A 55858-nucleotide genomic window follows, 5' to 3' on the forward strand; every position below is an offset into this window, starting at 1 on the left:
TTCAAACCGTCGAGAATCTCGTCCACCTTGGCGGTGTCGAGCTTCTCCAGGTAATGACCGTTGACGACGACCACCGGCGCGCCGCAGCACGCGGCCAGGCACTCTTCCTCGCGCTTGAGGAAGATGCGGCCATCGGCGGTGGATTGCCCGAGCTTGCAGCCCAGCTTGTTCTCGGCGTGGCGGACCAGGTCCTCGGCGCCGTTGAGCCAGCAGCTGATGTTGGTGCAGAAAGCGACGTTGTGGCGGCCGACCTGCTCGGTTTCGAACATCGAGTAGAAGCTCGCCACCTCGTAGGCCCACACCGGCGGCAGGCCCAGGTACTTGGCCACGGCCGCGATCAGCTCGTCGGTCAGCCAGCCGCCGTTCTGCTCCTGTGCCGCGTGCAGGCCCTGCAGCACGGCCGAGCGCTTGCGGTCCGGCGGGAACTTGGTCAGCCAGTGATCGATGTGCGCACGCGTCTTGTCCGACAGCGCGACCATCGGATCGACGTGCTGGGTGGCTTCGAAATTGCCTGTCGCCTTCATTCGTTCAATTCCTCAGTGATCGCCGCTCGCCTGCGGCGATCAGCGGTCGATCTCGCCGAACACGACGTCGTAGGTGCCGATCATGGCCACCACGTCGGCCAGCATGTGGCCCTTCACGATCTCGTCCATCGACGACAGATGCGCGAAGCCCGGAGCGCGCAGCTTGACCCGGAACGGCTTGTTGGCGCCGTCGGAGACCAGGTAGCAGCCGAACTCGCCCTTGGGCGCCTCGACCGCGCTGTAGGTCTCGCCGGCCGGCACGCAGTAGCCTTCCGAGAACAGCTTGAAGTGGTGGATCAGCGCTTCCATGTCGTCCTTCATTTCTTCGCGCTTGGGCGGCGCGACCTTGAAGTTGTCGACGATCACGGGGCCGGGATTGGCGCGAAGCCACTTAACGCACTGCTTGATGATGCGGTTGGACTCGCGCATCTCGGCCACGCGCACCAGGTAGCGGTCGTAGCAGTCGCCGTTGGTGCCCAGCGGAATGTCGAAATCGACTTCGGCGTAGCTGGCGTAAGGCTGCTTCTTGCGCAGGTCCCAGGCGATGCCGGAGCCGCGCACCATCGGGCCGGTCATGCCCCAGGCCAGCGCCTGCTCGGGCGAGACCACGCCCACGCCCACGGTGCGCTGCTTCCAGATGCGGTTCTCGGTGAGCAGGGTCTCGTACTCGTCGACGCGCTTGGGGAAGTCGTCGGTGAACGCGTCCAGGTAGTCCAGCAGCGAGCCTTCGCGCCACTCGTTGAAGCGCTTCAGGCTAGCGCCCTTCTTCCACGGCGATTCGCGGTACTTGGGCATGCGGTCCGGCAGGTCGCGGTAGACGCCGCCCGGACGGTAGTAGGTGGCGTGCATGCGCGCGCCGCTGACCGCCTCGTAGCAGTCCATCAGCTCTTCGCGCTCACGGAAGGCGTACAGGAACACCGCCATCGCGCCCAGGTCGAGCGCGTTGGAACCGACCCACATCAGATGGTTCAGGATGCGGGTGATCTCGTCGAACATGGTGCGGATGTACTGCGCGCGCACCGGCGCCTCGATCCCCAGCAGGGATTCGATCGCGCGCACGTAGGCGTGCTCGTTGCACATCATCGACACGTAGTCCAAGCGGTCCATGTAACCGATGGACTGGTTGAACGGCTTGGACTCGGCCAGCTTCTCGGTGCCGCGGTGGAGCAGGCCGATGTGCGGATCGGCGCGCTGCACGACCTCGCCGTCCATCTCCAGGATCAGGCGCAGCACGCCGTGCGCGGCCGGATGCTGGGGACCGAAGTTCAGGGTGTAGTTGCGGATCTCGGCGTTGTTCAGGCCGGAGGTATTGGAGGCAGGCACGGCGCTCACTTCTTCACCTCGGCGCGCTGGGCGGCTTCGCCGGTGGCGGTCTGGTAACGCGCGTCGTCGCGGATCACGCGCGGCACGCCTACGCGCGGCTCGATGGACACCGGTTCGTAGACCACGCGCTTCTTGTCGGCGTCGTAGCGCACTTCGACGTTGCCGATCAGCGGGAAGTCCTTGCGGAACGGATGGCCGACGAAACCGTAGTCGGTGAGGATGCGGCGCAGGTCCGGATGGCCGTCGAAGACGATGCCGAACAGGTCGAAGGCCTCGCGCTCGAACCAGTTCACGCCCGGCCAGATCGAGGTCAGCGAAGCCACCACCGGCAGGTCGTCGTTGGGCGCGAAGGCCTTCAGGCGCACGCGGCGGTTGTGCTGGTAGGACAGCAGGTGGGCGACGGCCGCGTAACGGCGTTCCGGTGCGGCGGCGGCGCCGTTGGGCGCCTCGCCCCAGACGAAACGGCCGGCGCTCTTGCCTTCCACGCCGCGCGAGAAGCCTTCCGAGGACACGTCGGTGTCCCACTCGTCGCTGCCGTAGCTCAGGTAGTCCACGCCGCTGACGTCGACGCACTGCTCGAAGCCGAACTCGTCGCGCAGCGCGCGGGCGGCGCCCAGCCATTCCTCGGCGGACACTTCCAGCGTGGTCTCGCCGCGCGGCAGCGCGACGGTCACGGTGGCGTTGGGAAAGCGCGCGCGCAGCGCGTCGGCATAGGCGCTGGCGTTCATTCGCGCACGCCCTGCTTGTTCTCGCCGAAGTTGGTGCCGCGACGGATCTTGCGCTGCAACTGCAGGATGCCGTAGACCAGCGCTTCGGCGGTCGGCGGGCAGCCCGGCACGTACACGTCCACCGGCACCACGCGGTCGCAACCGCGGACCACGGCGTAGGAATAGTGGTAGTAGCCGCCGCCGTTGGCGCAGCTGCCCATCGAGATCACCCACTTGGGGTCGGGCATCTGGTCGTAGACCTTGCGCAGCGCCGGGGCCATCTTGTTGACCAGGGTGCCAGCCACGATCATCACGTCGGACTGGCGCGGCGACGGGCGGAACACCACGCCGTAGCGGTCCAGATCCAGGCGCGAGGCGCCGGCGTGCATCATCTCGACCGCGCAGCAGGCCAGGCCGAAGGTCATCGGCCACATCGAACCGGTACGCGCCCAGTTCCACAGCGTGTCCAGGTTGGTGGTGACGAAGCCCTGCTGCAGCAGCGGGTTCTCGCCCTCAGGACGCAGGATGTCGTCGAGGCGGCCTTCCGGCAGCGGGTTGTGCATCAACCCGGAGACGGTGTCGCCGAGGGTTTGGATCACTCCCATTCGAGCGCTCCCTTCTTCCAGACGTAGACGAAGCCGAGCAGGAGCATGCTGGCGAAAATGCCCATCTCGATCAGGCCGACCACGCCCAGATCGCGGAACACGGTGGCCCAGGGCACGATGAAGATGATTTCCAGATCGAAAATGATGAACTGGATGGCGATGAGGTAGTAGCGCACGTCGAACTGCATGCGCGCGTCTTCGAAGGCTTCGAAGCCGCACTCGTACGGAGACAGTTTCTCCGTCGTCGGGCGCTTGGGCCCGAGCGTGTTGCCTACCACCAACAGGGCGACGCCAATGGCGCTGGCGACGATCAGGAACAGCAGGGTCGGCAGGTATTCGGCCAGCACTCGATGTTCTCTCGGCTACTTGGCTGCGGTAAGGCAGCCTTGGCTCGGCGGTCCGGCCCTGTCGGATGCGATTGCCGCGATTCCGATCCGGGCCAGCGGCGCGGCCCGCCGTGCGTGCCGCACCTGGGGGTTGTGGTGCGTGTTGCTGCCGGTCGCGTTGCCTTGACCGTACTGCTTTGGGTTCTACGAAACTGCGGTGTGGTGCCCAAGGGGGGACTCGAACCCCCACGACTTACGTCGCTACCACCTCAAGGTAGTGCGTCTACCAATTCCGCCACCTGGGCAATCAAACCTCGCCGTCCTGGCCCGGGCCCGGCGCTAACGCGCAAAGCCCCCGGTCATCGCTGACCGCGCCCCGGTGATCCGTACCGGGCCGCTTGGAACACAACATTTAAAGCGCAGGTTATATGGTACCGCGCTTTGTCAGCCGCCCGAAGCCGGCTGCGTCTGCGGCGGGTTGGCCGGCGCCGGCTGGGCCGGAGCCTGCTGCGCCGGAGCCGCCGGAACGGTGCCGTCGGCGGGCGCCTGCGGAGCGTTCTGGGCCGGGGCGGCCGGCACGGTCGAACCCGGAGCCGCCGGAGCGGTCTGGGCCGGAGCGCTCTGGGCAGGAGCCGCCGGAACCGTGGCGTTACCCGCGGCCGGCTTGGCCGGAGCGCCGCCGATGTCGGCCGCCAGGCCGGCGTCCTGCTCGGTCGGGGCGACATTGCCGCCGGCGCCGCGCGAGGCCTGCCAGGCCATGAACAGGCTGATCGCGAAGAACGCGATCGCCAGCCACTTGGTGGCCTTGGACAGGAAGTTGGACGAGCCGCGCGCACCGAACACGGTGGCCGAGGCACCGCCGCCGAAGCCCGAGCCCGCCTGCGCACCCGCGCCGCGTTGCATCAGGATCAGCGCGATCATGGCGATCGCGATCAGCACGTAGATGACGTTGAGGAACAACAGCATCGTGGGATTCTTCGTAGGGTGGTTCGTGTGCGACAGCGCCGGGCCGGGCCCGGTTCCGTCAGGGCGCCGCCGCGGCAGCGATGGCGTTGAAATCGGCGGCGACCAGGGAGGCCCCACCGACCAGACCGCCGTCGACGTCGGGCTGCGAGAACAGCGCGGCGGCGTTGTCGGCCTTCACGCTACCGCCATACAGGATCGGCAGCGAGCCAGCGATTGTAGCATCCAGTCCGGCGATTTCGCTACGAATGAATGCGTGCACCGCCTGCGCCTGCTCGGGCGTGGCGGTGCGGCCGGTGCCGATGGCCCAGACCGGTTCGTAGGCGACGATGGCGCCGGCCAGCTGCTGCGCGCCCAATTCGAAAATCGGCGCCAGCTGCTCCTGCAGGCGGTATTCGGTCTGGCCGTCTTCGCGCTCGGCCAGGGTCTCGCCCACGCACAGGATCGGCACCAGGCCGGCGGCCTTGGCGGCGGCGAACTTGCGCGCGACCAGGGCGCTGCTCTCGGCGTGGTACTGGCGGCGCTCGGAATGGCCGACCAGGCCGTAGCGCGCGCCCACGTCGCGCAGCATCGAGGCCGAGACCTCGCCGGTGTAGGCGCCCTTCTCGTTGCTGCTCACGTCCTGCGAACCGAAATCCAGGCCGCGCGTGCCGTAGTGTTCGATCAACTCGCCCAGGTAGGGCAGCGGCGGCAGCACGATGCGCTCCACCCCGGCCGGGGCGGCGGCGGCGACCACCTGGTCCAACAGCCCGAAGGCGAACTCGCGGCTGCCGTGCAGCTTCCAGTTTCCGGCGACGATCCTGCGGCGCATGGCCATCCCAAGCTACGAAAGGACGCGATTCTACCGCAGCCCGTCGCCGCGCATGGCCCGGCCAGGGCAAGCTAGCGGACACACCCGGCAACCCGACGGCCTCATGACCCAGCCCCCTGCCCCGCTCCATGCCCTGATCACCGGCGCCTCGGCCGGCATCGGCGCCGCCCTGGCCCGCGAATACGCCCGCCGCGGCGTGCCGCTGGTGCTGACCGCGCGGCGCGAGGACCGCCTGCAGGCGCTGGCCGCGCAGCTGCGCGCGCAGGTGCCGGTGGAGGTGATCGCCGCCGACCTGGCCGATCCGGCCGCGCCGGCCCATCTGCACGCGGAAACCCGGCGCCGCGGGCTGGCGATCGGCCACCTGGTCAACAACGCCGGCTACGGCGTGCCGGGGCGCTACCTGGCCGACGACTGGAAGGTCCACGCCGACTTCCTGCAGGTGCTGGTGACCGCGGTGGCCGAGCTCAGCCACCGCTACCTGCCCGAGATGGAGGCGCGCCGTTACGGGCGCATCCTCAACGTGGCCTCGCTGGCCGGGCTGGTGCCGCCCTCGGCCGGGCATACCCTGTACGGCGCCTCCAAGAGCTTCGTGATCCGCTTCAGCCAGTCGCTGGCGGCCGAGAGCCGGCCGCGCGGGGTGCACGTGACCGCGCTGTGCCCGGGCTTCACCTACACCGAATTCCACGACGTCAACGGCATGCGCGAACGCATCTCGCGCTTGCCCAAGTGGCTGTGGCTGGACGCCGACACGGTGGCGCGGCTGGGCGTGGACGCGGTGGAGCGCGGCGACGCGCGCTACGTGACCGGGAGCATCAACCGCGTCCTTGCCGGCTTGGCCAAATACCTGCCCGAACGCGTGGCCAACGCCTTGGTCGCCAGCCGCGCCAGCGATTTCCGCGACGCCGAATGAGCGCCGCGCGCCTGCAGGGTTTCCCGCCGGTGGCCCGGGCGGACGCGCGCGTGCTGGTGCTGGGCAGCATGCCGGGCGCGGCCTCGCTGACGGCGCAGCGCTATTACGCGCATCCGCAGAACCGCTTCTGGCCGATCATGGGCGCACTGGTCGGCGCCGACCCCGCCCTGCCCTACGAGCAGCGCTTGCGGCGTTTGAACGACGCCGGCATCGCCTTGTGGGACGTGCTGGCCAGCTGTGAGCGCAGCGGCAGCCTGGATACGGCGATCCGCGCGGCGGAAGCCAACGATTTCGCGCGGTTCTTCGCCACGCATGCGCGCGTGGGCGCGGTGCTGTTCAACGGCGCGCAGGCGGAGACGAGTTTCCGGCGGCTGGTGCTGCCGGGGCTGCGCGCGCCGTTGCCGGCGTTGCGGCGTTTGCCGTCGACCAGCCCGGCGAATGCGTCGCAGCCGATGCAGATGAAGCTGGCGGCGTGGCGGGAGGCGTTGGTGGAGGCTGGGGTGGCGGTGCTGCCGGGCTAGCGATGCGGGATTGGTGCTGCGCCGCCCTCACCCCAACCCCTCTCCCGCAAGCGGGAGAGGGGCTAAAGCAGCAAGCGTCGGATCTGTCCCCTCTCCCGCTTGCGGGAGAGGGTTAGGGTGAGGGGGTGAGCGCAAAGCGCGAATGCTCTTGCTCCTCGCTCGGGCACCGAACTCGCCACACCAATAAAAGACCCGGAGAGCCTGCCCCCGCGAAGGCGGGGGGGCGGCGCACAGGATGTGCGCCGTTTTGCGCTGGCACAGGATGTGCCATCGGAAAATCCCCGCGCCCACTCCGCTCTCGCACTGGAGCTCTGGGGCAGCGTTTTTCTTTGGTTACTTTCTTTTGACGCTTATCAAAAGAAAGTAACCCGGCCGCTTGCGGACGGAAGCTGTTGCTGTTGCTTCGACCAACACACCCACACACCTTCGCGAGCTCGGAGCTGGTCGCGGCTCACGCCGCTCCTACCCCAAGGCGCCAGAGCGGACCCCACGCCGACCGAGGGCTTGGTCGTAACGGTGGATTCGCGGTCGCAGCTTGCGCAGCTCCTACAGGGCGGCGGCGCTTGCGCGGTGGCGGCTCGCGCCGCCACCCGTGCCGGTGCTTACTTCAGCTTGATCTCGCGCAAGCGCTCTTCCAGATACCCCTGCGCCGTGATCGGCTCCGGATAGCGCTTGGGGTTGTCCGGCGTGATCGTCGAAGGCAGCACGTCGATCAGGAAATCCGGGTTCGGGTGCAGGAAGAACGGCGTGGAATAGCGCGGCTGGCGCGCCTTCTCGCCCGGCGGGTTGACCACGCGGTGGGTGGTCGAGGGGTACACGTGGTTGGTCAGACGCTGCAGCATGTCGCCGATGTTGACCACGATGGTGTCGGCGTCGGCGGTGAACGGCACCCACTCGCCCTTGCGCGACTTCACCTCCAGGCCCTCGGCGCTGGCGCCGACCAGCAGGGTGATCAGGTTGATGTCCTCGTGCGCGCCGGCGCGCACGTTGGGGATGTCGTCGGTGGTGATCGGCGGGTAATGGATCGGGCGCAGGATCGAATTGCCCGAATCGGTCTTGTCGGCGAAATAGTCCTCCGGCAGGCCGATATGCAGGGCCAGCGCGCTGAGCACACGCGACCCCAGCTGGTCCAGCGCGGTGTACAGGCCGTAGGCCTGCTCGCGGAACTCGGGAATCTCGCTCGGCCACAGGTTGGCCGGCATCACGTCGGCGTACTGCGAATCGCGCGGGATCTCGCGGCCCACGTGCCAGAACTCCTTGAGGTCGAAGTGTTTGGAGTCCTTGGCGGTCTCCACGCCGAACGGGGTGTAGCCGCGCGCGCCGCCGCTGCCGGGCACATGGTACTGGCGCTTGGTCTCTTCCGGCAGGGCGAAGAAACGCTTGAACAGATCGTAGGACTGATCGATCTGCTCGGCCGGAATGCCGTGGCCGCGGATGCCGGCGAAGCCCCACTCGCGGTAGGCGGCGCCCAGCTCGGCGACGAAGGCTTCGCGGTCGGTGTCGAAACGGCGGATATCGAGGGTCGGAATCTGGGAGGTCATGTTCGCTCTCGTGGTGTCATTGCGCCGCGGCGCGCACGGCCTCGGCCAGGCGCTGCAGCGTGTCCTGCATCAGTTGCGCATCGTCGGCCTCTACCGTAACCCGGACCACCGGTTCGGTGCCCGACGGGCGCAGGAAGGCGCGGCCGCGGCCGGCCACGGCGGCCTGGGCTTCAGCCAGGGCGGCCTGCACCGATGCGGCCTCGGCCGGCTTGGACCCGGCCTGGAAGCGTACGTTGACGGTCTTCTGCGGCACCTTGGCGAAGCCGTGCAGGGCCTGCGTCAGCGAGAGGCCGCGGCGGCTGAGCACCTCCAGCACCTGCAGCGCGCTGACGATGCCGTCGCCGGTGCTGGTGCGGTCCAGGCACAGCAGGTGGCCGGAGGCCTCGCCGCCCAGGGTGCCGTCGCGCGCGATCAGCTGCTGGTGCACATAACGGTCGCCGACCTTGGCGCGCACGAACTCGATGCCGCGCTGGGCGAACGCGCGCTCCAGGGCGTAGTTGGTCATCAGCGTGCCGACCACGGGGCCGCGCAGGCGGCCGCTGTCCTGCCAATCGCAGGCCAGCACATAGAGCAGGTCGTCGCCGTCGCGCACCGTGCCTTCGCCGTCGACGAACAGCACCCGGTCGCCGTCGCCGTCGAAGGCGATGCCCAGGTCGGCGCCGCTGGCGCGCACGCGCTCGGCCAGGGTGTCGGGGTGAGTGGAACCCACGCCGTCGTTGATGTTCAGGCCGTTGGGCTCGACCCCGATCGCGTCCACGCGCGCGCCCAGTTCGCGCAGCACCAGCGGACCGAGCTGATAGGTGGCGCCGTTGGCGCAGTCCATGGCGATGCGCATGCCGCCCAGGTCGAAGCCCTTGGGCACCGAGCCCTTGCAGGCCTCGATGTAGCGGCCCAGCGCGTCGCGCGTGCGCACCGCCTTGCCCAGTTCTTCGGACGCCACGGTGCGGAACGGCAGTTCCAGCGCGGCCTCGATCGCCAGTTCGGTGGCGTCGTCGAGCTTCTCGCCTTCGGCCGAGAAGAACTTGATGCCGTTGTCGTGGTGCGGGTTGTGCGAGGCCGAGATCACGATGCCGCCGTCGGCGCGCATCGAATGGGTCAGGTGGGCCACCGCCGGGGTCGGCATGGGGCCCATCAGCTGCACGTCCACGCCGGCGGCGACCAGCCCGGCTTCCAGCGCGGCCTCGAACATGTAGTTGGAGATGCGCGTGTCCTTGCCGATGATCACCACCGGCTTGCGCCAGTCGCGGCGCTTGAGCGCGTGACCGTAGGCGTTGCCCAGGCGCAGCACGAAGTCGGCCGAGATCGCGCCCTCGCCCACCCGGCCGCGGATGCCGTCGGTGCCGAAGTACTTGCGGCTCAAGCGCCGCTCCGGTCGAGCTCCAGCTCGGCGTCGTCCTCGGGCTGCGGCTGCTTCATCATCAGCGCCAGCAGGTGGGCCAGGCGATCGCGCAGTTCGCGACGGTCGCAGATCTGGTCGATGGCACCGTGGGCCACCAGGAACTCGCTGCGCTGGAAGCCTTCGGGCAGCTTCTCGCGCACGGTCTGCTCGATCACGCGCGGTCCGGCGAAGCCGATCAGCGCTTCGGGCTCGGCCATGTTGATGTCGCCCAGCATCGCGAACGAGGCCGAGACGCCGCCGGTGGTCGGGTGGGTCATGACCGAGATGTAGGGCAGGCCGGCCTCGCGCAGGCGCCCGAGCGCGGCCGAGGTCTTGGCCATCTGCATCAGCGAGAACAGGCTTTCCTGCATGCGCGCGCCGCCGCTGGCGGAGAAGCACACGAAGGGACAGCCCAGTTCCAGCGCGGTTTCGGCCGCGCGGGCGAAGCGCTCGCCCACCACCGAGCCCATCGAACCGCCCATGTAGGCGAAGTCGAACGAGGCGGCGACCAGCGGCCGCTGCTTCAGGGTGCCGCGCATGGCGATCAGCGCATCGCGCTCGCCGGTGCTCTTCTGCGCGGCCTTGATCCGGTCGGAGTACTTCTTCTGATCCTTGAACTTGAGCACGTCGGTCGGGCCGAGCTCGGCGCCGATCTCGGTGGTGCTGCCCGGGTCGAACAGCGCGTTGAGGCGCACGCGGCCGCGGATGGGCATGTGGAAGCTGCACTTGGGGCAGACCTCGAGGTTCTCCTCGAGTTCGGGCCGGTAGAGCACGGCGCCGCAGCGGTCGCACTTTTCCCACAGGCCCTCGGGCACGCTGCGGCGCTTGCCGGCGGCGGCGGAGTCGGTGCGGATGCCGGTGCGGCTGCCGGGCATGAGTTTTTTGAGCCAGGACATGCGTGTGCGGTTTTCCCGTTCAGGCTGCGATGAGGGCCGCTCCGGCAGCGAGCGCGGACACGGCCTAGGGAAGCCCCGGACCCGGAGCTCCCGCGCGCCAAGCATGGCGCGCCCGTGGGCCAGGCGCGCAAGTGCCTGATCCTACGGGAACAATCGCGGGCGCTAGCCCGGTTTGCGGCGTCCCGGGCGGCCCGAGGCCGCCCAAAAACTTCCCTAGCGCACCAGTTTAGCGCAGGCCGTATGGTTCACGGCACAGCCCGGTCCAGGGCCTGGCGCAGCGGCGCCAGGAAGGCCGCGGCGCGTTCGGCGGCGGCGTCGGGGCCGGCCTCGGCCAGGGCCGCGACCAGGGCGCTGCCGACCACCACGCCCTCGGCCTCGCGCGCCATGGCCACGGCGCTGGCGGCGTCCTTGATGCCGAAGCCGGCCACCACCGGCACCCGGCAGCGCTGGCGGATCTGCTGCAGGCGGGTGCTGGCGGCGTCGGTATCCAGCCGGTCGGCGCCGGTCACGCCGGCGAAGCTGACGTAATAGAGGTAGCCCTGGGCTTCGTCGGCCAGCACGGCCAGGCGCTGATCGGTGGTGGTCGGCGAGGCCAGCAGGATCAGCTGCAGGCCGGTGGCGGCGAAGGCCGCGCGCAGTTCGGCGGCTTCCTCCGGGGGCAGGTCGACCAGCAGCACGCCGTCGACGCCGGCCGCGGCGGCGGCGTCGGCGAAACGCCGGGCGCCGCGGATTTCGATCGGGTTGAGATAGCCCATCAGCACCACCGGGGTCTGGGCGTCGCGCTCGCGGAACTGCTGCACGCAGCGCAGCGCGTAGCTCAGGCCGGCGCCGCGCGCGATCGCGCGCTCGGAACTGCGCTGGATGGTGGGGCCGTCGGCCATGGGGTCAGAGAACGGCACGCCCAGTTCGATCACGTCGGCGCCGGCTGCGGTCAGCGCGTGCATCACCGGCACGGTGGCTTCCAGCGCGGGATCGCCGGCGGTGACGAAGGGCACCAGGGCCTTGCGGTTTTGGGCTTTGAGCGCGGCGAAGCGGGTGTCGATGCGGTTCATATCAGGTTCTTCGCTTGAGCCCCTCTCGCGCTGGGCGGGAGAGGGGTTGGGGTGAGGTCCGTCGGTTGCGGGGGAGCCGCATCGCGTGCGCCCTCATCCGCCCTCCGGGCACCTTCTCCCGCACGCGGGAGAAGGGAATCTTCAGAACACGATGCCTTCGCGCGCCGCGATCGTATGCACGTCCTTATCCCCGCGCCCCGACAGATTGCACAGCACGATCTGGTCCTTGGGCATGGTTCGGGCGAGCTTGATCGCCTGGGCGATGGCGTGGCTGGATTCCAGCGCGGCCAGGATGCCTTCGGTGCGCGCGAGCTGGTGGAAGGCGGCCAGAGCCTCGTCGTCGCTCACGCCCACGTATTCGGCGCGGCCGGCGTCCTTGAGGAAGGCGTGTTCGGGGCCGACGCCGGGGTAGTCCAGGCCGGCGGAGACCGAGTGGGTTTCGATGATCTGGCCTTCGTCGTCGCACAGCACATAGGTGCGGTTGCCGTGCAGCACGCCCGGACGGCCGGCGGCCAGCGACGAGGCGTGGCGGCCGCTGTCGATGCCGTCGCCGGCGGCCTCGGCGCCGACGATGCGCACCGAAGCATCGTTCAAGAACGCATGGAACAGGCCGATGGCGTTGCTGCCGCCGCCGACGCAGGCGGTGATCGCGTCGGGCAGGCGGCCGTATTCGGCCAGCATCTGCGCCCTCGCCTCGCGGCCGACGATGGCGTTGAAGTCGCGCACCATGCGCGGGTACGGGTCCGGCCCGGCGACGGTGCCGATGATGTAGAAGGTGTCGCGCACGTTGGTGACCCAGTCGCGCATGGCCTCGTTGAGCGCGTCCTTGAGCGTGGCCGAGCCGCTGGTCACCGGTACCACGGTCGCGCCCAGCAGCTTCATGCGGTAGACGTTGATCTTCTGCCGCTCGATGTCGGTGGCGCCCATGTAGACCACGCACTCCAGGCCCAGGCGCGCGGCCACGGTGGCGCTGGCGACGCCGTGCTGGCCGGCGCCGGTCTCGGCGATGATCCGCGGCTTGCCCATGCGGCTGGCCAGCAGGGCCTGGCCGATAGTGTTGTTGATCTTGTGCGCGCCGGTGTGGTTCAGGTCCTCGCGCTTGAGCAGGATGCGCGCGCCGCCCACTTCGTCGCTCAGGCGCTGGGCGTGGTAGATCGGACTGGGCCGGCCCACGTAATGGGCCAGGTCGGCGTCGAAGGCGGCCTGGAACGCGGGGTCCACGCGCGCGGCGTCGTAGGCCGCGGCCAGTTCCTCCAGCGGCCCGATCAGGGTTTCGGCGACGAAGCGGCCGCCGTAGCGGCCGAAATGGCCGGAGGCGTCCGGATAGGCGTGGTAGTCGGCAATGGCGGTCACGGCGGTGGGGCGGGCAGCGGAAGTCCGGCTACTTTATCGCGCGACGGCGCGATCGATAACGCATAAAATCGGCCCAACCCGTCAGGAAAACTCACCGATCGCCATGAGCCGCGACCTGCCTCCGCTGAACGCCCTGCGCGCCTTCGAGGCGGTGGCGCGGCTGGACGGCGTGGGCCGCGCCGCGGCCGAGCTGCACGTGACCCATGGCGCGGTCAGCCGCCAGCTACGCGCGCTGGAGGACGCCCTGGGCGCGGCCTTGTTCGTGCGCGAGGGCCGAGGCCTGGCCCTGACCCCAGTCGGGCAGCGCCTGTACGAGGCCGCCGAAGCCGGTTTCGCCCCGCTGCGCGGCGCCTGGGCCGACCTGCAGCGGCGCCCGGCGCAGGCGCCGCTGGTGCTGGGCTGCCCCGGCAGCGTGCTCGCGCGCTGGATGATCCCGCGCCTGGACCGGCTCGCCCGCGAGCGCCCTGCCCTGCGCCTGCACCTGGCCGCCAACGACAGCGCGCCGGATGCGGCGCTGAGCGGCCTGGATGCCGCGCTGCTGATCGGCTCGCCGCCGTGGCCGGGTGAGTGGCAGGTGCATCAACTGGCGGCCGAACGCATCGGCCCGGTGCTGAGCCCGCACTGGCCGGGCGCGGCCGAACTGCCCGCCCTGCCCGCGCTCGCAGGCATCGCGCTGCTGCACACCGCCTCGCGCCCGCAGGCCTGGGGCGACTGGGCCGCGCGGGCGGGCGTGGACGCGGCCACGCTGCGCATGGGCACCGGCTTCGATCATCTGTACTACCTGCTGGAAGCGGCCAACGCCGGTTTGGGCATCGCCATCGCCCCGCAACCGCTGGTCGCCGCCGACCTGGCCGCCGGCCGCCTGATCGCGCCTTGGGGTTTCGTGGAAACCGATGCGCGTTGGGTGTTGTGCGCGCCGAGGCGACGCGAGGATGCGCGGGTGGAAGAGTTGGCGCGCTGGTTGCGAGGGGAGTTGGCGGAGGCATAGCGGCGTCCGCATTGTTCGTAGGGTCTTGCCCGTGGCGAAGCGCGAATGGCGAGTACGCGGCCCTCACCCCAACCCCTCTCCCGCAAGCGGGAGAGGGGCTAAAGCAGAAGCAGCGTCGAATGCATCCCCTCTCCCGCTTGCGGGAGAGGGCTAGGGTGAGGGGGTGAGCGCAACGCGCGAATGCTGTTGATCCTCGCTCGGGCCCCGAACTCGCCGTCCCAACAGCAGACCCGTAGAGCCTGCCCCCGCGAAGGCGGAGGGCGGCGCACAGGAGGTGCGACGTTTTTCGCTGGCACAGGATGTGCCAGCGAAAAATCCCCGCGCGCGCTCCGCTCTCGCACGGGAGCTTTGGCGAAGCGTTTTTCTTTGGTTACTTTCTTTTGACGCTTATCAAAAGAAAGTGACCCGGCCGCTTGCGGACGGAAGCTGTTGCTATTGCTTCAACCAGCACACCCACACACCTTCGCGAGTTCGGAGCCTATCGCGGCTCACGCCGCTCCTACCCCAAGGCGCCAGAGCAGACCCCACGCCGACCGAGGGCCTGGTCGTAACTGCGGATTCGCGGTCGCAGCTTGCGCAGCTCCTACAGGGGTGGGCGCGGCGTTCGCCGTAGTTGCGCGTTCGCGGTCGCGGCTTACGCCGCTCCTACCCCAAGGCGAGCAGTGCGACGTTAGTCGGTGTGGCAATCGGCGCGGCGGACTTCTTCTACGAAGCGGCGCATCAGATGGCCGTCCTTGAGGCCCGGCTCGGCTTCGATGCCGCTGGATACGTCCACGCCCCAGGGGCGCGTGGCCAGGATCGCGTCGAACACGTTTTCGGTCGTGAGACCGCCGGCGAGCAGGTAGGGCTTGTGCAGGCCGACGGGAATGCGCGACCAGTCGAAGGTGCGGCCGCTGCCGCCGCTGCTGCCCGCGCCATGACTGTCGAGCAGGAAGCCCGACGCCGACGGATAGCGCGCGTGCAACGCGATCGCCCCGCGTTCGGCGCCCGGCGTGCCGGGCGCGGGCGCATCGCCCATCGCCACCGCCTTCAGGTAGGGCACGCCGAATGAACGGCAGAACGCATCGGTCTCGTCGCCGTGGAATTGCAGCAGGCTAGGCCGCACCTGACGGACCACGTCGCGCACCTGCTCGGCCGGGTTGTCCATGAACAAGGCCACCGCATCGACCAACGGCGCCAGCGCCTGGCGCATGGCGCGCGCTTCCTCGGCCTCGACCCGGCGCTTGCTGCTCTCGGCGAACACGAAGCCGATCGCATCGGCGCCGAGTTCGCAGGCCAGGCGCACGTCGCCTGGGCGGGTGAACCCGCAGAACTTGATTCGGGTGCGGAACATGCGTGCTTTCATCGTGCGCGCCTCACAAAGTGACCTCAGCCGGCAATTGCCAGGACGCAGGGTAGCGCGGGCCGATGAACACCAGGCCAGCGGACGGCGCGGTGGGCCCTGCGACGGTGCGGTCGCGGCCTGCGAGCAGTTCGCCGATCCAGGCCTCGGGCCGTTCGCCGCGCCCCACCGGCAACAGGCTGCCGACGATGTTGCGGACCATGTGGTGCAGGAACGCATTGGCCTGCACTTCGATTTCGACCACGTCGCCGTCACGGCGTACCTGGATGTGCTGCAGTTCGCGACGCGCGTGCGGCGCCTGGCAGTGCACGGTGCGGAAGGCCGAAAAGTCGTTTTCGCCCAGCAGCGCCTGCGCGGCGCGATGCATGGCGTCGGCGTCCAACGGCCGGCGCTCCCAACTCAGGTACTGGCGTTGCAACGCCGGCCGCACCTGGCGGTTGAGGATGCGATAGCGGTAACGTCGCGCGCGCGCCGAGAAGCGCGCGTGAAAATCGTCGGCCACCGGCAGGCACCAGCGCACGCAGACCGAAGGCGGCAGCCGCGAGGTGGTGCCCAGCACCCAGCCGCGCGGATCGCGCTCGACCGGGCCGTCGAAGTGCACCACCTGGCAGGACGCATGCACGCCGGCATCGGTGCGGCCGGCGCAGACCACTTCGGTAAGGCGCCCGGCGACGAAGCTCAGCGCGGCTTCCAGCGCGCTCTGCACCGTCGGCTCGCCACGCGTGTCCGGCTCGCCTGGGCGGCTGAGGCGCTGCCAGCCGGAGAACTCGCTGCCGTCGTACTCGACGCCCAACGCGTAGCGCCGGGTCGCGGCGGGACGCTCCGCGCCGGCGACCTGCGGAACCTGGTCCTGCACCGCTTACTCCAATTCGCGCAGCATCCGGGCGGCCTGCTGGCGCGCGGCCAGATCGCCGGTGACCGCGACTTCGCCCAGCAGCTGGCGGGCGCTGTCGTGGTCGCCCAGATCCATGTAGGCGCGCGCCAGTTCCAGGCGCTCCTGACCCGGCTGGGTCGCCAGCAGGGGCTCGCGCGGCTCGTCTCCGCTGCCGCTGCCGACCGAGGCCACGTGCCAGGCCGGCACCCGGCGTTCGGCCGCGGGCTGGGCGCTGCTGGCGGTCCAGAACGGCGCGGCCGAGGTCGCCGCCGGCGGCGTGACCGGAGCCGGCGCCGGCTCCGGCGCGGCCTCGACCAGCGCTTCGGGTTCGGCGAAGGCATCGGCCAGCGACGGCGAGGTCGCCGCGCCGGGCGCGCGGAACACCGGCTTGACCGGGCGTCGGCGCATGAACCAGGCGCCCAGCGCGGCCAGCAACAGCACCACGCCGGTGATGGTCCACGGCAGCACGGTCGAAGCGCCCGCAGCGGCCTGCTTCTGGTTGGATTCGGCCACGCGCTGCTGCGCGGCGGCCAGTTCGCTGTCCTTCAACTGGATCAGCTGCTGCTGTTGCTTCTGCAGCTGTTCGAGCTCGGCGATGCGGCCCTTGAGGTCTTTGACTTCGGCGTCGCGGGCGGCGAGCGATTCGGTGGACTCTTGCAATTCCTGACGCAGCATCTGCCCCTCGCCCCCGGCGCTGATGCCGGACTGTGTGCCCGCGCGCGTGGCGCGGCTGGCGCCCGGCGGAACGATTTCCAAGCGCGCACCGGCGCCGGCGGCACCGGCCGCGGCGGCGGACGCGCCCGCGGACGGCTGCGCGCTGGGCGCGACCGCCAACGGCACCGCTTCGGTCGCCGGTTGCGGCGCCGGGCGGCGCGCCTGGCGCCATTGCTGCACCTGGCTGCGCACCAGCGCGCTGGCCTCGCCGGCGTCGAGCGCGGCGACTTCGCTGCCCGACGGCACGCGCAGCACCGCGCCCTGCTTGAGCCGGTTGATGTCGCCGCCGATGAAGGCGTCGGGATTGGCGCGCAGCAGCGCGACCATGGTCTGGTCCAGGGTGGCGCCGTTCGCGTCCAGGCCGCTGGCGATGCGCGAGAGCGCGTCGCCGCGGCGCACGGTGATGGCGTCGCCGTTCTCGGCGGCCGCGGGCGCCGGCGCATCCAGGGCCGGCACCGGGGACGGCGGCGGCGGCGCGATGGCGATCGCGGTGGGTTGTTCGGGGAAGGCGCTGGCCGGCGCCGGTGCGGGCACCGAGGCGTCGGGCACCACGTCCACCGCGGCCGGGTCCGGCACGGGTGGCGCCGAGGCCACGGCGGCCGGGTCGATGGGGCGTTCGATCAGGTTGGACGGCGCCGACACCGGCGCCTCGATCGGCGGCTGCAACGGCGCCGACACGGTCTTGGGGGTGTCGATCAGCGCCGAGTACTCGCGCACCAGGCGGCCCTGGCCCCAGTCCACTTCGACCAGGAAGGTCACCAGCGGCTGGTTGACCGGCTGCTGGCTGGTGACCCGGATCACCGGGTTGCCGCGCGCGTCCAGCGCGACCTGGAATTGCAGGTCCGAGACGATGCCCTGCGGCGGCATCAGGCCGATGCGGGCGAAGGTTTCCGGCGAGGCCAGCCGCGCCTGCAGCTGTTCCAGTTCGGCCGGGTCGCTGGAGACGATCGGGATTTCCGCCAGCAGCGGCTGGTCGGAACGCGACTTGACTTCGATCTGTCCCAGACCGAGCGCGCAGGCCCCGCCGCTGGCCAGAGCCAGCGCCAATGCCAATGCGGTGCGCGTAAAACGATGCTTCACTCGAAGTCCCACTCCCTGCCCTGGCGGCGACTCTAGCCCTCGCCACCGTTATTACGCAATGCGGCCGCTCTATGCGGCCGCATTGCGCCGTCCCTGTCCTCAGGCCGCGTTCTGCGCCTGACGCTCGTTCCAGACCAGCTCGGCCAGTTGCACGGCGTTGGTGGCCGCACCCTTGCGGATGTTGTCCGACACCACCCACAACGACAGCCCGCGCGGATGCGAGATGTCGTCGCGGATGCGGCCCACGTACACCGGGTCCTGACCCGAGGCATGGGTGACCGGGGTCGGATAACCGCCGGCGGCACGCTCGTCCACCACCACCAGGCCCGGCGCGCCTTCCAGCAGCTCGCGCGCCTGCTCGGCGCTGAGCTTCTCGCGCGTTTCCAGGTGCACGGCCTCGGAATGGCCGTAGAACACCGGCACGCGCACCACCGTGGCGTTTACCCCGATGCTGTCGTCGCCGAGGATCTTGCGCGTCTCCCACACCAGCTTCATTTCTTCGGTGGTGTAGCCGTTGTCGGTGAAGTCGCCGCCGTGCGGGATCACATTGAACGCGATCTGCACCGGATAGACCTCGGCCTTGGCGTCCTGGAAGTTGAGCAGCGCGGCGGTCTGCTTGCCCAATTCCTCCAGCGCGCGCCGGCCGGTGCCGGAGACCGACTGATAGGTGGCCACGTTGATGCGCTCGATGCCGACCTTACGGTGGATCGGCGCCAGCGCCACCATCAGTTGCATGGTCGAGCAGTTGGGGTTGGCGATGATGCCGCGCGGGCGCTGGGCGGCCTGCTCCGGATTGACCTCGCTGACCACCAGCGGGATGTCGGCGTCGTAGCGGAAGGCCGAGGAGTTGTCGATCACCACCGCGCCGGCGGCGGCGAACTTGGGCGCGTATTCCTTGGACACCGAACCGCCGGCCGAGAACAGCGCGATGTCGACCCCGGACGGATCGAACGTGGCCAAGTCCTCGACCACCAGGGTTTTGCCCTCGAACTGAATTTTCTCGCCCGCCGAGCGCTCGCTGGCCAACACGTGCAGACGGCCGATCGGGAATTTGCGCTCCGCGAGGACCTTCAGCATGGTTTCACCGACCGCACCGGTAGCACCGACCACGGCGACATTGCAGGACGTCTTGGCGTTCATCAGTTTCGATTTACCTGGTAGTGGGGCCGCCGGACCCATTTCCGGCGGGTGTTGCGTTGAATGGGAGTGCGCCGATTATCGGGCAAGCGCGGCGCCAATGGCGGACGGCCGATCGCGGTTTTCGCAGATCCGGCCGCAGATTCGAGCGCAAGCCGGCCGACGCGGGTGTCAGATGCCCGGTTTTCGCGCGGCCAGCGCGTCGGCGTTCAGCGGCGATGGCGGGCGGCCGGCATCGGGGCCCAGGCCCAGCGCGGCGAGCAGGTTGTCCACGGCCAGGGCGACCATGGCCCGGCGCGTGGCCAGGCTGCCGCTGGCGATATGCGGGGTCAGCACCACGTTGCGCAGCGCCAGCAGGCGCGGATTCACCGCCGGCTCGCCTTCGAACACGTCCAACCCGGCCGCGGCCAGGCGGCCGCCGGCCAGCGCATCGGCCAGCGCGTCCTCGTCGATCAGGCCGCCGCGGGCGATGTTGGTCAGGGTGGCGTGCGGGCGCAGGCGCGCCAGCGCCGCGGCGTCGATCAGGTGGTGATGCTCGGGCGCGTACGGCAGCACCAGCACCAGGTGGTCGGCGCGCTCGAACAGCGCTTCGAAACTCACGTACTCGGCGTTGTGGGCGCGCTCGACCTCATCGGGCAAGCGGCTGCGATTGTGGTACAGCACGCGCATGCCGAAGCCGGAAGCGCGCCGGGCGATGCCGCGGCCGATCCGGCCCATGCCCAGGATGCCCAGGGTGGCGCCGTGGATGTCGCCACCCAGCAGCGATTCGAAACTCCACTGGCGCCACTGGCCGTCGCGCAACCAGCGCTCGGCCTCGGTGATCCGCCGCGCCGCCGCCATCATCAGGGCGAAACCGAAGTCGGCCGTGGTCTCGGTGAGCACGTCCGGGGTGTTGGTGGCCAGGATGCCGGCCGCGCTCAGCGCCGCCAGGTCCAGGTTGTTGTAGCCCACGCCGACGTTGGCGATCGCGCGCAGGCGCGCGGCGCCGGCGACCTGGGCCGCACCGATGGCGTCGTTGAGCGTGACCAGGGCGCCGTCGCAATCGCGCAGCGCCGCGGCCACGTCGGCCGGCGCGTGCTGGGTCACGATCTGGGTGCGGCGGACCTCGCAATGCGCGTCCAGCCGGCCCAGCAGGTCGGCGAACAGCGGCTGCGAGACCCAGACCCGCGGGCGCTCAGGCATCGGCTTGGCCCGGGATGCGCGGCGTCACTTCGCCCACGTCGCCGCACTGGGCGCGGTGGCGCAGGGCCTGGTCCATCAGCACCAGCGCGACCATGGCCTCGCAGATCGGGGTGGCACGGATGCCCACGCAGGGGTCGTGGCGGCCGGTGGTGACCACGTCGATCTCGTTGCCGTGCACGTCCACGCCGCGCACCGGCAGGCGCAGGCTGGAGGTGGGCTTGAACGCGGCCGAGCAATGCAGGCGCTGGCCGGTGCTGATGCCGCCGAGGATGCCGCCGGCGTGGTTGGAGGCGAAGCCGGCCAGCGACATCCGATCGCGGTGCTCGCTGCCCTTTTGCGCCACCGAGGCGTAGCCGTCGCCGATCTCCACGCCCTTGACCGCGTTGATGCTCATCAGCGCCGCGGCCAGTTCGCCGTCGAGCTTGCCGTAGATCGGCTCGCCCCAGCCCGGCGGCACGTGGTCGGCGATCACGTCCACGCGCGCGCCGACCGAATCGCCGGACTTGCGCAGCGCGTCCATGTAGGCCTCCAGCGCCGGCACCTGCGCGGCATGCGGCCAGAAGAACGGATTGCCCTCGACCGCATCCAGGTCGAAGCCTTCGGGTGTCAGCTCGCCGATCTGCGACATGTAGCCGCGCACGCTCACCCCGAAGCGCAGCGCCAGCCATTTCTTGGCGATCACGCCGGCGGCCACGCGCATGGTGGTCTCGCGCGCCGACGAGCGCCCGCCGCCGCGCGGGTCGCGCAGGCCGTACTTCTGCCAGTAGCTGTAGTCGGCGTGACCGGGGCGGAACTGCTCGGCGATGCTGTTGTAGTCCTTGCTGCGCGCATCGGTGTTGCGGATCAGCAGGGCGATCGGCGTGCCGGTGGTGCGGCCCTCGTAGACGCCGCTGAGAATCTCGATCTCGTCGGCCTCGCGCCGCGCCGAGGTGTGGCGGCTCTTGCCGGTGGCGCGGCGGTCCAGGTCGTGGCGGAACTCCTCCGGCGCGAGCGCCAGCCCCGGCGGGCAGCCGTCGACCACGCAACCGATGGCCGGGCCGTGGCTTTCGCCGAAGGTGGTCACGCGCAGCAAGCGTCCGAAGGTGTTGTTCGACATGGTGTTCTCAGCTGTGGCCGGCGCGCCTCACAGCGCGCAAGCCGCCATTTCGCGTTCGCTGGCCTGCAGCAGGGCCAGACGGTCCTGGCCGGAGCCGCTGCCGCCGCGCGACAGCGCGACGTAGAACTCGTGGCCGACGGTGGGGTGGAAACTCGATTCGCGCAGCGCCGCCAGGCCCAGCCGGTGCAGATGGCCCAGCAGCAGCCGGAACCAGTTGGGAGTGAAGCACCAGGCGTGGATGTCCGGATAGGCGCCCTGCCCGGCCGCCTCGATGCCGCGGCGCGCGTCCTGCGCAGTATGCGCGAATTCGACCTCGCCCAGCCTGCGCCCTTGCGCGTGCTGCCCGTCCCAGGCGATGCGCCCTTCCAGCTTGACCACATTGAGGAAGTAGTCGGCGACCCGGCCCGGGTTGTGATGCGCACGCGGCTCCAGGTGCGCATCGACCAGCTGCGACAAGCCGGTCGAGGGACGGAAACGGTCGAAGCAATAGCGCTTGTCCGGCACCGCCAGCGACAACACGCCACCCTCGCCCAGCAGCGCATCGCAGTCGTTGAGGAAGCCGACCAGGTCCGGTGTGTGCGTGCGAAGCCACGATCCAGTCGTAATGGCCGCGGCGGCCGATCAGGTCGGCGTAGCCGCCGCTGCGCCAGACGTAGTCCACGTCCTCGATCGCGTCCAGGTCGACGTCGTGGTCGCGGTACTTCTCGACCAGCGCCGCGCGATCGGCGTGGTCGACGATGTCCACGTCGAAGCCTTCGCGCCTGGGCGCGACCGGGTTGTGCGAACGGCCGAACTTTAGGCCGCGCCCGCGCCGGTCCAGCGGGGCCAGGATGCGCGCCTTGCGGTCCATGCCCCTGCTTCGTCAGGCGCCGCGCTGGCCGGCCAGCTCGACGATGCGCGCGTGGTGGGCGACCAGGTCCTCGCGCTCGGCGACGAAGATGCCCATCTGCCCGACCTTGAACTCCACCCAGGCCAGCGGCAGCTCCGGCAGCAGCTCGACCAGCGCGCGCTCGGCCTCGCCGACCTCGCAGATCAGCAGGCCGTGCTCGCTCAGGTGCTCGGGCGCGTCGCGCAGGATGCGCAGCGCCAGGTCCAGGCCATCGAAGCCGGCGCGCAGGCCGAGCTCGGGCTCGTAGGAGTATTCCTTGGGCAGCGCGTCGGTTTCGTCGTCGGTCACGTAAGGCGGATTGGTCACGATCAGGTCGTAGACCTCGCCCTGCAGGCCGTCGAACAGGTCCGACTTGCGCAGCTCGACGTTGTCGGCGTGCAGCCGCGCCTTGTTCTCGGCGGCCAGCGCCAGCGCGTCGTCGTTGATGTCGGCGCCGTGCACGGTCCAGTGCGGGTGGTAGTGGCCGGTGGCGATGGCGATGCAGCCCGAGCCGGTGCACAAGTCCAGCACCCGCTCCACCTCGCGGCCACCCAGCCAGGGCTCGAAGCCCGCTTCGATCAGCTCGGCTATGGGCGAGCGCGGCACCAGGGCGCGGCGGTCGCTCTTGAAGCTCAGGCCCGCGAACCAGGCCTCGCCGGTCAGGTAGGCGGCCGGAATGCGCTCGCCGATGCGGCGCTCGAACAGCGCCAGCACCGCGTCCTTTTCCTCGCTGGTGACCTTGGAGGCGCCGTAGACCGGACTCAGGTCGTGCGGCAGGTGCAGCGCGTGCAGCACCAGCTGGGTCGACTCGTCCAGGGCATTGTCGTAGCTATGGCCGAAGGTCAGCCCGGCGGCGCCGAAGCGGCTGGCGCCGTACCGGATCAGGTCGATGACGGTGAGCTGCTCGAAGGTGACGGAAGCGGGCACGGCGGGTCCGGGAACGTTGCGGGGCCGCGCATTATAGCGGTGGCGTAGGGCCGGACGGCCCGATTGCGGGCGGCGGCGTGCCGGGCCCGGACCGTTACAGCCGCAACGAATAGCCCGACGGGTCCGGCGGCTCGGTCGCCGCGGCGGCCAGCGCCCGATAGACCAGGGCGCCGGTGATCACCTGGGTCGCCCCGGCCAGCACCAGCAGCGCGAACACCAGCCCGGTTTCCGGCACATGCAGGGGCAGCTCGATCATCAGCGGCAAGGCCACCATGGCCAGCGCCAGCAGCCAGGCCAGCGTCACCTGCACCCCGGCGGCCCGGACCGGCTTGGGCCCCTTGGCGCTCTCCGCCCCGTCGCCCAGCAGGTGCCGGCGCGCCAGCACCACCAGACAGGTCGCCAGCACCGCCGCCCGCACCTGGAGCATCCCCGCGGTCACCGCCCCCCACTTGGACAGCTCGACCACGTTCAGGTTGCCGCCGCTGATCCCCCACACCGCTACGGTCACCGCCAGCAGCAGCACGGCGAAGCCGACCAGCACCCCGCCCTCGACCGTGCGCGCGGAGGCCCACCAGTCGGTGCTGGGAGCTGACTGTTCAATTAAGGGCTTACGGAGCATGGCGATTCCGTTGCTGTAGACCCAGGTGAGCCAGGTGGAATGTGGCTCACCTGAGCCGCCTAAGACAACCCCAATACTGTCAAAGACGACTCAATTTTCTACCACGACAGGCTCGTTCACGATCACCTTACCAGTCCCTCCTCCGCCACCACCACCACCGCCACCGCCACCAGCGCCAGGGTTGTAACCACCCCCGTTGCTGCCAGTTTCCTGTCCACCACCACCGCCACTACCGGTGCTCCCGCTTCCCGGAATGACTACTGGCTCCACGAACCCACCATCGAACTCGTACATGCTGCCTGTCCTAGTGTAAATGGCACAGTAGCTTTCATTACATATCTTAAAATTATCACCAATCTTTCTCGCGCGATCCAACTGCGTAACGAGAGACCCATCAATAGATCGTATGTATGCCAATGTGCCGTCATCTGGATTAGGAACCCGAATCAAACAAGAGCCGTTTACACACGTATAAGGACCGAAAAACCCTGGCCCGCCATCGCTCTTGTAATACCAGTCCGGATAATCACCCGCAAAAAGCACGCCCACATACACAAGACTACAAAAAAAGATAGCTGTCAAAACCCTTAACATGCCCACCCCCGTTAGTTCGAACAACAAGACGCGTATATTCTTCGCGCCAAATCACGAGCTTCACCCACTCTGCCCGGCGGAACCTTTGCCAATTGCGAATCCATCAAATAGCTCGAAATAACACCGGGCTTAGCCCTATCCACAACCAGATAGTAGGCGTAAGCCTTCACGGGGTCCGGAGCGACAATGATTCCGCCCTCATACGCTCCCGCCAAACGCATCATTGCGTCGGTGCTTCCGCGCGAAGCGAGGTCATTTAGATATCGCAGCGCGGTTGCTTTGTACTGAACTGTCTTTTCCGGATCTTTAAGCATCTGCGCGCTACCGCCCAGCACAGCCTCCGGGACAGATGCATAGAGCAACTGAGCTTGCTCGTCGCCTGCCGCTGCCGCCATTTCCAGCCATTTGCCACGGTCGGCAAGAAAATCGGACGAAGATGTGCACTCAATCCTTCGGCGCTCATGCGAGCCATTGACCGCTTCTCTGGATGCACCTGCACGTACCGACATGTCGGCAAGCGCTGCTTGAGCTCTCGCATCCGGCAAGCGGGCGCATTCGTGCAACTTGAGAAAAATCAAGAACGCAGATCGAGCATCCCCAGCCAGTGCTAGAGGCTTTAGCTTCTCAATGACCTGCGCGGCATCGCCCGACGGCGGAAAAACACTTTCGGTGAGTGTGTAAGCCTTTCGCAGCCCAGTTCGAGATGAGGCAGCCCCTCTACTATGAGAGGCGGGTCCGGGTGAGTTCAGCGTCTCAACTGAAGGATTAAGTGTGCCGCTAGTCATTGAAGTGCCGACTTTGAGACCTGACGACGCCCTACTAGCGCGCCGCTCAAGCCAATAGCCAACTGCGGCTACCGCCCCTAGGATTAGAACAAACGTGACCAAATGACTTCGCTTCATGTCCTTCTCGTCCTTGCGGCGTCCCAATTGAGTGTTGGCCTAGTGGGCCGAAGCGTCGTTGCCCGCTGCAAGAAAACGATCGCAGGCATACATCACCCTACTACCTTCATCACCGCGCTCAACACTTAGTAACTAAGCTCACAAGAAAGCGTAGGAAATAAGCACCGCTGTTGCCACCACTGCCCTCACACCGCCATCGCTACAGCCAGCAGCAAAAGCCGCAAAGCCGACCAGCACCCGCCGTCGACGGTGCATGGAGGCCCACCAGTCAGTGCTGAAGCTGGGGTCTTGGCTGAAAGGATTGCGGAGCATGGCAGTGCCCTCGCTGCCGCTTTCCGGCGGGGCTGTGCCCTGTGCCGGAGAGCCTACTGCACCTGCACTGGAAGACTGCAGGCTTTGTAATAAATCTGGCAGTCCTCCGCACCAGATCGTTCGCACAGCTTCATTCCATCCTCCACTGCGCTTTCCACTGTCGGACCACCTTGCGACCTTGAGTAACCAAAGCCGGCGATCACGACTGCGCATTGATTGTTGTAAACCAAATTGATTCGACAGTTCTGTCCGCCCTTGGCTCGACAATCACCAAGTGCTTCGCTCTTGGCCTGCCTCTTGCTGCCCGCAGCCTGCGAAACGCCGATACCCACATTACTTGCGCCGAAGTCAAAGGCAATCGCGCCCCAGCGACTTTCCCATCGCGATCCCCGGCCCTGCATGTAGGTACTCTGAGAGCTTGGGATCGGCATGCAGTTGATGACGCCGCTTTCCGGACCAGGGGCCTGCACATGACCTGATGGGCACTGGCCCTCTCCGTAGGCTTGTGCAGCAATCAACGTCAACATCAAGACGATGGCGCAGCGCATCGACATGTTCATGAGCCCTCCTTCAGCAAAAAGACCTGCCATACGACTGGTAGCGGTGTATCGGATCGGCAGCCATTGGCAAACCACCGGCTTCAACCCAGTGCTCAACCTCAAATTTGTCATCGCTCTCCCGTGGGAGGCAACGACTTAGGAGGCCGATGTGCAAGTCCTGGAAAGGCTTGCGGTCCCTCCTCCACCCCCTGTTGGCGAGAAACATTTGTGGGCGGCTGCGAGTAGTTGGCCGGCGTCTGCTGCCCGGAAGGAGCGCTAGCACCAGAACCAAAGGCCGAAATGACCGCAAAGCTACCCACCGTCCCCTGAAAAAACATCGCCGCAGCCGCCGGCACCGTCACGATCAACACCGTCAACAACAACCCGATACCGCCCTGCTGCATCGCTTGCGTGGTCAGGCCCTCGGTGTCGGTGCCCAGCAACCCGTTGGCCGCCTTGGCCATCCACAGCGCCACGGCCACGCGCGAGGCGAGTTCCAGGGCGATGGCGGTGACCGCGCTGAGCATGGCCATGGAGAACAGCGTGCCGATGCCGTACATCAGCCACCGACGGAACAGGTCCTTGGTCTGCTCGAAGATCAGGCACAGGATGAACAGCGGTCCCAAGCCGATGAACAAGGCCAGGGTGAACTTGTAGAGCAGCAGCATGGCGCCGGCGGTCATCGGTGGGCTGGCCGTGCCGAAGCCGGCGAACAGCAGCGCCCGCATCTTTTCGTCGTACATCTGCTGATCGCCGTCGACGATCTGCACCGCGTCGATCGCGCTGAGCGCTACCTGCATGTAGGCCAGGTTCTCGTCGATGGCCTCGGCGCTGGTCTCGCTGCCGTCGCCGGTGAACAGCCGGTGCACCTCGCGGTCCAGGTCGTTGGTGAAAGCCTGGTGCAGACTGCCGCCGAACACCGACATGCTGGTGGCCACGCCCACGATCACCGCGATGCGGGTCAGGCTGGTCACCAGCGCCATCATCGGCTCGCGCGACTGCCCGGTGACGATGCGGTAGCCCGCGACCAGGATCCACAAGGTGACCAGGGTCAGGGCGATGGCGGTGGCCCAGGTCATGAAACGCCCCATCAGCTGCAAGCCGAAGGCGTCGACCTTGGCGCCGAGGTAGTCGTTCACCAGCTTGAAGAACGCGAACTCGCCGATGCCGGCCGCGCGCGGTAACCAGCCCAGCCACTGCGCCGTCACATTGCCGCCCCACTCCATCGCTGTCTGCATGCTGCTTCCTGCCGAATGTCCGTTCCAATCCGATCCGTTCCGGTCCGTCGCGCGCGGCGCCGCTCGTCAGTGGCTGAGCGCGGCCTTCAGCGCCGCAGCCTGCACCACCTGCCCGACCACGCCGCTCATGCCCTGCGGCTGCTTGCCGCGCAGCGCGCGCCGCGCCAGCCGCGCCTGGTCCCACTTGAGCGAATCGATGTAGCTGCGATAGGCGGTCATGCGCGCCTGCCAGTAATCCAGGTCCATCGAGGTGCGGACCATGAAGCGCTGGGTCTCGTTGTCGTTCGCGGCCAGCGCACCCTGGTTCTGCCCGACCTGGTCGCGCTGGCGCTGCAGCGCCTGGAACTCGCGGTTGCGCTGCATCAGGGTGCGCAGCATGCGTACCGACTCGTTGTATTTATCGTTCTCGGTCTGGACCAGGCGCTCGCAGATCTTGCGCTGCTCGTCCACGACCCGGTTGTCCAGGGACGGCGTGGCCGCCGAATACAGCCGCCCCAGCACACCGCCGCTCGGAGCGCTGTCGCCGCCATCGCGCGCAGGGCACAGGTCCTCCATGCCGTAGTTGCGCGGACGCTCGGGGAAGGAGTCTTCCATCTGCGGATCGCCGAAACCCAGCCGTTGCAGGCGTATCAGCTGCTGCTGATAGTGCTGGTAGGTGTCCTGGTAGGACTGGTAAGTGTCGGTCCAGCGCTTGGCCTGCAGGCCGAACTCCTTGGCGTCGGCGAAGGTCTGCCTGATCTGCCCCAGGATCAGCGAGGGATCCTGCACCACCACCTGCGCCCCGGCCGGACCGGACAGCGCAACCGAGGCCAACAGCACGGCCGCCAGCGTGCGCCGCAACGGGGTGGGACGAAATGTCCATGTCATCGCCTGCTCCCTCCAATCCTTGTGGTCAGCCGGCGCTCCGGCGGGGCCGTCGGCATCGCACACAAAATGCGTGAACACTCAAATAATCGCGCCGGCGTCCGAAACCCCGGCCGTGACTGCGATTGAGCGTATTACTGACGGCTTAAAAAGCCTTTGACAATAGGATTTTTCCTACGGCACACAACGCTCTACGTACGCCGCACGCATCCACCGCAGATAATCCACAACCCAGGCACACATAAACTCCAGAAGCCCGTCGCAGATAATCGGTTTGAGTGCCGAAGGACGCATTCAAGCCATCGCGACTGCAGGCTTCCGGCGCCACGCCGACTGCGGGCGCTCACGAGCGATGCGGACGGCTGCACACCCCGCCCCAATCGCGCCCACCCGCAGCCGCATGCATCCGCGCCGGTATCATGGCCGCGATCCCCCTGCCGGACCGGCCATGTTCAATCGCACCACGATCGTGATCCTCGTCGCCGCGCTCGCCGCCGCGGCGGGCCTGTGGGCCGCGCAACGCCACTTCGGCGGCGCCGGCGCCTCGCCCTACCCCGAAACCCAGGCGGTACGTCTGTTCTCGCCGGCGCGCGAGCTGCCGGCCTACAGCCTGCGCCAGTCCGACGGCACGCCGCTGATACCCGGCGAGCTCAAGGGCCACTGGACCCTGGTGTTCCTGGGCTTCACCCATTGCCCCGACGTCTGCCCGACCACCCTGGCGCAGATGGCGATGGCGCAGAAGCAGTGGGCCTCGATCCCGGAGGCACGCCGCCCGCGCGTGCTGTTCGTGTCGGTGGACCCGGAGCGCGACACGCCCGACCGCATCGGCGAATACGCACACGCCTTCCACAAGGACACCCTTGCCGCCACCGCCGACGTGCCCGCGCTGGAGCGTTTCGCGCGCTCGCTGAGCATGGTCTTCGCCAAGGTGCCGCCGCCGGAGGGCGTGCCGGAAAACCAGTACACGATGGACCACAGCGCCTCGATGGCGGTGTTGGACCCGCAGGGCCGCATGGCCGGCCTCATCCAGCCGCCGCTGGACCCCAAGGCCATCGCCGCCGACATGGCCGCGCTGACGGAGGCCGCGCCATGAGCCTGCTGACCGCGTTCACCTATGTGCTGCCGCACCGCGCGCTGTCCTCGATCGCGCGTTCACTGGCCTACTCCACCCGCCCGGGCGTGAAGCAATGGCTGATCGACACGGTCACGCGCAAGTTCGGCGTCGACCTGTCCGAGGCCGCCGAACCCGACCCGCGCGCCTACCCCAGCTTCAACGCCTTCTTCACCCGCGCGCTCAAGCCCGGCGCGCGCGTGGCCGATGCCGATCCGCGCAGCCTGCTGATGCCCGCCGACGGCCGCATCAGCCAGTGCGGCCCGATCGTGGACGGCGACATTTTCCAGGCCAAGGGCCGCTCGTTCACCGCCGCCGAACTGCTGGGCGACGACCAGGCCGCCGCGCCCTTCGCCGACGGCAGCTTCGCCACGGTGTACCTGTCGCCGCGCGACTACCACCGCGTGCACATGCCCTGGACCGGCACCCTGCGCGAAACCGTGCACGTGCCCGGCCGCCTTTTCAGCGTGGGCCCCGACGCGGTGCGCAGCGTGCCGCGCCTGTTCGCGCGCAACGAGCGCCTGGTCTGCCACTTCGACACCGAATTCGGCCCGATGGCGCTGGTGATGGTGGGCGCGTTGCTGGTGTCGGGCGTGGAGACGGTATGGAGCGGTGTGGAGATCCCGCGCTACGGCGACGCGATCACGGTCAAGGACTACCGCGGCGCCGGCATCGTGCTGGAGCGCTTCGCCGAGATGGCGCGCTTCAACTACGGCTCGACCGTGATCGTGCTGCTGCCCAAGGGCGTCGCCGAGCTGTCGCCGGCGCTGTCGGCGGAAACGCCGGTGCGCCTGGGCCAGGTGCTGGCCACGCGCAGCGCCTGAGGCCTGCGGCAAAGAACGGCCGGGCCCGCAGGCCCGGTCGAACCGCGCGGTGGGAGCGCGCGGCTGCGAACCGGGGCTTTGAGCAGCGGCATGGCTACGTAAGCCAGCCGCAGGCCGATGTACGGATCGATGGTCTCGTCGCTGATGCGGTCTCAGCCGTCGATGTGGCCGCAGGGAAGGGTTTGTGGCGCGGCGGTTGGGAATTCGTGGTCGCAGCTGGCGCAGCTCCTACAGCGGCTGGCGCGGGTTGCGTTGCCGTAGGGGGGCGGTCGCGGCTCACGCCGCTCCTACCCCAAAGCGGATGCGCAGGGGTGGCGCGGGCTACGTTGCCGTTGGGGCAGCGGTCGCGGCTTACGCCGCTCCTACCCCAAGCGGATGCGCAGGGGCTGGCGCGGGTTGCGTTGCCGTTGGGGCAGCGGTCGGGGGTTGCGCCGCTCCTACCCGAATCGGATGCGTAAGGTGACTACAGGGAGCGCGCTGTGCGCTGGGTTTGCTGCTGCTCCTGGGTTTCGGCCGGGGGCGTTGCCGCGGCGTCCAGGCGCTGCTGCAGATCCTCGCTGCGCCCGCGCAAGGCCTCGCCCAAGGGCATGGCCGCGATGCGCCGCGCAGGGTCGCTCAGTTCGCCCTGCACCACCAGCACGTTGGGCTCCTGCCCTTGCCGCGCGTTGCCTAGCATCACATGGTCGATGCGGTCGAAGCGGTTCTGCGCGGCCAGGCAGGCGACGTTGAGGTCCAGGCATGCGCGCGCATCGACGTCGACCGCGCCCAGGCGCCCGTCCAGGCCGCGGCCCTGATCGCGCGCCTGTTGCAGCAAGGGGTGTTCGGCGCGGTCGGGCAGCACGGGCGTGTCGGCGTCCAGCGCCGCGCGCAAGCCGGGGGCACGCGGGTTCACGTGCAGCAACTGGCTGCTCTGACCGTCCCGGGTGATGTTCAGATCGGTGGTGCCGTCGCGGTTGCGCACGCGGCTGAGGTCGTTGCGCGACACTTCCGACCACTGACCGTCGAGATAGGCGCGGCCGGGCCCGTCGCGGTTCCACAGCACGAACTCGTCGCCCTGCGCGTACAGGCCGGCGGTGGCGCGGTTGTTGCCTTCGCGCTGCGGGCGCCCGTAGGCGTAGCCGGCGCCGCGGTCCAGCGCGTCGATGAAGGCCGGCGCCTGTTCCTTCTGCAGGAACAGTTCCTTGATGGTGTTGTACTCGGACGGCAGGTTCGGCCGCGTTGTGTCCTGGCCCAGCCGCGATGGGTTGACCGTGGGATCGGCCAGCACGCTTTGCCAGGCGGCATGCAGCGGGCTGCGCTGATCGGCGTTGCGCAGCGCGATCACCACCTCGGCACCGGCCAGGGTCGCGTCGCGGCCGGTTTCCATGTAGTCGCCGTTGGCGCGCAGCATCCGGCCGATGGCCTGGTTGACGTCGGCCACGCTGTCGTGGGTGCCGTTGTTCATGTCGCGCAACAGGCCCGGCGCCCAGCGGTCGCCGCTCTGGTTCTCGACCTTGGCGACCATGGCCGCCAGGCGGATCTGGTCGTCGGGCGTGGAATTGCGATACAGCGCGGTCTGGCGCACCTGGGCCAGGGTGCCCGTCATCAACTCGTCGACCTGGGCCGCGTCGCGGTCGTGGATGTAGGTGACGCCGGCGTCGGAGCGCAGGAAGGTGTTGAGATTGCGCTCGATGCGCGCGTCCATCGGCCGGCCGTTCTGGTCGTCGATGGTGTTGCCGTCGCGCGCCAGGTCGGCGGCGGTCTGGCGGCGCTCGGCCGCGGTCAGCGCGGTACCCGCCGGCTGGGTCGCGGCCCAGGCCTGGTAGGCATCCAGCAGCGAAGGAATCACTTCCGGGTGCTGGCCCAAATCGGTCTGCAACGTGCCGATGGAGTAACCGCTATTGCCGACCGGGCTCATGCGGCCGGTCTCGGAGTCGCGGTTGCCGGCGAAGGACAGGCGCGTTGAGACGTCGCGCCCGCCCACGCTGCCCTCGGAGCCGACACCGATGGCGAAATAAGCGACCGCGCGCAATTCGGCGTCGGTCAGCTGGCGCGTTGTGGCCGCCGCGGCGGCGGCCTGGGGCGCGGCTCGATCTGCAGGTACGTTCATCGCGTCGCCTCCTTGGCGTGTCGCGCTCAATCGTCGGCCGCGTCTTCCTCGCAGCCGGTGGTGTCGTCGGGCACGGTCTGGCCCGCGCCCGCCGGGTGCAGCTTCAGGTAGGGCCGATAGGCCTCGCCGGATTTACGGTACCAGGCCAGGATGGCGCCTTCGCGCACCACATAGGCCGATGCCTCGCCAAAGTTCGGGCAGGCCGCGATCTTGCCGCTGGCCTGTCCTTCGCTGCACAGGCGCAGGTACAGACGGCCGTCGCGCAGTTCGCCCTGCAACTGGCCGCTGTCGCCGTTGGCGCGGGTGCCGTCGTCCCAGCTGCCACTGGCGCTATTGCCGGATTCGGCGATGTCGAGGTGGGCCGTGTGCTGCCAGCCGCAGGATTGGCGGTAGGCCCACTGGCCGGAGAACGCTTGCTTGGAGTCCGCGGACGCCGGCGCCGGTGCCGCAGCGGCGGCCGCTTGCGGCGCTGCGGCGCTTGCCGCCACGGGGGCGGACGCCTGAGCGTTGGCCGCCTCGGTATTGGCGACCTCGCTGCCGGCCGGCTTGGCGGCGCAGGCCGGCAAGGCCAACACAGCCGCGATGGCGAAAGCGGTGAAACAACGTCCTGTACGCATAGGGGCTACCGAAGCTCCGGTCGGTAAGTCAGTAGTAGCACGGCGTTCGCGCCAGCGACAAGGCCGCCAAAGTGCGCAAAACCGGCGCCGCTGCGGCCCGGCCTACTGCGGTTGCATCGGCGCGGCACGGCTAACCGACAGGCCGATCAGGCTCTGCGCCAGCCAGTAGCTGAGCAGGATCGCCGCGCTCGCTGCCGCGAACGGCAAAGCGAAGCGGTCGATCGCCAGGGTCGCGTCCGACATCACGAAACTCAGCCCGCCCCAGGCCGCCAGCGCGCTGGCGGCATCGCGCCGGCGCCACCACACCGCCGCGGCTTGCGCGGCCATCGCGGCCAGCACGATCACGTAGACCACCACCGGCAGGCGCAATTCGCCAGGCAGATGCGGCCACAACACCGACAGCACCGCGCCGGCCAGCACGGCGTAGGCCAGGAACGGCCAGGCCGCCGCGAACAGGCGCGCACGCCGGCTCAACGCGAGCAGATACGCGATGTGCGCGAGCAGGAAACTGCCCAGCCCGAATACGAACCAGTCGCTGGGCAGCATCAGGAACACGTCGCCCAGGGTGGAGAGCGCCAAGCCGGCCATCACGCCCCATCGGTAGGCCCGCTCGGACGACGGCGCGCACGCGACCATCGCCCACACCAACAAGGTGGCGGCGGGTTTGGCGACGTAATGCAGCCAAGGCCACGGCATCATGGCCCCGGCGATGGCCGCCAACGCGGCGCCCGCGATGGCGATCAACCATATCGATGAAGACTGTCGCTGCACGCCAGCCCCTTTGCTTCCCTGCATAGGTTGTCGTCCTGAACTTCGACCGCGAATTCGGCCAGCGGCGCTCCGTCCCGGAGCCGCCGCCTCGGCTGGCGCCTTACTTACACCCGTCCAGCTTCAACACCTGCCCCGGACGGATCGCATAGCGCGGCGCCTTCAAACCGTTGCGCTTGGCCAGCTGGCCGGTGTCGCACTGGAACTTCTGCGCGATCGAGGTCAGGGTTTCGCCGCGCTGCACGCGGTAGGTCTTGGGCTTGGCCTTTTCCTTGGGCTTGGGCGCTTCCGGGCGCACGGCCGGCGCCGGTTCCGCACCGGCGCCTTCGCCGGAGGCATCGTCGACCAGGGTCACCGGGCCGGTACGCACGATCGCGGTGGCCGGGTCGCTGAGCATCAGGGTGCGGGCCAGATCGGCGCGCGCGCCCTGCACGCAGTAGCGGTTGTACAGGCCGACGATCTTGGTGGTGGCGTTGAGGCTGGTGCCCGCCGGCAGATAGGCATCGGCCTGATAGCGCGGGTTGAGGTTGCGCAGCGCGCGCATGAAGCCGTCGCGGGTGCCGCCGTTGCCCAGGCAGATGGTGAGCTGGTAGATCGAGCTGGGCTGGCTCAGGCGCAGCATGGCCGGCTTGGGGTCGACCTTGGGGAAGCTCAGGCCGTATTCCTTGGGATGCAGGAACAGCCAGGCCGCGGCGATCACCATCGGCACGTAGTCGCGGGTTTCCGACGGGAACTGGTTGTAGACCGATTCGTTCCAGAAGTTGGCGCCGCCGCTGCTGTTAAACACGCGCTGGGCGCGGCCCTCGCCGCCGTTGTAGGCCGCCAGCGACATCTCGATGCTGTTGTTGAGCACCGCCAGGCGTTCGTTGAGGTATTCGGCGCTGGCCTGGGCCGAGGCGCGCGCGTCGTAGCGGGTGTCGAAGCCGGTGCCGTCGTCGCCCAGGCCGAAGCGCTTGCCGGTGGCGTACATGAACTGCATGGGGCCGGCGGCGCCGGCGCGCGAGGTCGAGTGCACGCGGCCGTTGGATTCCTTGGCCATGATGCCGAACAGCAGCGCCTCGGGCAGGCCCGCGCGCTCGTACTGCGGCCACATCATCTGGCGCAGGTACTGGTAGTTCTCGTGGCTCTGGATCAGCGAGCCGCGCATGTCGGTGAGCCAGCGGCGGATGCCGGCCTGCACCGCCGGGTTGTACTGCACCATCTTGACGAAGCGCTGGCCGTCGGCGTTGAGCAGGGCGGCGGCGCGCGCGGCCTGGGGCACGTCGGCGGCCAGCGAGGCCTCGGCGTCCAGCGGCACTTCGTCTTCGTCCTCGTCGCCGTCGCGAGTGCGCGCTTCGGCATCGGCGTTGGCCTTGAGCAGACGCTTGTACGCGGCCAGCAGGGTGCTCTGCTGGCAGCCTTTCTGCTTGGCGCAGGCGGCCAGCACGTCTTCCATGTCCTCCAGCGCGGCGTCGCTGAGCTTCTGCCCTTCCGGGTTGGCGTTGCGGATCTGCACCAGCGCGGCGCGGTACTTGGCTTCGGCAGCCTGCATGCGCTGGTTCAACGCATCCACCGCGGCCTGGTCGCGCTTGGACAGCGCCGAGGCATCGAAGGACAGCGCGGCCAGGGCCAGCGCGACGGCGGGCGCGAGGGCGCCGGAAAAACGGACAAATGGGGGCATGAGGACAAGAGCAGCGTAGGTCCGGGCAGGTTAGCCGCGGGGTCGGGATGGGGCAAGGAAGGCGAGCGAGGGTGGCCGGCGGCTGTCGCGGTAGCGCGCTGCCGCTAGAATCGTGCGACCCGAACTCGGACCCCGCCATGGACCCCACGCAGAACGCCATCCTTCTGGGCAAGGCCGTCACCACGCCGCAAAGCGGCCCGGTTTACCTGCAGGCCAAGCTGGGCAACCGCCACGGCTTGGTCGCCGGCGCCACCGGCACCGGCAAGACGGTGACCCTGATGACCCTGGCCGAGGGCTTTTCGCGCCTGGGCGTGCCGGTGTTCCTGGCCGATGTGAAGGGCGACGTGGCCGGCCTGGCCGTGGCCGGCGCCCTGAACGACAAGCTGCAGGCGCGCGTGACCGAGATCGGCCTGAGCGACTACGCGCCCGAAGCCAGCCCGACCGTGTTCTGGGACCTGTTCGGCAAGCTCGGCCACCCGGTGCGCACCACCGTCAGCGAAATGGGCCCGACCCTGCTGGCGCGCATCCTGGAACTCAACGACACCCAGTCCGGCGTGCTCGACATCGTGTTCAAGCTGGCCGACGACCGCGGCCTGCTGCTGCTGGACCTCAAGGACCTGCGCGCGCTGCTGGCGCTGGTGGCCGAGGAACGCAAGGACATCTCCACCTCCTACGGCCTGGTCAGCGCGCAGTCGATCGGCGCGATCCAGCGCTCGCTGCTGCGCCTGGAGCAGGACGGCGGCGAGATGTTCTTCGGCGAACCGGCGCTGGAGTTGGCCGATCTGATGCGCACCGCGCCCAACGGCCGCGGCGTGATCAACATCCTGGCCTCGGACCAGCTGATCCTGAAGCCGCGCCTGTATTCGAGCTTCCTGCTGTGGCTGCTGTCGGAGCTGTTCGAGACCCTGCCCGAGGTCGGCGACCTGGACAAGCCCAAGCTGGTGTTCGTGTTCGACGAGGCGCACCTGCTGTTCGACGACGCGCCGCCGGCGCTGCAGCAGCGGGTGGAACAGGTGGTGCGCATCATCCGTTCCAAGGGCGTGGGCGTGTACTTCTGCTCGCAGTTCCCCGACGACGTGCCCGACGACATCCTCGGCCAGCTCGGCAACCGCGTGCAGCACGCCTTGCGCGCGTTCACCCCGCGCGATCAGAAGGCGGTCAAGACCGCGGCCGAGACCTTCGTGCCCAACCCCGGCCTGAACGTGGCCGAGGCGATCTCCAAGCTGGGCACCGGCGAGGCGCTGGTATCGACGCTTCAGGACAAGGGCGTGCCGATGCCGGTCGAGCGCACCCTGATCGCGCCGCCGCGCTGCCGCATGGGCGCGATCACCGAGGCCGAACGCAACCAGGTGCGCGCCGGCAGCCCGGTGGGCCATAAGTACGACAGCGCGGTGGACCGCGAGTCGGCTTCGGAAATGCTGGCCAAGCGCGCCGAGGCCGCGGCCACCCAGGCCGAGGCGCCGCCGGCCAAGACCCGCGAGCAGGACGACGCCGAGGAAGGCGGTTTCGGCCAGGCGGTCAAGGACGCGGTGTTCGGCACCAAGCGCCGCCAGGGCATGGTCGAAACCATGGCCAAGCAGACCGCGCGCACCGTGGGCAACCAGATCGGCCGGCAGATCCTGCGCGGCCTGCTGGGCGGCATCTTCGGCGGCGCCAAGCGCTAACTGTGACCCAGGCCCGCTTGCGCGCCGCTCCGCCGGCGCGGCGGGCCGTTCCGTGCATTCCGTCTTGGCCGATCCGAATCCATACTCGGCCCTCCCTTTCAGCGTAGGAGCCTGACCGCATGAACTCGAAGTCGCTCGTGCTCGCCAGCCTGGTCCTGACCGCCGCGATCGCCGGCTGCAAGCCCAATCCGCCGGCCGAACCGGCCGCCGAAGCGCCCAAGGCCGACGCCGCGATCGCCGCCGCGCCGGAACCCGCGCCGGCACCGGTCGCCCCCGCGCTGGACGCCAAGGCCTTCGCCGGCACCTTCAGCGGCACCCTGCCCTGCGCCGACTGCCCGGGCATCGACACCCGCGTGGAGCTCAAGGCCGACGGCACCTACGCCATCGAAGAGACCTACCAGGAGCGCAAGGACGGCAACAGCAAGAGCGACGGCACCTGGACCGCCGAGGAAGCCGGCCAGCGCGTGCGCCTGGACCCGAACAGCAAGAGCGAGGACGATCGCCTGTACCAGGTGGTGTCGGCCGACGAAATCCGCGCCCTGGACAAGGAAGGCAAGGCCATCGACAGCCAGGCCAACCTCAGTCTGAAGCGCCAGCCCGCGGCGCAGTAACGCCGCATGGGCCGATGGCGACCTCCCGCGGAGCAAAGCACCGCGCTGATCACGCGGGAGGGCCTGGACCGGCTCAAGCAGGAACTGGACGAGCTGTGGCGCGTGCGCCGTCCTGAAGTGGTGAAAGCCCTGGCCGCCGCGGCGGCCGAGGGCGACCGCTCGGAAAACGCCGAGTACACCTATCGCAAAAAGCAGCTGGGCGAGATCGACCGGCGCGTGCGCTATCTGAGCAAACGCGTGCCGGCATTGCGCGTGGTCGATACCGCGCCTTCGGACCCGCAGGCGGTCTACTTCGGCGCCTGGGTCGAAGTGGAGAACGTGGCCAGCGGCGAGTTGCAGCGCTACCGCATCGTCGGCCCGGACGAGACCGACGCCAAGCTGGGCCATATCAGCATCGATTCGCCGCTGGCGCGGGCGATGCTGAAGAAGCGCCTGGACGACGAGTTCGAGGCGCAGCTGCCGGCGGGGCCGATGCGGTACGCGATCGTCGAAGTGACGTACGACGTCTGAGGCGCGCCTGGGCTAGGCTGCACGCATGCCCGCACCCGACTGCCTGGTCCGCCGCGCACGCACCGAGGACGCAGCGCCGATCTCCGCCCTGCTGAGCGCATCGACCCGGCGCTGGATCGCGCCCGATTGCGACGCCGACGGTGCGCGCACCCTGCTCGATTCGATGAGCGTGGAGGCCACCGCGCAGCGGCTGGCCGGCGGTTATCGCTATTTCCTGGCGTTCGCCGCCGACGGCTCGACCTTGCTGGGCGTGGCCGCGATCCGCGAGCCGCAGCATCTCTATCACCTGTTCGTGGCCGACGAGGCGCAAGGCCGCGGCCTGTCGCTTGCGCTGTGGGAGGCTGTGCGCGCGGACGTGTATGCCGCGCTCGGCGCCGTGGAAATCACCGTCAACGCCTCGCGCCGCGCGGTGCCGGTGTACCGGCACCTGGGCTTCGTCGCCGACGGTCCCGAGCGCGCCGAGAACGGCATTCCGTTCACGCCGATGTGCTGGCGGTCTTGAAGCATTCTGGTCGTGGCCGTTTAGACGTGACGCCTTCTTTGCGCGTCATTCCAGCGGACGCGGGCTCGGCTCCACTTCGGCGAAGCCGAACATCCGGGTCTCCATCCAGGCATGACGCTAAAGTCTCTGGATCCCCGCCTTCGCGGGGATGACGAATCGGGGGCAACCTCGAATGCTGCCTTTGCCCGTCATTCCCGCGAACGCGGGAATCCAGGGCTCCATCCAGGCATGGCTCCAAAGTTTCTGGATCCCCGCCTTCGCGGAGATGACGAATCGGGGTCATTCCCGCGAACGCGGGAATCCAGGGCTCCATCCAGGCATGGCTCCAAAGTTCCTGGATCCCCGTCTACGCGGGGATGACGAATCCGGGTCAACCTCGAATGCTGCCTTTGCCCGTCATTCCCGCGAACGCGGGAATCCAGGGCTCCATCCAGGCATGACGCTGACCTCAACCGTTATTCGCATCCGCATCCAGCATCGCATCCGGGCTCGGCGTGTCGTCGATCCATACCGGCGCCGCCTTGCTCGCCAGCTTGCGCTCGGGGCCGTAACGGTAGGCCTCGTCGCCCTGACCGCTGTCGTTGACGTAGCCGCGCTGGACGATGCGCGCGCCGGTCAGCAGGTTCCAGCTGAACTTTAGGCTGTCGTGGCTGTTGGTGCGGCTGTAACGCTCCGCGTCCAGGCCGATCAGGCGAAAGCGTTTGACCGCCGGGTCGTAGCGGTAACGGTAAGTGCTGGCGGTGGCCGTGGTGCCGCCGGTCAGATCGCCGACGATGAGCACGCCCTTCTTGAAGGACAGCGAGGCCGAGCCCAGGGGGGCGACCTCCAGTTCGGCCTCGCCGGCCGGCGAATAGCCCCAATCCAGCTCGTCCTTGTAGCCCAGCATGATCTTCAACAGGCGCTTCTCGTCGGTGCCGCCGACGTAGGCGGTATCGCCGATGCCGTCGCCGTTGAAGTCGCCGTCCAGCCGCACCTCCAACTGCGAGTCGTCGGGCAGGTAATCGCGCAACATGCCGTCGGTCATCGGCTCCAGCTTCGGCTCCTGCGCCCACGCCACGCCCGCGAACGCCAGCGCCACGCCGATACCCGCCCACTTGATCCTGCCCTGCTTCATCGTCCGTCCCCTGTGCCGGTCCCTGGCGCGATCCTACCCCCGCGCCGCTTCCGGAGTTGACGTCAAAGCGCCGCCTGACAGGCCAGGCTCGGGATGACCGGCAAGGCGCGGGCCGCCTAAGATGGCCACGAGGCGACCACCGAGACCGCAATGGAATTCGACCCCCACTGGCGCGGCCTGCTCAGCGCGATCGCGCTGGGCCTGTTGATCGGCGTGGTGCGCGAGCGTGCGCACACGGGCGACCGCACGGCGGTGGCCGGCGTGCGCACGCATGCGGTGGTCGCGATCGCGGCCGCGGTCGCGGCGCTGCTGGGCCCGGCGGTGCTGGTGGCGCTGCTGGTCGTGGTCGGCGCGCTGGCGCTGGCCAGCTATGTCTTCACCCGCCACGACGACCCCGGCCTGACCGGCGAAGTCGCGCTGCCGGCGACCGCGCTGCTGGCCGCCTACGCGCAACGCGAGCCGGCCGTGGCGGCGGGTCTGGGCGTGCTCGTCGCCGGCCTGCTGTTCGCCAAGCAGCCGCTGCAGGCGTTCGCGCGCCGGGTGGTGTCCGAGCGCGAGCTGCAGGACGCGTTGCTGCTGGCCGCGGCGGCGCTGATCGTGCTGCCGCTGCTGCCCGACGCGGCCGTGGATCCCTGGGGCGTGCTGGTGCCGTCGGCGCTGTGGAAGCTGGTGGTGCTGGTCATGGCGGTGGGCATGCTCGGCCACATCGCCCTGCGCAGCGTCGGCGCGCGCTGGGGCCTGCCGGTGGCAGGCTTCTTCTCCGGTTTCGCGTCCTCCACCGCGGCCGTGGCCGGCTTCGGCGAACGCAGCCGCAGCGAACCGGCCCTGGCCGGCGCAGCGGCCGCGGCGGCGCTGTTGGCCAACCTGGCTTCGCTGGCGCTGTTCGCCGGCGTGATCGGCACCGCCGCACCCGCCCTGCTGCAAGCCTGCGCCCTGCCCCTGGCGGCCGCGGCGGCGGTGCTGGTCGCGACTGCGGCGGTGGGCCTGCGCCGCGGCGCAGGCACCGCGGCGCTGCCCAAAGCGCCGGCCGCGCGCGCGTTCCGTCTCAGCCACGCCCTGCTGCTGGCGGCGGTGATCGCCGCGGTGCTGTTGCTGTCGGCGTGGATGCGCCACCTGTTCGGCGATGCCGGCGCCCTGGTCACGGCGATACTGGTGGCCCTGGCCGAACTGCACGCAGCCGCGGCCAGCGTGGCCCAGCTCACCCAAGCCGGCGACCTGAGCCTGGAGCATGCGCGCTGGGGCGTGGTCGGCCTGCTCGCGGCCAGCGCCGCGGCCAAGACCGTGCTGGCCTTCGCCAGCGGCCAGCGACGCTACGCGGTGCACGTGGCCGCGGGTCTGGTCGGCATGGCCGCCGCCTGCGCGGCGGCGACCCTGATGTCGGGCTGAGGCGCGGCCTCAGTCCTCGAACTCGACCTCGCCGTAGAGGTCATGCTCGTCGCTGCCCATGATGCGCACGTCGACGAACTCACCGGGCTTGAGGCCGGCTTCGAAACCGTTCTGGATCTGCACCAGGCCGTCGATCTCCGGCGCGTCGCCCATCGAACGCGCCAGCGCCAGTTCGCCGTCCATCGCATCGACGATGCAGCGCTGCAGGCTGCCGATCTTGGCCTCGAGCTTGGCCGCGGAGATGTCGGCCTGGCGCTCCATGAAGCGCGCCAGGCGTTCCTGCTTGACCGCTTCGGGCAGCGCGTCGGGCAGCGCATTGGCCGCCGCGCCGTCCACCGGCGAATAGGCGAACGCGCCCACGCGGTCCAGTTGGGCCTCGTCCAGGAAGTCCAGCAGCTCCTCGAACTCGGCCTCGGTCTCGCCCGGGAAGCCGACGATGAAGGTGCTGCGGATGGTGATGTCCGGGGCGATGCCACGCCAGCGCTGGATCCGCTCCAGGGTCTTGTCGACCGCGCCGGGGCGCTTCATCAGCTTGAGCACGCGCGGGCTGGCGTGCTGGAACGGAATGTCCAGGTACGGCAGCAGCACCGGCATGCCGTTGGCGCCGGTCTGCGCCATCAGCGGAATGATCTCGTCCACGTGCGGGTACGGGTAGACGTAGTGCAGGCGCGTCCACAGGCCGAGCTCGCCCAGGCCCTCGCACAAGGCCTTCATCCGGGTCTGGTATTCGCGGCCGCGCCATTCGCGCGCGGCGTACTTCACGTCCACGCCGTAGGCGGAGGTGTCCTGCGAGATCACCAGCAGTTCCTTGACCCCGCCCATGGCCAGCTTCTCGGCCTCGCGCAGCACCTGGTCCACCGGGCGCGAGACCAGGTCGCCGCGCATGGAGGGAATGATGCAGAAGCTGCAGCGGTGATTGCAGCCCTCGGAAATCTTCAGGTAGGCGTAATGCTTGGGCGTGAGCTTGACGCCGATGTCGCCGCTCTCCTCGAACGCGCGCCGCGGCACCAGGTCCACGAACGGATCGTGCTTGGGCGGCAGCGCGGCATGCACCGCGGTCATCACGCTGGCGTAGTCCTGCGGGCCGCTGATCGACAGCACGTCGGGGTGGGTTTCGCGGATCAGTTCCGAACGCTTGCCCAGGCAGCCGGTGACGATGACCTTGCCGTTCTCGGCCATGGCCTCGCCGATCGCGTCCAGCGATTCGGTCACCGCCGAATCGATGAAGCCGCAGGTGTTGACCACCACCACGTCGGCGGCGTCGTAGCTCTGGACGATGTCGTAGCCCTCCACGCGCAGCTGGGTGAGGATGCGTTCGGAATCGACCAGGGCCTTGGGGCAGCCGAGGCTGACGAAACCGACTTTGGGATTGGCTAGGGACATGCGGTGGCGGAACCTGGCTGGACGTGCGGCGCGCACGGGCGCGACGCCACGTTGGCGGTCTGGAGGGGCGACGGGGCCGCGAATTATAGCCCCCGCGCTAAACTGACGGACCGCGCAGCTGAACGGAGGCCGCCATGGGCCAGTGGATCGATCTGGACACCCCGCACGGGCCGCTGCAGGCCTGGCGCGCCGAGCCCGCCGGGCCCGCCCGCGGCGGCCTGGTGGTGCTGCAGGAGATCTTCGGCGTCAACGCCCACATCCGCAGCGTGGCCGAACGCTTCGCGGCTGCCGGCTACCTGGCCCTGGCGCCGGATCTGTTCGCGCCGGTGCAGCCGCATATCGAGCTGGGCTACACCCCGGACGACGCCGCCCGCGGCACCGGGTTGCGCACCGCCGTGGGCTTCGACCGCGCGGTGGACATCGCCGGCGCCGCCGCGCACGCGCTGCAGATCGAAGGCCTGCGCACCGGCGCGGTCGGCTACTGCTGGGGCGGCAGCCTGGCCTTCCTGTGCAACACCCGTCACGGCCTGCCCGCGGTGAGCTACTACGGCGCGCGCACCCTGCCCTACCTGGGCGAGCCGCCGCGCGCGCCCATGCTGTTCCACTTCGGCGAACGCGACGCCAGCATCCCGCCGGAGGCCATCGACGCCCACCGCGCCGCGCTGCCGCACGCGCCGATCTACCTGTACAACGCCGGCCACGGCTTCAACTGCGATCTGCGCGCGGACTACCACGCCGACAGCGCCGAACTGGCCTGGCGCCGCACTCTGGACTTCTTCGCGGACGCACTGAAATGAACGCCTGGCACCTGCACCCGCAACTGGCGGACGACACCCACCCCGTCGCCCACTTCGGCCTGTGCGAACTGCGGCTGATGGACGACGCCAACCACCCGTGGCTGATCCTGGTGCCGCGGGTCGAGGACGCGGTGGAGCTGATCGACCTGAGCGAGGCCCAGCAGCAGGAACTCATGCGCGAAATCGGCACGGCCAGCCGCGCCCTGCAGCGCGCGTTCTCGCCGCACAAGCTCAACGTGGCCGCGCTGGGCAATCTGGTGCCGCAGCTGCACGTGCACGTGATCGCGCGCTTCCGCGAAGACATCGCCTGGCCGCGCCCGGTCTGGGGCATGGCCACCGCCCAGCCCTATTCGCCCGAAGCGCTGGTGCACCGTATCCAGGCGCTGCAGGACGCGCTGAAGGCGTGAACGCTGGCGCCGCAGCCGCGGTCGATTGCGAGGCGCTGGCCGACGACGCCTGGCTGCTGCGCCTGGGCCGCGAGATCGATCCGGCGGTCAACGCACGCGTGCATGCGCTGGCCGCAAGGCTGCGCGCGCAGCCGCCGGCCTGGCTGCGCGACCTGGTGCCGGCCTATGCCAGCCTGGCGCTGTTCTTCGACCCGGCCGCGGTCGCCGCCGACGCCGCGCGCGACTGGCTGCTGACGCAGTACGCCAATCTGGGCGCGGGCGAGGTTGGCTCGCAGGACGCACGCGATGTCGAGATCCCGGTGATCTACGGCGGCGCATTCGGCCCCGACCTGGAGTCCAGCGCCGCCGAACTGGGGTTGTCGCCGCAGGCCTTGATCGAACGCCACAGCGGCGCGCTCTACACCGTGGCGATGATCGGCTTCGCGCCGGGCTTTCCCTACCTCTCGGGCCTGGCGCCGGAACTCGCGCTGCCGCGGCTGGCCACGCCACGCACCGAAGTGGCCGCCGGCAGCGTCGCCATCGGCGGCGCGCAGACCGGCATCTACCCGCGCCCCGGCCCCGGCGGCTGGCGCCTGCTCGGGCGCACGCCGCTGCGCCTGTTCGATGCCGGACGCGCGGCGCCCAGCCTGCTGCAGCCCGGCGACCGCGTGCGTTTCCGCCCGATCGATGCCGCCGAATTCGCGCGGTTGGAAGCCGCCTCGTGAACGCATCCGCGAGCCTGCGCAACGACGCCTGGATCGACGTGATCAACGGCGGCGCGCTCAGCCTGGTGCAGGACCAGGGCCGCGACGGCTGGCGCCACCTCGGCGTGGCCCGCGGCGGCGCCCTGGACCCGGACAGCGCGGCATTGGCGAACATGCTGGTCGGCAACCCGGCGGATGCGGCGGTGCTGGAGTTCGCCTTGCAGGGGCCGAGCCTGCGCCTGCCGCAACCGTTGCGCCTGGCGGTGCTGGGCGCGCAGTGCGAAGCGCGCTTCGACGGCGCGGCGCTGCCGCTGGCGCGCCCGGTCGAACTGCCCGCGGGCACGCTGCATCTGGGCGGCATGCGCGAAGGCGCGCGCGCCTGGGTCGCCGTCTCCGGCGGCATCGACCTGCCGCAGGTGCTGGGCAGCCGGGCCACCGACCTGCGCGGCGGCTACGGCGGCGTCGACGGACGTGCGCTGCGCAAGGGCGACCGCCTGCCGATCGGCGCGCACGCCGCCATCGAAGCCGACGCGCCGCGCGCGCCGGGCTGGTGGATCGATCCGCGCGCCGGCCACGATCCGCTGGCGCCGATCCGCTACGTCGCCAGCACCGCGCCAGCACTGCGCGACGTGGTCCTGGCCGTGGGCCAGCGCGAATGGCGCGTGCACCCCGCCAGCAACCGCCAGGGCCTGCGCCTGGACGGCGACGCCCTGGACGCGCTCAGCGCCAGCGGCCTGTCCGAACCGGTCGCGCCAGGCACCCTGCAACTGCCGCCCGACGGCCGGCCCATCGTGCTGCTGGCCGACGCCCAGACCGTCGGCGGCTACGCCCGCCTGGGCCATGTGATCGCCGCCGACCTGCCGCGGCTGGCGCAGCTCCAGCCCAACCAGCGCTTGCGATTGCGCGCTTGCGGCGCGGACGAAGCCGCCGCCGCACAGGCTGCCGCACGGGCCGAACGCGCGAGGCTGGAACTGGCGATCGCTGCGCGCTTGCGTGGCTGAATCCCCGCGAACGATGGGTATGAAAAGCGCATAAGTCTCGCGGCGCACACCTCCACGAAACACCGCGTTCCGCAGCATTGCGTGCCATCGGCGCGAGCACGAGCGCCAATTCTGCACAGGCACCGTGCCGCCACTGCACGCTCGACTCGACGGCGTTGGACAAGCGTCACGCATTGGCGTATCACCAGCGCAGATTGCAACGAACAACCACCCTTCTCCTAATCGCCGAGGGTCATCTCATCCGGACATGACCTGCGACCGCTACCGCTCAACCTACAGCGCCTGCCTGAACACCCTCGCCTCGGTGCTCGTCGGCCACGCGCCGTTCTCTGGCGACTTTGCCGCCCCGACGTCCGCATGAACGCGCTCGCCGCCCGCGCGCTGGCCTTGTTCGACGACTACGCCGACTTGCCGCCGGCGCAACGCGAACGCGCTCTGGCCGGGCTGGCGCAGCGCGACCCCGCGCTGCATGCGGCATTGCGCAAGCTGCTGGACGCCGACGACGAAGGTTGGTTGGATCACTCGCCCCTCGAACTGCTGGACGCCAAGCAGCCTCAGCACCGTCAGGACGACGAGCAAGCCGGCGACGCGCGCCTGGGAACCCGTCTGGGCGCCTGGCGCATCGAGCGGGTGCTGGGCCGCGGCGGCATGGGCACGGTGTATGAGGCGCGTCGCGACGACGGCGAGTACGAAAAGCGCGTCGCCCTCAAATGCATCCGCACCGAATTGGCCACGCCGCGCCTGGTGGCCGCGTTCCGCGACGAGCGCAATCTGCTGGCGCGCCTGGACCATCCCGGCATCGCCCCGCTGATCGACGGCGGCGTGAACGGCGACGGTCAACCCTGGTTCGCGCTGCGCTACGTCGACGGCATCGCCCTGGATGCCTGGTGCGACCAGCGCCGGGCCGGCTTGCGGGAACGCGCGGCGCTGCTGCTGCAGGCCTGCGAAGCCTTGGCTTACGCCCATGCGCAAGGCGTGGTGCATGGCGACATCAAGCCGAGCAACCTGCTGGTGGACGCCGACGGGCGATTGCAGTTGCTGGACTTCGGCATTTCCACCCACTTCGCCGAACCCGCCGACTGCATCGCGATCACGCCGGACTATGCTGCCCCGGAAGTACGGCTGAATCATGCGCATGGCCCGGCCAGCGACCTGTACGCGCTGGGTGTGCTCAGCTACCGCCTGCTGGCCGCGCATTGGCCGGCCCCGCTGCATCGCTTGCAGCAGTTGGTGCCCCATGCGGTGACGGACTGGCCCGCGCCGCAGCCCATGCACCGTCTGGTCGACGACGACGAGGCCGCGCGGCTGCGCGGCACGGCGGACGCGGCCGCGCTGCGGCGCGCACTCGAGGGCGACCTGTCGGCGATCGCGCTCAAGGCGGTCGCCACACGGCCGCAGGACCGCTACGCCAGCGTGCGCGAATTCGCCGACGACCTGCAACGCTGGCTGGATCACCGGCCGGTGCGCGCCGCGCCGGGCACGCGCGGATCGCGCGCGCGCAAGTGGCTGCGCCGCAATCCGACCACCGCCGCCTTGAGCGTCGCCCTGGTGCTGACCTTGTGCGCCGCGCTCGGCCTGTCTTCCTGGCAGCGGCACCGCGCCGCGCGCGAAGCCGCCGCCACCGCCACGGTCAGCCGTCTGTTCGCTTCCACACTGGGCACCGCCACCCTGTCCGGGCTGGGTTCGGCGCCGTTCTCCTCCCGCGCCCTGTTGCAGCGCACCGAGCGCGAGCTGCGCAAACTGCCGTTGCAGGACCAGCCGCAGTTGCGCGCGCGCAGTCTGGCGACCCTGGCGCGCAGCTATGCGGTGATCGGCGACTACCAACGCGCCCAGAGCCTGGCTTCGCAGGCGCAGACCGCGCTGGCCGGCGCGCCCGACGGCGACGACTTCGTATCCGCGACCTGGGTGGCGATGCTCAACACCGGCAACGGCCATGCCGAAGCCGAGCGCCGGGCGCGCGAGCGGCTGCAGGCGCTGGGCGATGCCGACGGTGCCACCCAGCCACTGACCCGGGTGGTGTTCGGCGCCGAAATAGCGCGCGCGCAGTGGAACCAGGGCCGCACCCTGCAGGCGCTGGCCACGGCGGACCAGGTGTTGCGGCAGGCGCGGACGCTGGGGCCCGATCACCGCGAACTGCTGGCCCAGGTGCTGATCCTGCGGTCGGGCTTCCTGATCCGCCTGTACCGGTTCGAGCAGGCAGAGCGCGATGCGAAAGAGGCGATCGATCTGGCGCGCCCGATCAACCCCGTGCTGGCCGACGATGCGCTGGAGCAGTTGGTGCTGCTGAACAGCCGGCGCATCAGCCCGCAGGAGCGCAGCTTGGCCGAGAACCTGCTGCAACGCCGCCGCCAGACCCTGGGCGAGGCCCACCCTACGACCGCACGCGCGCGTATCCGCGTGGCGCTGAGCGAGTATCCGCACGCAGAGGCCACGCCTGAACTGCGGCAGGCGCTGACGACGATCGAACGCGCCTACGGCCGCGAACATCCGGACTACGGCTGGGCGCTGTCCGCCAGCGCTTGGGCGATCGCGTCCGCCCCCCGCGACAACCTGCGCATGCTGCGCCAGGCCATCGGCATACTGGAGCGCACGCAGGGGCCGCGAGCCGAGTTCACCCTGAACGCGAACGGCAATTTGGGCAAGGATTTGCTGTTGCTGACCGATCGCGACCGCCAACCGCAGATGTGGCCGAGGGCAGCGACACCTTGCGCCGGGTCATTGCCGGCAAACACGCCCTGGGCATGCCCGCGCCGCAAGATCGGGTGCAATTGATCCGCGGCCTGCTGCTGTACGGGCAGGCGCCGCAATGGGACGAAGCGGAACTGCAGTTGCGCGAGTCGCGCATCGAAGCGCAACGCTACGCCACCCAGGGCGACGCGCAACCGTCGCAGGCGGCGTACTACGACAGCGTGCTGCTGTTCCGTCGCGGCCGTCATGCCGAAGCCGACGCCGCTTTCGCGCGTACCGTGGAGCGCGAACGCAGCTTACTGCCCGCCAACGCGAACGGCCGGGGCCGCGACCGCAACCAACGCGTGCATGCGGGCCTGCTGGCTCAGGCGCTGACCTATCGTGCGGTGCTGGCGCTACAGCGCTGCAACCGGGTGGATGCCGGGCACTACCTGAACGAGGCCGTGCGCGTCGTCGCGACGGCGCTGGCGCCGCAAGCGCCGATCGCGCGCGCGGTACGCGCCCACCACGACGGCCTGCACCGTCTAGGCCGTTTGCCCGAGTCGGTAGCGGACTCGTTCCTCTCGGCGGCCGACATCGATACGGCCAACCGCCGGTTTCAGTCCTGCGCCGGCACGCGTCGCTGAAGGCGGGCTCGCCGCTTTCGCCCGGACGGGCCGAGATCTGCGCACCGCGCCACTCCGGCTAGGGCGAAAGACACTGGTCAAGCGCCGCCAGCCAGCCGAGGATCGGCGGCGGCACCGGTCGCACCGGCCGGCGGCCCGCGTACGCCCCCGCCGTTCTTCCGGAGAACCGCAATGCCCAGCCTGCGCCTGTTGTCGCTGTCCGTCTGTGTCGCCGCCGCGCTGATCGCCGGCTGCAAGCAAGAAACGCCCGCCCCCGCCGCCGACGCCAACGCCAACGGCGCCGCCGCCACCGTAGCCGCCAACGCGGATTGGCAGCCGGCCATCGACGCCTTCGTCGCCGGATACTTCGAGCGCTACCCCACCGCCGCGGCCAACGCGGGCAAGCACGAATACGACGGCAAGCTGCCGGATTGGTCGCCACAGGGCCTGGCCGCCACCGGCACCTGGCTGAAGGAACAGCGCGCCAAGATCGCCGGCTTCGGCGACGACAAGCTAGACGCGCAGCAGCGCTTCCAGCGCGAATACGCGCTGTCGGTGATCGACGGCCAGCTGTTCTACCTGGAAGACTCCGGTTTCCCCAACAAGAACCCGGCCTTCTACGCCGGCGACCTGTCGCCGAGCATGTACCTGACCCGCCCCTACGCGCCGCTGCCGCAGCGCATGAACGCCTTCGTCGCCTACCAGGAAGCGCTGCCCAAGGCCGCCGAACAGATCCGCGCCAACCTCAAAGGCCCGCTGCCGGCCAGCTACATCGAGTTCGGCAACATCGTCTTCGGCGGCCTGGCCCAGTTCTTCAAGGACGACGCGCCCAAGGCCTTCGCCGAAGTGCCCGACACCGCGCTGCAGGCGCGCTTCAAGGCCTCCAACGCCAAGGCCATCGAGGCCATGCAGGGCCTGTCGGATTGGCTGAGCGCGCAGAAGCCGCAGGCCACCCAGGACTACGCCATCGGCGCCGAGCGCTTCGCCAAGATGCTCAAGGCCACCGAGCGCGTGGAGCTGCCGCTGGACCAGCTCAAGGCCATCGGCGAAGCCGACCTGGCGCGCAACCTGGCCGCGCTCAAGGCCGCCTGCGATCAATACGCGCCGGGCCAGGCACTGGGCGCGTGCATCGAGAAGGTCAACGCCGACAAGCCGCAGGGCGGCGCGGTGCAAGGCGCGCGCGACCAGTTGGTGGGCCTGCGCAAGTTCCTAGTCGACAAGGACCTGGTCAGCATCCCGGGCACCGAGGAAGCGCGCGTGGAAGAAGCGCCGCCGTTCAACCGCACCAACTTCGCCTACATCGAGATCCCCGGCCCGTACGAAAAGAACCTGCCCTCGGTCTACTACATCGCTCCGCCCGATCCGAGCTGGCCCAAGGCCGAGCAGGACGCTTACGTGCCGGGCAAGGCCGACCTGTTGTTCACCTCGGCGCACGAGGTGTGGCCGGGCCACTTCCTGCAGTCCCTGCACGCCAACCGCTCGCAATGGACCTTCGCCCAGCTGTTCGTGGGCTATGCCTACGCCGAGGGCTGGGCGCACTACACCGAGGAGATGATGTTCGACGCCGGCGTCGACGGCGCCACGCCGGAGATCCACATCGGCCAGCTCAGCAACGCGCTGCTGCGCGACGTGCGCTTCCTGTCGGCGATCGGCCTGCACACCGGCGGCATGACCGTGGCCCAGTCCGAGCAGATGTTCAAGGACAAGGCCTTCCAGGACCCGGGCAACGCGCGCCAGCAGGCCGCGCGCGGCACCTACGATCCGGGCTACCTGAACTACACCCTGGGCAAGCTGATGATCATGCAGCTGCGCGAGGACTGGACCGCCAGCCGCGGCGGCCGCAGCGCGTGGAAGGCCTTCCACGACCAGTTCCTGAGCTACGGCGGCCCGCCGGTGCCGCTGGTGCGCGCGCAGATGATGGGCGGGCCGGCGGAGACCAGGCTGTGGCAGGCGCCTGCGGCGCCAGCCTCCGCTGCGGCCGATGCCGCACCCGCGCCCGCGCCCGGCACCGAGTCCGGCGGCGGCTGATCCGCCCCGACGGCGACGGGTCGCACGCGCGGCCCGTCGCCTGACGCACGCCCGCCACGCGCAGCCGCTTTCAGGCATCATCCCGGCGTGGACGCGCGCATCGACTTCAATTGCGACCTGGGCGAAGGCTGCGGCGACGATGCCGCGATCCTGCCCTACGTGAGTTCCGCCAACATCGCCTGCGGCGGCCATGCCGGCGACGAGGCGACCATGCGCGCCACCCTGCGCCTGTGCCGCGAGCACGGCGTCGCCGCCGGCGCCCATCCGGGCTACGACGACCCCGAACATTTCGGCCGCCGCGTGCTGCCGCTGGACCGCGACGAAATCAGCATGCTGGTGCTGCGCCAGCTCGCGCGGCTGGCCGCGCTGGCCGACGACGAAGGCCTGCGCCTGAGCCACATGAAGCCGCATGGCGCGCTGTACAACCTGGCCGCCGACGACCGCATCGTCGCCGAGGCCATCGTCGGCGCTGTGGCCGCCTTCGACCCCAAGCTGGCCGTGTACGGCCTGTCCGGCTCCGAACTCACCGCTGCCGCCGAAGCCGCGGGCCTGCGCGCGGTGCACGAAGTCTTCGCCGAACGCGGCTACGGCGGCAACGGCCGCCTGTTGCCGCGCGGTACGCCCGGCGCGGTGCTGGAAACGCTGGACGAAGCCATCGCCCAGGTCCACGGCCTGGCCAAGCGCGGCGAAGTCGTCGCCGCCGGCGGCCAGCGCCTGCAACTGCGCGCCGACAGCCTGTGCCTGCACGGCGACCGCGCCGACGCGCCCGCGTTCGCGCGCGCCGTGCGCGCGGCGCTGGAAGCCGACGGCATCCGCATCCTCGCGATCGACGCGGCGTGATCGCGGACTTCGGCGCCCGCTGCCTGCCGCCGAATCGCCGCCGTCGCGGCGCCTTTCCCGCCCCTCCAACCAGGATGCACGCATGAACTACTGGCCCTTGCTGGGCGTGGCCGCGGTCGTGCTCGGCTTCGTGCTGCGCCTCAACCCCGCGCTGGTGGTGGTGGCCGCCGGCTTCGTCACCGGACTGGCGGCCAAACTCTCGCCGCTGGACGTGCTGGAGGTGCTGGGCAAGGCCTTCACCGAGAAGCGCTTTCTGTTGCTGTTCCTGCTGACTTTGCCGGTGATCGGCCTGCTCGAGCGCCACGGCCTCAAGGAGCGGGCGCAGGCCTGGATCGCGCGCCTGCGCGGCGCCACGTTCGGCCGCCTGCTGATCGCCTACCTGCTCATGCGCCAGGGCTTTTCCGCGCTGGGCCTCAACAGCCTGGGCGGGCATGCCCAGACCGTGCGACCGCTGCTGGCGCCGATGGCCGAAGGCGCCGCCCAGGCGCGCCATGGCGAACTGCCCGAGGACGAACGCCAGCGCATCCGCGCGATGTCGGCCGGCACCGACAACGTCGGCCTGTTCTTCGGCGAGGACATCTTCATCGCCTTCGGTGCGGTGCTGCTGATCCAGGGCTTCTACGCCGAGCACGGCATTCGCCTGGACCCGCTGCAGATCGCGCTGTGGGGCATCCCCACCGCGATCTGCGCCTTCGTGATCCATGCGTTGCGCATCCTGCGCTACGAGCGCCGCCTGGCGCGCCGCCTGGACGGCGATGGAGCGCCGCGATGATCACCCTGACCTACGTCTACTGGCTGTTGGGCGCCTACCTGGCCGCGCTGGCCTGGCGCGGCTGGCGCGACCGCGCCAACCCGCGCCGCCACACCACCGCGCTGTTCTGGGGCCTGCTGTCGCTGCTGCTGTTCGTGGCCGAGCGGCTGCCGCCGGTGTGGGTGGGCGCGGCGGTGGTGCTGCTGGCGGTGCTGGCCGGTTTCGGCGGTCTTCGCAGCGGCCGCTACGACCAGAGCAGCGCCGAGCAGAAGCAGGCCGAAGCGCAGCGTTTGGGCAATCGATTGTTCTGGCCCGCACTGCTGATTCCGGCGGTCACCCTGATCGGCGTGCTCGGCCTCAAGCACGTGTCCTTCGGCGGCACGCCGCTGCTCGAAACCGCCAACCTGACGCTGATCGCGCTGGCCATCGCCTGCGTGGTGGCGCTGGCCGCCGCCTGCCGGCTCACCCGGCAAACGCCTTGGAGCGGCGTCGAACAATCGCGGCGACTGGTCGATGCGATCGGCTGGGCCGCGCTGCTGCCCTTGCTGCTGGCCTCGCTGGGCAGCGTGTTCGAAGCCGGCGGAGTCGGCCAGGCCGTGGCCGAAGTGGTGCGCTCGGTGATCCCCGTCGACAACCCCTTCCTGGTGGTGGTCGCCTACGCCCTGGGCATGGCGCTGTTCACCATCATCATGGGCAACGCCTTCGCCGCCTTCCCGGTGATCACCGCCGGCATCGGCCTGCCGCTACTGGTGCAGCATCACGGCGCCGACGCCGCCTCGCTGGCCGCGATCGGCATGCTCTCGGGCTACTGCGGCACCTTGATGACGCCGATGGCCGCCAACTACAACCTGGTGCCGGCGGCGCTGCTGGAACTCAAAGATCCTTACGGCGTGATCCGCGCGCAGTGGCCGACCGGCGCCTTGCTGCTGGGATGCAACATCGTGCTGATGTATTGGATTGCGTTCCGCTGATCGCCCCCCTCCATCGCCCCCCCTTTTTGCTTGTCTTCCCCCTTTGGAAAAGGGGGATTGAGGGGGATTTGCTGTTGCTCTTGAAGCCTAAAAGCAAATCCCCCCTAGCCCCCCTCAACAAAGGGGGGAACCGTTACGTTTCCATTCGCGTAGCGTCGGCGAAGATGCCGCATTCGCCCTCCCCCGGAGACCCGCATGCGCACCGCCCTATCCGCCGCCCTGCTCTGCACCCTAGCCCTGTTCGCCGCCCCCGCCGCGCAGGCCGGCCTGTTCGACAAGAACCCCGACCAGGTCGCCCAGGAAGCCGTAACCAAGAACTTGCGCGCCGTCACCCTGTGGGTCGACGCCAGCTGGGGCTTCCGCAACCAGGGCGCCGCCAACACCCTCAGTCGCGCCCACCAGGCTTTCACCACCCGCGGCTACAACGTGGTCAGCGTGGAGCCCTACATCGAAAACGGCGACCTGCAAGGCTTCTTCGTCACCTACCAGCGCCCCTAAGGCCTCGGGGTAGGAGCGGCGCAAGCCGCGACCGCGAACCCACGGCCGCCAGCGAACCATGGCAATAGCGTCGCAGCACCGAACTCGCGCCGCAGTGGACCGCACGCGGTCGCGGCTCGCGCCGCTCCTACAGCGGGACGCGAGGCTATCGATAGTGTCTTGCGGGAGCGACGTACATCGCGATCCCCCGCCCGGAATCAGGCGCTCTCGGACCGCGCGACGACCACCCGCGTCCCCGCGATCAAATCGTGCCCGCAACGGCGGTCCTCGCGGAAAATCAGCAGCGTATCGACCAGCGTACCCAGCATGCCCACCAGCGGAATCGCCGCGACCACGTTTACCGGCAGATAGCGCCGCAGCAGCAGATGCCCCAAGCTGGGCTTGTTGCCGTCCAGGTCGACGATCCTGATCTTGCAGATGCGCTTGCCCCAGGTCTGGCCGCGGGTATGCAACGGGTAGCCCTGCAACAGCACGAACACGGCGAAACCGATGCAGGACCACAGCACGGTCACACCGATCGGCATGAACTGCCGTCCGGATGCCGCGTTGTCCATCACCTGCTGGAAATAGCCACCGAAGTAGGCGATCGGCATGAACACGACCATCAAGATGATCGTGTCCAGGATCGAGGCGGCTAGCCGGACGATGCGATCGGCCAACTGTCCTGCAGGCACCGCCACCGGCTCGGCCAGCGCCGCTTGCGGGCTACGGTACGGGTTCTCGTCCTGACTCTGATCCATGTCGCGCGATTCCTAAAAGTTGCGGGCGCCGCTCAGGTGCGCGGCAAAGTCACGCCGGTCTGGCCCTGGTACTTGCCGCCGCGATCCTTGTACGAGGTCTCGCAGACTTCGTCGGACTGGAAGAACAGCATCTGCGCCACGCCTTCGTTGGCGTAGATGCGCGCCGGCAGCGGCGTGGTGTTGCTGAACTCCAGCGTCACGTGACCTTCCCACTCCGGCTCCAGCGGCGTCACGTTGACGATGATGCCGCAGCGCGCGTAGGTGCTCTTGCCCAGGCACACCACCAGGGTGTCGCGCGGGATGCGGAAGTACTCCACCGTGCGCGCCAGCGCGAACGAATTCGGCGGAATGATGCACACGTCGTTCTCGATGTCGACGAAGCTGCCCGGATCGAAATGCTTGGGATCGACGATGGTCGAGTTGATGTTGGTGAACACCTTGAACTCGCGCGAGCAGCGCACGTCGTAGCCGTAGCTGGAGGTGCCGTAGCTGACGATGCGCTGGCCGTCGGCGGCCTGCTTGACCTGGCCGGGCTCGAACGGCTCGATCATGCCGTGCTGCTCGGACATGCGGCGGATCCAACGGTCGGACTTGATGCTCATTCGGGGTTCCAGAAGCGTGCGGGGGCCGGACGGGGCCGTGGCCGGCGATTGTAAGCGAGCCGGCCCCAGGCTAGGCCCGGACCGGCCGCCAGCGCGGCCTCAGCCCAGCAGCGAGGCCGAAATCGACGGCGCCACCCGCGGCCGCAGCGCCAGCCGCACCGCCAGATTGCGCGCCGCGGCCCGGTAGGCCTGGGCCGCGGCCGAGTCCGGCTGCGCCGCCACCACCGGCGTGCCCGCGTCGCCCTGCTCGCGGATCGCCAGCTCCAGCGGCAGGCTGCCCAGCAGCGGCACCCCGTACTGCTCGGCCATCCGCGCCCCGCCGCCCTGGCCGAACACATGCTCGGCGTGGCCGCAGTTCGAACACACGTGCACCGCCATGTTCTCCACCAGGCCCAGCACCGGCACCTGTACCTTTTCGAACATCTTCAGCGCCTTGCGCGCGTCCAGCGTGGCAACGTCCTGCGGCGTCGTCACGATCACCGCGCCGGCCACCGGAATCTTCTGCGCCAGCGTCAGCTGGATATCGCCCGTGCCCGGCGGCAGGTCCACGATCAGATAATCCAGCTCGCCCCAGCGCGTCTCGTTGAGCAACTGGGTCAGCGCCGACGTCGCCATCGGCCCGCGCCAGATCATCGGCGTGTCCTGCTCCACCAGCAGCCCGATCGACATGGCCGCGATCCCGTGCGCCCGCATCGGCTCGATGGTCTTCCCATCCGGACTGTCCGGCTTGCCGCTCAGCCCCAGCATGGTCGGCACGCTGGGCCCGTAGATGTCGGCGTCCAACACGCCCACCCGCGCCCCATCGGCCGCCAGCGCCAGCGC

57 protein-coding genes and 1 tRNA gene (2 of these 58 running past the window's edge) are annotated in these 55858 nt (G+C 69.4%); 22 read left to right on the forward strand and 36 right to left on the reverse strand.

Annotation, left to right across the window (positions count from 1 at the left end; all coding sequences use genetic code 11):
• The 8 genes from nuoE to tpiA all read right to left on the reverse strand — a co-directional run.
• Window positions 1-524 carry the 5' portion of an NADH-quinone oxidoreductase subunit NuoE gene (nuoE, locus tag DX914_RS06700; protein ID WP_115858236.1) on the reverse strand. 4 nt of this gene lie to the left of the window's left edge, so 524 of the gene's 528 nt are visible here — the first part of the coding sequence; it begins with the start codon at window positions 522-524; its stop codon lies beyond the left edge, outside the window.
• Between the two features lie 39 nt (window positions 525-563).
• Window positions 564-1856, reverse strand: coding sequence for an NADH-quinone oxidoreductase subunit D (locus DX914_RS06705; RefSeq protein ID WP_196778837.1), 1293 nt, complete (start codon window positions 1854-1856; stop codon window positions 564-566).
• Window positions 1853-2575: an NADH-quinone oxidoreductase subunit C gene (locus DX914_RS06710; protein ID WP_115858237.1), complete on the reverse strand. Its 723-nt coding sequence runs from the start codon at window positions 2573-2575 to the stop codon at window positions 1853-1855. The genes DX914_RS06705 and DX914_RS06710 overlap by 4 nt, the downstream gene beginning before the upstream one ends.
• Window positions 2572-3159, reverse strand: a complete 588-nt coding sequence (locus DX914_RS06715; RefSeq protein WP_115858238.1) for a NuoB/complex I 20 kDa subunit family protein — start codon at window positions 3157-3159, stop codon at window positions 2572-2574. The genes DX914_RS06710 and DX914_RS06715 overlap by 4 nt, the downstream gene beginning before the upstream one ends.
• On the reverse strand, window positions 3150-3506 hold the full coding sequence (locus DX914_RS06720) for an NADH-quinone oxidoreductase subunit A (RefSeq protein WP_115858239.1): 357 nt from the start codon (window positions 3504-3506) through the stop codon (window positions 3150-3152). Before DX914_RS06720 ends, DX914_RS06715 begins: the two co-directional genes overlap by 10 nt.
• A 199-nt stretch (window positions 3507-3705) precedes the next feature.
• A tRNA-Leu gene (locus DX914_RS06725) sits at window positions 3706-3790 on the reverse strand.
• Between the two features lie 139 nt (window positions 3791-3929).
• Window positions 3930-4451 carry a preprotein translocase subunit SecG gene (gene secG, locus DX914_RS06730; RefSeq protein ID WP_115858240.1) on the reverse strand — a complete coding sequence of 174 codons (522 nt, stop codon included), beginning with the start codon at window positions 4449-4451 and terminating at the stop codon, window positions 3930-3932.
• Between the two features lie 58 nt (window positions 4452-4509).
• Complete coding sequence (gene tpiA, locus DX914_RS06735) at window positions 4510-5259, reverse strand: triose-phosphate isomerase (protein WP_115859162.1); 750 nt, start codon at window positions 5257-5259, stop codon at window positions 4510-4512.
• Between the two features lie 103 nt (window positions 5260-5362).
• Here tpiA and DX914_RS06740 point away from each other — a divergent pair, with 103 nt between their 5' ends.
• Window positions 5363-6169 (forward strand): SDR family NAD(P)-dependent oxidoreductase, encoded by an 807-nt coding sequence (locus DX914_RS06740; RefSeq protein WP_115858241.1) that lies wholly within the window; start codon window positions 5363-5365, stop codon window positions 6167-6169.
• The gene (locus DX914_RS06745) at window positions 6166-6690 is read left to right on the forward strand and encodes a DNA-deoxyinosine glycosylase (protein WP_115858242.1); all 525 of its coding nucleotides are present in this window, start codon (window positions 6166-6168) and stop codon (window positions 6688-6690) included. The genes DX914_RS06740 and DX914_RS06745 overlap by 4 nt, the downstream gene beginning before the upstream one ends.
• 602 nt (window positions 6691-7292) lie before the next feature.
• Here DX914_RS06745 and DX914_RS06755 read toward each other — a convergent pair.
• From DX914_RS06755 to trpB, 5 genes are all read right to left on the reverse strand, one after another.
• Window positions 7293-8231, reverse strand: a complete 939-nt coding sequence (locus tag DX914_RS06755; RefSeq protein WP_115858244.1) for an isopenicillin N synthase family dioxygenase — start codon at window positions 8229-8231, stop codon at window positions 7293-7295.
• Window positions 8232-8247: 16 nt separating this feature from the next.
• Entirely contained in the window at window positions 8248-9591 is a 1344-nt protein-coding gene (glmM, locus tag DX914_RS06760) for a phosphoglucosamine mutase (protein ID WP_115858245.1), read from the reverse strand.
• Window positions 9588-10505: an acetyl-CoA carboxylase, carboxyltransferase subunit beta gene (gene accD, locus DX914_RS06765; RefSeq protein WP_115858246.1), complete on the reverse strand. Its 918-nt coding sequence runs from the start codon at window positions 10503-10505 to the stop codon at window positions 9588-9590. Before accD ends, glmM begins: the two co-directional genes overlap by 4 nt.
• A 245-nt stretch (window positions 10506-10750) precedes the next feature.
• On the reverse strand, window positions 10751-11557 hold the full coding sequence (gene trpA / locus DX914_RS06770; RefSeq protein WP_115858247.1) for a tryptophan synthase subunit alpha: 807 nt from the start codon (window positions 11555-11557) through the stop codon (window positions 10751-10753).
• Window positions 11558-11698: 141 nt separating this feature from the next.
• Complete coding sequence (gene trpB / locus DX914_RS06775; protein ID WP_115858248.1) at window positions 11699-12910, reverse strand: tryptophan synthase subunit beta; 1212 nt, start codon at window positions 12908-12910, stop codon at window positions 11699-11701.
• A gap of 103 nt (window positions 12911-13013) precedes the next feature.
• Between trpB and DX914_RS06780 the strand changes: the two genes are divergently transcribed.
• Window positions 13014-13898, forward strand: coding sequence for a LysR family transcriptional regulator (locus tag DX914_RS06780; RefSeq protein WP_115858249.1), 885 nt, complete (start codon window positions 13014-13016; stop codon window positions 13896-13898).
• Between the two features lie 670 nt (window positions 13899-14568).
• Here the strand turns inward: DX914_RS06780 and DX914_RS06785 are convergent.
• The 7 genes from DX914_RS06785 to DX914_RS06815 all read right to left on the reverse strand — a co-directional run bounded on the left by DX914_RS06785 (window position 14569) and on the right by DX914_RS06815 (window position 21842).
• Window positions 14569-15243, reverse strand: coding sequence for a phosphoribosylanthranilate isomerase (locus DX914_RS06785; RefSeq protein WP_115858250.1), 675 nt, complete (start codon window positions 15241-15243; stop codon window positions 14569-14571).
• Window positions 15244-15253: 10 nt separating this feature from the next.
• Complete coding sequence (gene truA / locus DX914_RS06790) at window positions 15254-16096, reverse strand: tRNA pseudouridine(38-40) synthase TruA (protein ID WP_115858251.1); 843 nt, start codon at window positions 16094-16096, stop codon at window positions 15254-15256.
• A 3-nt stretch (window positions 16097-16099) separates the two neighbouring features.
• Window positions 16100-17908 carry a motility hub landmark protein FimV gene (locus DX914_RS06795; RefSeq protein WP_231118167.1) on the reverse strand — a complete coding sequence of 603 codons (1809 nt, stop codon included), beginning with the start codon at window positions 17906-17908 and terminating at the stop codon, window positions 16100-16102.
• A 99-nt stretch (window positions 17909-18007) separates the two neighbouring features.
• The gene (locus DX914_RS06800; protein WP_115858253.1) at window positions 18008-19048 is read right to left on the reverse strand and encodes an aspartate-semialdehyde dehydrogenase; all 1041 of its coding nucleotides are present in this window, start codon (window positions 19046-19048) and stop codon (window positions 18008-18010) included.
• 168 nt (window positions 19049-19216) lie between these two features.
• Entirely contained in the window at window positions 19217-20227 is a 1011-nt protein-coding gene (locus tag DX914_RS06805) for a 2-hydroxyacid dehydrogenase (protein ID WP_115858254.1), read from the reverse strand.
• Window positions 20220-21323 carry a chorismate synthase gene (gene aroC / locus DX914_RS06810; protein WP_115858255.1) on the reverse strand — a complete coding sequence of 368 codons (1104 nt, stop codon included), beginning with the start codon at window positions 21321-21323 and terminating at the stop codon, window positions 20220-20222. The genes DX914_RS06805 and aroC overlap by 8 nt, the downstream gene beginning before the upstream one ends.
• Before the next feature lie 27 nt (window positions 21324-21350).
• On the reverse strand, window positions 21351-21842 hold the full coding sequence (locus DX914_RS06815; RefSeq protein WP_147300618.1) for a hypothetical protein: 492 nt from the start codon (window positions 21840-21842) through the stop codon (window positions 21351-21353).
• A gap of 85 nt (window positions 21843-21927) precedes the next feature.
• On the opposite strand from DX914_RS06815, the gene DX914_RS06820 reads away from it, so the two are divergent.
• Window positions 21928-22122 (forward strand): hypothetical protein, encoded by a 195-nt coding sequence (locus tag DX914_RS06820; protein WP_115858257.1) that lies wholly within the window; start codon window positions 21928-21930, stop codon window positions 22120-22122.
• A gap of 63 nt (window positions 22123-22185) precedes the next feature.
• Here DX914_RS06820 and prmB read toward each other — a convergent pair whose 3' ends face one another.
• From prmB to DX914_RS06845, 7 genes are all read right to left on the reverse strand, one after another.
• Window positions 22186-23118 carry a 50S ribosomal protein L3 N(5)-glutamine methyltransferase gene (prmB, locus tag DX914_RS06825; protein ID WP_115858258.1) on the reverse strand — a complete coding sequence of 311 codons (933 nt, stop codon included), beginning with the start codon at window positions 23116-23118 and terminating at the stop codon, window positions 22186-22188.
• Window positions 23119-23212: 94 nt separating this feature from the next.
• Window positions 23213-23737: a hypothetical protein gene (locus DX914_RS06830; protein WP_147300619.1), complete on the reverse strand. Its 525-nt coding sequence runs from the start codon at window positions 23735-23737 to the stop codon at window positions 23213-23215.
• Window positions 23738-23827: 90 nt separating this feature from the next.
• Entirely contained in the window at window positions 23828-24358 is a 531-nt protein-coding gene (locus DX914_RS20360; protein WP_196778897.1) for a hypothetical protein, read from the reverse strand.
• Window positions 24343-24909, reverse strand: a complete 567-nt coding sequence (locus DX914_RS19990; RefSeq protein WP_147300620.1) for an SEL1-like repeat protein — start codon at window positions 24907-24909, stop codon at window positions 24343-24345. Before DX914_RS19990 ends, DX914_RS20360 begins: the two co-directional genes overlap by 16 nt.
• A gap of 689 nt (window positions 24910-25598) precedes the next feature.
• Entirely contained in the window at window positions 25599-26105 is a 507-nt protein-coding gene (locus tag DX914_RS06835; protein WP_158549201.1) for a DUF4189 domain-containing protein, read from the reverse strand.
• A gap of 107 nt (window positions 26106-26212) precedes the next feature.
• Complete coding sequence (locus DX914_RS06840; RefSeq protein WP_231118168.1) at window positions 26213-27322, reverse strand: TrbL/VirB6 family protein; 1110 nt, start codon at window positions 27320-27322, stop codon at window positions 26213-26215.
• 66 nt (window positions 27323-27388) lie between these two features.
• A complete protein-coding gene (locus tag DX914_RS06845) occupies window positions 27389-28189 on the reverse strand; it encodes a hypothetical protein (protein ID WP_231118169.1) in 801 nt (266 codons plus the stop codon).
• 445 nt (window positions 28190-28634) lie between these two features.
• Between DX914_RS06845 and DX914_RS06850 the strand changes: the two genes are divergently transcribed.
• Complete coding sequence (locus tag DX914_RS06850) at window positions 28635-29279, forward strand: SCO family protein (protein ID WP_115858261.1); 645 nt, start codon at window positions 28635-28637, stop codon at window positions 29277-29279.
• Complete coding sequence (asd, locus tag DX914_RS06855; RefSeq protein ID WP_115858262.1) at window positions 29276-30121, forward strand: archaetidylserine decarboxylase; 846 nt, start codon at window positions 29276-29278, stop codon at window positions 30119-30121. The genes DX914_RS06850 and asd overlap by 4 nt, the downstream gene beginning before the upstream one ends.
• Before the next feature lie 463 nt (window positions 30122-30584).
• Here the strand turns inward: asd and DX914_RS06860 are convergent, their stop codons facing one another.
• The 4 genes from DX914_RS06860 to DX914_RS06875 form a co-directional block, all read right to left on the reverse strand.
• Window positions 30585-32210, reverse strand: coding sequence for an XVIPCD domain-containing protein (locus DX914_RS06860; protein ID WP_115858263.1), 1626 nt, complete (start codon window positions 32208-32210; stop codon window positions 30585-30587).
• A gap of 26 nt (window positions 32211-32236) precedes the next feature.
• Window positions 32237-32827, reverse strand: a complete 591-nt coding sequence (locus DX914_RS06865; protein WP_147300621.1) for a hypothetical protein — start codon at window positions 32825-32827, stop codon at window positions 32237-32239.
• Window positions 32828-32929: 102 nt separating this feature from the next.
• On the reverse strand, window positions 32930-33571 hold the full coding sequence (locus tag DX914_RS06870) for a lysoplasmalogenase (RefSeq protein WP_158549202.1): 642 nt from the start codon (window positions 33569-33571) through the stop codon (window positions 32930-32932).
• 127 nt (window positions 33572-33698) lie between these two features.
• The gene (locus tag DX914_RS06875) at window positions 33699-35255 is read right to left on the reverse strand and encodes a transglycosylase SLT domain-containing protein (protein WP_115858266.1); all 1557 of its coding nucleotides are present in this window, start codon (window positions 35253-35255) and stop codon (window positions 33699-33701) included.
• 137 nt (window positions 35256-35392) lie between these two features.
• Between DX914_RS06875 and DX914_RS06880 the strand changes: the two genes are divergently transcribed.
• From DX914_RS06880 to DX914_RS06895, 4 genes are all read left to right on the forward strand, one after another.
• On the forward strand, window positions 35393-36919 hold the full coding sequence (locus tag DX914_RS06880; RefSeq protein WP_115858267.1) for a helicase HerA-like domain-containing protein: 1527 nt from the start codon (window positions 35393-35395) through the stop codon (window positions 36917-36919).
• Window positions 36920-37038: 119 nt separating this feature from the next.
• Window positions 37039-37530, forward strand: coding sequence for a copper resistance protein NlpE (locus DX914_RS06885; protein WP_115858268.1), 492 nt, complete (start codon window positions 37039-37041; stop codon window positions 37528-37530).
• A gap of 6 nt (window positions 37531-37536) precedes the next feature.
• Complete coding sequence (gene greB, locus DX914_RS06890) at window positions 37537-38040, forward strand: transcription elongation factor GreB (protein WP_115858269.1); 504 nt, start codon at window positions 37537-37539, stop codon at window positions 38038-38040.
• 25 nt (window positions 38041-38065) lie between these two features.
• The gene (locus DX914_RS06895) at window positions 38066-38542 is read left to right on the forward strand and encodes a GNAT family N-acetyltransferase (protein ID WP_115858270.1); all 477 of its coding nucleotides are present in this window, start codon (window positions 38066-38068) and stop codon (window positions 38540-38542) included.
• 448 nt (window positions 38543-38990) lie between these two features.
• Here the strand turns inward: DX914_RS06895 and DX914_RS06905 are convergent, their stop codons facing one another.
• Window positions 38991-39656: a hypothetical protein gene (locus tag DX914_RS06905; RefSeq protein ID WP_115858272.1), complete on the reverse strand. Its 666-nt coding sequence runs from the start codon at window positions 39654-39656 to the stop codon at window positions 38991-38993.
• Between the two features lie 150 nt (window positions 39657-39806).
• Between DX914_RS06905 and DX914_RS06910 the strand changes: the two genes are divergently transcribed.
• On the forward strand, window positions 39807-41042 hold the full coding sequence (locus tag DX914_RS06910; RefSeq protein ID WP_115858273.1) for a DUF4010 domain-containing protein: 1236 nt from the start codon (window positions 39807-39809) through the stop codon (window positions 41040-41042).
• 9 nt (window positions 41043-41051) lie between these two features.
• Here DX914_RS06910 and rimO read toward each other — a convergent pair whose 3' ends face one another.
• The gene (rimO, locus tag DX914_RS06915; protein ID WP_115858274.1) at window positions 41052-42425 is read right to left on the reverse strand and encodes a 30S ribosomal protein S12 methylthiotransferase RimO; all 1374 of its coding nucleotides are present in this window, start codon (window positions 42423-42425) and stop codon (window positions 41052-41054) included.
• A gap of 134 nt (window positions 42426-42559) precedes the next feature.
• On the opposite strand from rimO, the gene DX914_RS06920 reads away from it, so the two are divergent.
• The 11 genes from DX914_RS06920 (at window position 42560) to DX914_RS06970 (ending at window position 53694) form a co-directional block, all read left to right on the forward strand.
• Window positions 42560-43222, forward strand: coding sequence for a dienelactone hydrolase family protein (locus DX914_RS06920; RefSeq protein WP_115858275.1), 663 nt, complete (start codon window positions 42560-42562; stop codon window positions 43220-43222).
• Window positions 43219-43629, forward strand: a complete 411-nt coding sequence (locus DX914_RS06925; protein ID WP_115858276.1) for an HIT domain-containing protein — start codon at window positions 43219-43221, stop codon at window positions 43627-43629. Before DX914_RS06920 ends, DX914_RS06925 begins: the two co-directional genes overlap by 4 nt.
• Window positions 43626-44333 carry a 5-oxoprolinase subunit PxpB gene (pxpB, locus tag DX914_RS06930; RefSeq protein WP_115858277.1) on the forward strand — a complete coding sequence of 236 codons (708 nt, stop codon included), beginning with the start codon at window positions 43626-43628 and terminating at the stop codon, window positions 44331-44333. The genes DX914_RS06925 and pxpB overlap by 4 nt, the downstream gene beginning before the upstream one ends.
• On the forward strand, window positions 44330-45313 hold the full coding sequence (locus DX914_RS06935; RefSeq protein WP_158549203.1) for a 5-oxoprolinase subunit C family protein: 984 nt from the start codon (window positions 44330-44332) through the stop codon (window positions 45311-45313). The genes pxpB and DX914_RS06935 overlap by 4 nt, the downstream gene beginning before the upstream one ends.
• Before the next feature lie 357 nt (window positions 45314-45670).
• A complete protein-coding gene (locus DX914_RS06940; protein WP_115858278.1) occupies window positions 45671-48085 on the forward strand; it encodes a serine/threonine protein kinase in 2415 nt (804 codons plus the stop codon).
• A complete protein-coding gene (locus DX914_RS06945; RefSeq protein WP_147300622.1) occupies window positions 48055-48627 on the forward strand; it encodes a hypothetical protein in 573 nt (190 codons plus the stop codon). The genes DX914_RS06940 and DX914_RS06945 overlap by 31 nt, the downstream gene beginning before the upstream one ends.
• Window positions 48628-48798: 171 nt before the next feature.
• Window positions 48799-50634, forward strand: coding sequence for a DUF885 domain-containing protein (locus tag DX914_RS06950; RefSeq protein WP_115858280.1), 1836 nt, complete (start codon window positions 48799-48801; stop codon window positions 50632-50634).
• A gap of 87 nt (window positions 50635-50721) precedes the next feature.
• Complete coding sequence (locus tag DX914_RS06955; protein WP_196778838.1) at window positions 50722-51474, forward strand: 5-oxoprolinase subunit PxpA; 753 nt, start codon at window positions 50722-50724, stop codon at window positions 51472-51474.
• An 82-nt stretch (window positions 51475-51556) separates the two neighbouring features.
• Window positions 51557-52246: a DUF969 domain-containing protein gene (locus tag DX914_RS06960; protein WP_115858281.1), complete on the forward strand. Its 690-nt coding sequence runs from the start codon at window positions 51557-51559 to the stop codon at window positions 52244-52246.
• Window positions 52243-53196, forward strand: a complete 954-nt coding sequence (locus DX914_RS06965; RefSeq protein ID WP_115858282.1) for a DUF979 domain-containing protein — start codon at window positions 52243-52245, stop codon at window positions 53194-53196. Before DX914_RS06960 ends, DX914_RS06965 begins: the two co-directional genes overlap by 4 nt.
• 195 nt (window positions 53197-53391) lie before the next feature.
• A complete protein-coding gene (locus tag DX914_RS06970; RefSeq protein ID WP_115858283.1) occupies window positions 53392-53694 on the forward strand; it encodes a hypothetical protein in 303 nt (100 codons plus the stop codon).
• Between the two features lie 197 nt (window positions 53695-53891).
• Here DX914_RS06970 and DX914_RS06975 read toward each other — a convergent pair whose 3' ends face one another.
• From DX914_RS06975 to apbC, 3 genes are all read right to left on the reverse strand, one after another.
• A complete protein-coding gene (locus tag DX914_RS06975) occupies window positions 53892-54434 on the reverse strand; it encodes an RDD family protein (protein ID WP_115858284.1) in 543 nt (180 codons plus the stop codon).
• Window positions 54435-54466: 32 nt separating this feature from the next.
• The gene (gene dcd / locus DX914_RS06980) at window positions 54467-55036 is read right to left on the reverse strand and encodes a dCTP deaminase (RefSeq protein WP_115858285.1); all 570 of its coding nucleotides are present in this window, start codon (window positions 55034-55036) and stop codon (window positions 54467-54469) included.
• A gap of 99 nt (window positions 55037-55135) precedes the next feature.
• Window positions 55136-55858, reverse strand: the 3' portion of a protein-coding gene (gene apbC, locus DX914_RS06985; RefSeq protein WP_269204239.1) for an iron-sulfur cluster carrier protein ApbC. The gene runs 345 nt beyond the window's last position; 723 of the gene's 1068 nt are visible here — the last part of the coding sequence; its start codon lies off the right edge, out of view; it ends in the stop codon at window positions 55136-55138.

The organism is Lysobacter silvisoli (assembly GCF_003382365.1).
GTDB classification, from domain to species: Bacteria; Pseudomonadota; Gammaproteobacteria; order Xanthomonadales; family Xanthomonadaceae; genus Lysobacter; species Lysobacter silvisoli.

Coding starts and splice junctions, on each gene's coding strand:
- secG (WP_115858240.1), bottom strand. CDS start 4,451: ATGCTGTTGTTCCTCAACGTCATCTACGTGCTGATCGCGATCGCCATG.
- DX914_RS06840 (WP_231118168.1), bottom strand. CDS start 27,322: ATGCAGACAGCGATGGAGTGGGGCGGCAATGTGACGGCGCAGTGGCTG.
- DX914_RS06950 (WP_115858280.1), top strand. CDS start 48,799: ATGCCCAGCCTGCGCCTGTTGTCGCTGTCCGTCTGTGTCGCCGCCGCG.
- DX914_RS06920 (WP_115858275.1), top strand. CDS start 42,560: ATGGGCCAGTGGATCGATCTGGACACCCCGCACGGGCCGCTGCAGGCC.
- aroC (WP_115858255.1), bottom strand. CDS start 21,323: ATGTCGAACAACACCTTCGGACGCTTGCTGCGCGTGACCACCTTCGGC.
- DX914_RS06960 (WP_115858281.1), top strand. CDS start 51,557: ATGAACTACTGGCCCTTGCTGGGCGTGGCCGCGGTCGTGCTCGGCTTC.
- greB (WP_115858269.1), top strand. CDS start 37,537: ATGGGCCGATGGCGACCTCCCGCGGAGCAAAGCACCGCGCTGATCACG.
- DX914_RS06885 (WP_115858268.1), top strand. CDS start 37,039: ATGAACTCGAAGTCGCTCGTGCTCGCCAGCCTGGTCCTGACCGCCGCG.
- trpA (WP_115858247.1), bottom strand. CDS start 11,557: ATGAACCGCATCGACACCCGCTTCGCCGCGCTCAAAGCCCAAAACCGC.
- DX914_RS06845 (WP_231118169.1), bottom strand. CDS start 28,189: ATGACATGGACATTTCGTCCCACCCCGTTGCGGCGCACGCTGGCGGCC.
- DX914_RS06745 (WP_115858242.1), top strand. CDS start 6,166: ATGAGCGCCGCGCGCCTGCAGGGTTTCCCGCCGGTGGCCCGGGCGGAC.
- accD (WP_115858246.1), bottom strand. CDS start 10,505: ATGTCCTGGCTCAAAAAACTCATGCCCGGCAGCCGCACCGGCATCCGC.
- DX914_RS06965 (WP_115858282.1), top strand. CDS start 52,243: ATGATCACCCTGACCTACGTCTACTGGCTGTTGGGCGCCTACCTGGCC.
- DX914_RS06875 (WP_115858266.1), bottom strand. CDS start 35,255: ATGCCCCCATTTGTCCGTTTTTCCGGCGCCCTCGCGCCCGCCGTCGCG.
- DX914_RS06740 (WP_115858241.1), top strand. CDS start 5,363: ATGACCCAGCCCCCTGCCCCGCTCCATGCCCTGATCACCGGCGCCTCG.
- DX914_RS06970 (WP_115858283.1), top strand. CDS start 53,392: ATGCGCACCGCCCTATCCGCCGCCCTGCTCTGCACCCTAGCCCTGTTC.
- DX914_RS06710 (WP_115858237.1), bottom strand. CDS start 2,575: ATGAACGCCAGCGCCTATGCCGACGCGCTGCGCGCGCGCTTTCCCAAC.
- dcd (WP_115858285.1), bottom strand. CDS start 55,036: ATGAGCATCAAGTCCGACCGTTGGATCCGCCGCATGTCCGAGCAGCAC.
- DX914_RS06945 (WP_147300622.1), top strand. CDS start 48,055: ATGCCCGCGCCGCAAGATCGGGTGCAATTGATCCGCGGCCTGCTGCTG.
- asd (WP_115858262.1), top strand. CDS start 29,276: ATGAGCCTGCTGACCGCGTTCACCTATGTGCTGCCGCACCGCGCGCTG.
- DX914_RS06820 (WP_115858257.1), top strand. CDS start 21,928: ATGGCCGCGGCGGCCGATCAGGTCGGCGTAGCCGCCGCTGCGCCAGAC.
- DX914_RS06780 (WP_115858249.1), top strand. CDS start 13,014: ATGAGCCGCGACCTGCCTCCGCTGAACGCCCTGCGCGCCTTCGAGGCG.
- DX914_RS06895 (WP_115858270.1), top strand. CDS start 38,066: ATGCCCGCACCCGACTGCCTGGTCCGCCGCGCACGCACCGAGGACGCA.
- DX914_RS06850 (WP_115858261.1), top strand. CDS start 28,635: ATGTTCAATCGCACCACGATCGTGATCCTCGTCGCCGCGCTCGCCGCC.
- DX914_RS06880 (WP_115858267.1), top strand. CDS start 35,393: ATGGACCCCACGCAGAACGCCATCCTTCTGGGCAAGGCCGTCACCACG.
- DX914_RS06830 (WP_147300619.1), bottom strand. CDS start 23,737: ATGCTCCGTAAGCCCTTAATTGAACAGTCAGCTCCCAGCACCGACTGG.
- DX914_RS06785 (WP_115858250.1), bottom strand. CDS start 15,243: ATGAAAGCACGCATGTTCCGCACCCGAATCAAGTTCTGCGGGTTCACC.
- DX914_RS06860 (WP_115858263.1), bottom strand. CDS start 32,210: ATGAACGTACCTGCAGATCGAGCCGCGCCCCAGGCCGCCGCCGCGGCG.
- DX914_RS06910 (WP_115858273.1), top strand. CDS start 39,807: ATGGAATTCGACCCCCACTGGCGCGGCCTGCTCAGCGCGATCGCGCTG.
- tpiA (WP_115859162.1), bottom strand. CDS start 5,259: ATGCGCCGCAGGATCGTCGCCGGAAACTGGAAGCTGCACGGCAGCCGC.
- DX914_RS06940 (WP_115858278.1), top strand. CDS start 45,671: ATGAACGCGCTCGCCGCCCGCGCGCTGGCCTTGTTCGACGACTACGCC.
- DX914_RS06805 (WP_115858254.1), bottom strand. CDS start 20,227: ATGCCTGAGCGCCCGCGGGTCTGGGTCTCGCAGCCGCTGTTCGCCGAC.
- DX914_RS06800 (WP_115858253.1), bottom strand. CDS start 19,048: ATGAACGCCAAGACGTCCTGCAATGTCGCCGTGGTCGGTGCTACCGGT.
- DX914_RS06755 (WP_115858244.1), bottom strand. CDS start 8,231: ATGACCTCCCAGATTCCGACCCTCGATATCCGCCGTTTCGACACCGAC.
- DX914_RS06835 (WP_158549201.1), bottom strand. CDS start 26,105: ATGAACATGTCGATGCGCTGCGCCATCGTCTTGATGTTGACGTTGATT.
- DX914_RS06905 (WP_115858272.1), bottom strand. CDS start 39,656: ATGAAGCAGGGCAGGATCAAGTGGGCGGGTATCGGCGTGGCGCTGGCG.
- DX914_RS06715 (WP_115858238.1), bottom strand. CDS start 3,159: ATGGGAGTGATCCAAACCCTCGGCGACACCGTCTCCGGGTTGATGCAC.
- rimO (WP_115858274.1), bottom strand. CDS start 42,425: ATGTCCCTAGCCAATCCCAAAGTCGGTTTCGTCAGCCTCGGCTGCCCC.
- DX914_RS06865 (WP_147300621.1), bottom strand. CDS start 32,827: ATGCGTACAGGACGTTGTTTCACCGCTTTCGCCATCGCGGCTGTGTTG.
- DX914_RS06975 (WP_115858284.1), bottom strand. CDS start 54,434: ATGGATCAGAGTCAGGACGAGAACCCGTACCGTAGCCCGCAAGCGGCG.
- DX914_RS06925 (WP_115858276.1), top strand. CDS start 43,219: ATGAACGCCTGGCACCTGCACCCGCAACTGGCGGACGACACCCACCCC.